68 protein-coding genes and 6 pseudogenes (1 of these 74 only partly in view) are annotated in these 55,091 nt (G+C 52.3%); 39 read left to right on the forward strand and 35 right to left on the reverse strand.

Annotated features, from left to right (window positions below):
- Window positions 1-45: 45 nt before the first annotated feature.
- The 3 genes from NWAT_RS11800 to NWAT_RS11810 all read left to right on the forward strand — a co-directional run bounded on the left by NWAT_RS11800 (window position 46) and on the right by NWAT_RS11810 (window position 1,504).
- Window positions 46-600: a recombinase family protein gene (locus NWAT_RS11800; protein WP_013221298.1), complete on the forward strand. Its 555-nt coding sequence runs from the start codon at window positions 46-48 to the stop codon at window positions 598-600.
- 372 nt (window positions 601-972) lie between these two features.
- Window positions 973-1,215, forward strand: coding sequence for a BrnT family toxin (locus NWAT_RS11805; RefSeq protein ID WP_013221299.1), 243 nt, complete (start codon window positions 973-975; stop codon window positions 1,213-1,215).
- Window positions 1,208-1,504, forward strand: a complete 297-nt coding sequence (locus NWAT_RS11810) for a BrnA antitoxin family protein (RefSeq protein WP_013221300.1) — start codon at window positions 1,208-1,210, stop codon at window positions 1,502-1,504. Before NWAT_RS11805 ends, NWAT_RS11810 begins: the two co-directional genes overlap by 8 nt.
- A 110-nt stretch (window positions 1,505-1,614) precedes the next feature.
- Here the strand turns inward: NWAT_RS11810 and NWAT_RS16730 are convergent, their stop codons facing one another.
- The 6 genes from NWAT_RS16730 to NWAT_RS11830 all read right to left on the reverse strand — a co-directional run bounded on the left by NWAT_RS16730 (window position 1,615) and on the right by NWAT_RS11830 (window position 6,035).
- Window positions 1,615-1,905 (reverse strand): hypothetical protein, encoded by a 291-nt coding sequence (locus NWAT_RS16730; RefSeq protein ID WP_157679898.1) that lies wholly within the window; start codon window positions 1,903-1,905, stop codon window positions 1,615-1,617.
- A 12-nt stretch (window positions 1,906-1,917) separates the two neighbouring features.
- Window positions 1,918-2,100, reverse strand: coding sequence for a hypothetical protein (locus NWAT_RS11820; protein ID WP_013221302.1), 183 nt, complete (start codon window positions 2,098-2,100; stop codon window positions 1,918-1,920).
- Window positions 2,101-2,120: 20 nt separating this feature from the next.
- Window positions 2,121-2,342 carry a DUF4158 domain-containing protein gene (locus tag NWAT_RS18070; protein ID WP_157680047.1) on the reverse strand — a complete coding sequence of 74 codons (222 nt, stop codon included), beginning with the start codon at window positions 2,340-2,342 and terminating at the stop codon, window positions 2,121-2,123.
- 862 nt (window positions 2,343-3,204) lie between these two features.
- On the reverse strand, window positions 3,205-3,834 hold the full coding sequence (locus tag NWAT_RS11825) for a lipase family protein (RefSeq protein WP_041350709.1): 630 nt from the start codon (window positions 3,832-3,834) through the stop codon (window positions 3,205-3,207).
- Window positions 3,831-3,986 (reverse strand): hypothetical protein, encoded by a 156-nt coding sequence (locus NWAT_RS16740; protein WP_013221303.1) that lies wholly within the window; start codon window positions 3,984-3,986, stop codon window positions 3,831-3,833. Before NWAT_RS16740 ends, NWAT_RS11825 begins: the two co-directional genes overlap by 4 nt.
- A gap of 585 nt (window positions 3,987-4,571) precedes the next feature.
- Complete coding sequence (locus NWAT_RS11830) at window positions 4,572-6,035, reverse strand: protein adenylyltransferase SelO (protein WP_013221304.1); 1,464 nt, start codon at window positions 6,033-6,035, stop codon at window positions 4,572-4,574.
- A gap of 503 nt (window positions 6,036-6,538) precedes the next feature.
- Between NWAT_RS11830 and NWAT_RS11835 the strand changes: the two genes are divergently transcribed.
- From NWAT_RS11835 to NWAT_RS11890, 12 genes and pseudogenes are all read left to right on the forward strand, one after another.
- Window positions 6,539-6,763 carry a DUF4926 domain-containing protein gene (locus tag NWAT_RS11835; RefSeq protein WP_013221305.1) on the forward strand — a complete coding sequence of 75 codons (225 nt, stop codon included), beginning with the start codon at window positions 6,539-6,541 and terminating at the stop codon, window positions 6,761-6,763.
- 61 nt (window positions 6,764-6,824) lie between these two features.
- Window positions 6,825-7,930 (forward strand): annotated as a pseudogene (locus NWAT_RS11840) (metal-dependent hydrolase).
- A gap of 180 nt (window positions 7,931-8,110) precedes the next feature.
- On the forward strand, window positions 8,111-8,458 hold the full coding sequence (locus NWAT_RS11845; protein ID WP_013221306.1) for a type II toxin-antitoxin system RelE/ParE family toxin: 348 nt from the start codon (window positions 8,111-8,113) through the stop codon (window positions 8,456-8,458).
- On the forward strand, window positions 8,455-8,796 hold the full coding sequence (locus tag NWAT_RS11850) for a helix-turn-helix domain-containing protein (RefSeq protein WP_013221307.1): 342 nt from the start codon (window positions 8,455-8,457) through the stop codon (window positions 8,794-8,796). Before NWAT_RS11845 ends, NWAT_RS11850 begins: the two co-directional genes overlap by 4 nt.
- Window positions 8,797-8,806: 10 nt before the next feature.
- Window positions 8,807-9,244, forward strand: a complete 438-nt coding sequence (locus NWAT_RS11855) for a PDDEXK nuclease domain-containing protein (protein WP_269724283.1) — start codon at window positions 8,807-8,809, stop codon at window positions 9,242-9,244.
- Window positions 9,237-10,688, forward strand: a complete 1,452-nt coding sequence (locus NWAT_RS11860; protein WP_013221308.1) for a class I SAM-dependent DNA methyltransferase — start codon at window positions 9,237-9,239, stop codon at window positions 10,686-10,688. Before NWAT_RS11855 ends, NWAT_RS11860 begins: the two co-directional genes overlap by 8 nt.
- The gene (locus NWAT_RS16230) at window positions 10,685-11,866 is read left to right on the forward strand and encodes a restriction endonuclease subunit S (RefSeq protein WP_013221309.1); all 1,182 of its coding nucleotides are present in this window, start codon (window positions 10,685-10,687) and stop codon (window positions 11,864-11,866) included. The genes NWAT_RS11860 and NWAT_RS16230 overlap by 4 nt, the downstream gene beginning before the upstream one ends.
- Entirely contained in the window at window positions 11,863-14,193 is a 2,331-nt protein-coding gene (gene hsdR / locus NWAT_RS11870) for an EcoAI/FtnUII family type I restriction enzme subunit R (RefSeq protein WP_013221310.1), read from the forward strand. The genes NWAT_RS16230 and hsdR overlap by 4 nt, the downstream gene beginning before the upstream one ends.
- Before the next feature lie 71 nt (window positions 14,194-14,264).
- Window positions 14,265-14,504, forward strand: coding sequence for a hypothetical protein (locus NWAT_RS11875; protein WP_041350714.1), 240 nt, complete (start codon window positions 14,265-14,267; stop codon window positions 14,502-14,504).
- Window positions 14,505-14,781: 277 nt separating this feature from the next.
- On the forward strand, window positions 14,782-16,944 hold the full coding sequence (locus NWAT_RS11880) for a chromosome segregation protein SMC (protein WP_157679900.1): 2,163 nt from the start codon (window positions 14,782-14,784) through the stop codon (window positions 16,942-16,944).
- A gap of 7 nt (window positions 16,945-16,951) precedes the next feature.
- Window positions 16,952-17,371, forward strand: a complete 420-nt coding sequence (locus NWAT_RS11885) for a hypothetical protein (protein ID WP_013221313.1) — start codon at window positions 16,952-16,954, stop codon at window positions 17,369-17,371.
- Window positions 17,372-17,397: 26 nt separating this feature from the next.
- Window positions 17,398-17,613, forward strand: a complete 216-nt coding sequence (locus NWAT_RS11890; RefSeq protein ID WP_157679902.1) for a hypothetical protein — start codon at window positions 17,398-17,400, stop codon at window positions 17,611-17,613.
- Between the two features lie 3 nt (window positions 17,614-17,616).
- Here NWAT_RS11890 and NWAT_RS11895 read toward each other — a convergent pair whose 3' ends face one another.
- On the reverse strand, window positions 17,617-17,952 hold the full coding sequence (locus NWAT_RS11895; protein WP_013221315.1) for a WGR domain-containing protein: 336 nt from the start codon (window positions 17,950-17,952) through the stop codon (window positions 17,617-17,619).
- Window positions 17,953-17,999: 47 nt separating this feature from the next.
- Between NWAT_RS11895 and NWAT_RS11900 the strand changes: the two genes are divergently transcribed.
- The 4 genes from NWAT_RS11900 to NWAT_RS11920 all read left to right on the forward strand — a co-directional run bounded on the left by NWAT_RS11900 (window position 18,000) and on the right by NWAT_RS11920 (window position 21,140).
- Window positions 18,000-18,263 carry a BrnT family toxin gene (locus tag NWAT_RS11900; RefSeq protein WP_013221316.1) on the forward strand — a complete coding sequence of 88 codons (264 nt, stop codon included), beginning with the start codon at window positions 18,000-18,002 and terminating at the stop codon, window positions 18,261-18,263.
- On the forward strand, window positions 18,253-18,495 hold the full coding sequence (gene brnA / locus NWAT_RS11905; RefSeq protein WP_013221317.1) for a type II toxin-antitoxin system BrnA family antitoxin: 243 nt from the start codon (window positions 18,253-18,255) through the stop codon (window positions 18,493-18,495). The genes NWAT_RS11900 and brnA overlap by 11 nt, the downstream gene beginning before the upstream one ends.
- 153 nt (window positions 18,496-18,648) lie before the next feature.
- The gene (locus tag NWAT_RS15710; RefSeq protein ID WP_013221318.1) at window positions 18,649-19,110 is read left to right on the forward strand and encodes a hypothetical protein; all 462 of its coding nucleotides are present in this window, start codon (window positions 18,649-18,651) and stop codon (window positions 19,108-19,110) included.
- A 164-nt stretch (window positions 19,111-19,274) separates the two neighbouring features.
- Entirely contained in the window at window positions 19,275-21,140 is a 1,866-nt protein-coding gene (locus NWAT_RS11920) for a P-loop NTPase family protein (protein ID WP_013221319.1), read from the forward strand.
- 175 nt (window positions 21,141-21,315) lie between these two features.
- Here NWAT_RS11920 and NWAT_RS11925 read toward each other — a convergent pair whose 3' ends face one another.
- Window positions 21,316-21,867 (reverse strand): recombinase family protein, encoded by a 552-nt coding sequence (locus NWAT_RS11925; RefSeq protein ID WP_013221320.1) that lies wholly within the window; start codon window positions 21,865-21,867, stop codon window positions 21,316-21,318.
- Window positions 21,868-21,956: 89 nt separating this feature from the next.
- Here NWAT_RS11925 and NWAT_RS11930 point away from each other — a divergent pair, with 89 nt between their 5' ends.
- Entirely contained in the window at window positions 21,957-22,220 is a 264-nt protein-coding gene (locus NWAT_RS11930) for a DUF4158 domain-containing protein (protein WP_157679904.1), read from the forward strand.
- A complete protein-coding gene (locus NWAT_RS17095; protein WP_041350719.1) occupies window positions 22,217-22,597 on the forward strand; it encodes a hypothetical protein in 381 nt (126 codons plus the stop codon). The genes NWAT_RS11930 and NWAT_RS17095 overlap by 4 nt, the downstream gene beginning before the upstream one ends.
- Before the next feature lie 205 nt (window positions 22,598-22,802).
- On the opposite strand, the gene NWAT_RS17525 is transcribed toward NWAT_RS17095, so the two are convergent.
- Window positions 22,803-23,012 (reverse strand): hypothetical protein, encoded by a 210-nt coding sequence (locus NWAT_RS17525; protein ID WP_041350721.1) that lies wholly within the window; start codon window positions 23,010-23,012, stop codon window positions 22,803-22,805.
- Between the two features lie 81 nt (window positions 23,013-23,093).
- Here NWAT_RS17525 and NWAT_RS17530 point away from each other — a divergent pair, with 81 nt between their 5' ends.
- The 3 genes from NWAT_RS17530 (at window position 23,094) to NWAT_RS11960 (ending at window position 27,042) form a co-directional block, all read left to right on the forward strand.
- Complete coding sequence (locus NWAT_RS17530; protein WP_013221321.1) at window positions 23,094-23,354, forward strand: hypothetical protein; 261 nt, start codon at window positions 23,094-23,096, stop codon at window positions 23,352-23,354.
- 149 nt (window positions 23,355-23,503) lie between these two features.
- A complete protein-coding gene (locus NWAT_RS11955) occupies window positions 23,504-25,054 on the forward strand; it encodes a DUF262 domain-containing protein (RefSeq protein ID WP_013221322.1) in 1,551 nt (516 codons plus the stop codon).
- The gene (locus NWAT_RS11960) at window positions 25,015-27,042 is read left to right on the forward strand and encodes a DUF262 domain-containing protein (protein WP_083781452.1); all 2,028 of its coding nucleotides are present in this window, start codon (window positions 25,015-25,017) and stop codon (window positions 27,040-27,042) included. Before NWAT_RS11955 ends, NWAT_RS11960 begins: the two co-directional genes overlap by 40 nt.
- 32 nt (window positions 27,043-27,074) lie before the next feature.
- On the opposite strand, the gene NWAT_RS16745 is transcribed toward NWAT_RS11960, so the two are convergent.
- Window positions 27,075-27,227, reverse strand: a complete 153-nt coding sequence (locus NWAT_RS16745; RefSeq protein WP_157679906.1) for a hypothetical protein — start codon at window positions 27,225-27,227, stop codon at window positions 27,075-27,077.
- Window positions 27,228-27,532: 305 nt separating this feature from the next.
- Between NWAT_RS16745 and NWAT_RS16750 the strand changes: the two genes are divergently transcribed.
- Complete coding sequence (locus tag NWAT_RS16750) at window positions 27,533-27,685, forward strand: recombinase family protein (protein ID WP_013221325.1); 153 nt, start codon at window positions 27,533-27,535, stop codon at window positions 27,683-27,685.
- A 15-nt stretch (window positions 27,686-27,700) separates the two neighbouring features.
- Here the strand turns inward: NWAT_RS16750 and NWAT_RS11970 are convergent, their stop codons facing one another.
- Window positions 27,701-28,120, reverse strand: a complete 420-nt coding sequence (locus NWAT_RS11970) for a type II toxin-antitoxin system VapC family toxin (protein ID WP_013221326.1) — start codon at window positions 28,118-28,120, stop codon at window positions 27,701-27,703.
- Complete coding sequence (locus NWAT_RS11975; protein ID WP_013221327.1) at window positions 28,117-28,368, reverse strand: FitA-like ribbon-helix-helix domain-containing protein; 252 nt, start codon at window positions 28,366-28,368, stop codon at window positions 28,117-28,119. The genes NWAT_RS11970 and NWAT_RS11975 overlap by 4 nt, the downstream gene beginning before the upstream one ends.
- Window positions 28,369-28,634: 266 nt before the next feature.
- Here NWAT_RS11975 and NWAT_RS11980 point away from each other — a divergent pair, with 266 nt between their 5' ends.
- Window positions 28,635-29,186 (forward strand): recombinase family protein, encoded by a 552-nt coding sequence (locus tag NWAT_RS11980; RefSeq protein WP_013221328.1) that lies wholly within the window; start codon window positions 28,635-28,637, stop codon window positions 29,184-29,186.
- A gap of 78 nt (window positions 29,187-29,264) precedes the next feature.
- On the opposite strand, the gene NWAT_RS17535 is transcribed toward NWAT_RS11980, so the two are convergent.
- Window positions 29,265-29,441 carry a hypothetical protein gene (locus NWAT_RS17535; RefSeq protein WP_232420293.1) on the reverse strand — a complete coding sequence of 59 codons (177 nt, stop codon included), beginning with the start codon at window positions 29,439-29,441 and terminating at the stop codon, window positions 29,265-29,267.
- Between NWAT_RS17535 and NWAT_RS16240 the strand changes: the two genes are divergently transcribed.
- From NWAT_RS16240 to NWAT_RS17540, 5 genes and pseudogenes are all read left to right on the forward strand, one after another.
- Complete coding sequence (locus NWAT_RS16240) at window positions 29,440-29,562, forward strand: hypothetical protein (protein WP_332309879.1); 123 nt, start codon at window positions 29,440-29,442, stop codon at window positions 29,560-29,562. The genes NWAT_RS17535 and NWAT_RS16240 overlap by 2 nt on opposite strands.
- A gap of 36 nt (window positions 29,563-29,598) precedes the next feature.
- A pseudogene (locus NWAT_RS11985) lies at window positions 29,599-29,853 on the forward strand (IS6 family transposase); the annotation flags it as partial.
- Between the two features lie 394 nt (window positions 29,854-30,247).
- Window positions 30,248-31,708: a DUF262 domain-containing protein gene (locus NWAT_RS11990; RefSeq protein WP_041350725.1), complete on the forward strand. Its 1,461-nt coding sequence runs from the start codon at window positions 30,248-30,250 to the stop codon at window positions 31,706-31,708.
- Between the two features lie 51 nt (window positions 31,709-31,759).
- Entirely contained in the window at window positions 31,760-32,464 is a 705-nt protein-coding gene (locus tag NWAT_RS11995) for a hypothetical protein (RefSeq protein WP_013221331.1), read from the forward strand.
- Window positions 32,465-32,680: 216 nt separating this feature from the next.
- On the forward strand, window positions 32,681-33,157 hold the full coding sequence (locus NWAT_RS17540; protein WP_013221332.1) for a hypothetical protein: 477 nt from the start codon (window positions 32,681-32,683) through the stop codon (window positions 33,155-33,157).
- On the opposite strand, the gene NWAT_RS12005 is transcribed toward NWAT_RS17540, so the two are convergent.
- From NWAT_RS12005 to NWAT_RS12060, 17 genes and pseudogenes are all read right to left on the reverse strand, one after another.
- Entirely contained in the window at window positions 33,138-34,319 is a 1,182-nt protein-coding gene (locus NWAT_RS12005; protein WP_157679908.1) for a hypothetical protein, read from the reverse strand. The genes NWAT_RS17540 and NWAT_RS12005 overlap by 20 nt on opposite strands.
- Before the next feature lie 124 nt (window positions 34,320-34,443).
- Window positions 34,444-35,376 (reverse strand): tyrosine-type recombinase/integrase, encoded by a 933-nt coding sequence (locus NWAT_RS12010; RefSeq protein ID WP_013221334.1) that lies wholly within the window; start codon window positions 35,374-35,376, stop codon window positions 34,444-34,446.
- Between the two features lie 383 nt (window positions 35,377-35,759).
- A complete protein-coding gene (locus NWAT_RS12015) occupies window positions 35,760-36,542 on the reverse strand; it encodes a ParB/RepB/Spo0J family partition protein (protein ID WP_269724284.1) in 783 nt (260 codons plus the stop codon).
- A gap of 122 nt (window positions 36,543-36,664) precedes the next feature.
- Window positions 36,665-36,988 carry a hypothetical protein gene (locus NWAT_RS12020; RefSeq protein WP_013221335.1) on the reverse strand — a complete coding sequence of 108 codons (324 nt, stop codon included), beginning with the start codon at window positions 36,986-36,988 and terminating at the stop codon, window positions 36,665-36,667.
- A 27-nt stretch (window positions 36,989-37,015) separates the two neighbouring features.
- Entirely contained in the window at window positions 37,016-37,210 is a 195-nt protein-coding gene (locus NWAT_RS16245; protein ID WP_198342153.1) for a type II toxin-antitoxin system RelE/ParE family toxin, read from the reverse strand.
- A gap of 342 nt (window positions 37,211-37,552) precedes the next feature.
- Complete coding sequence (locus NWAT_RS12025; RefSeq protein WP_013221336.1) at window positions 37,553-41,314, reverse strand: hypothetical protein; 3,762 nt, start codon at window positions 41,312-41,314, stop codon at window positions 37,553-37,555.
- Entirely contained in the window at window positions 41,314-41,790 is a 477-nt protein-coding gene (locus tag NWAT_RS12030) for a 3'-5' exonuclease (protein ID WP_332309894.1), read from the reverse strand. The genes NWAT_RS12025 and NWAT_RS12030 overlap by 1 nt, the downstream gene beginning before the upstream one ends.
- Window positions 41,753-41,980, reverse strand: a complete 228-nt coding sequence (locus NWAT_RS17545; protein WP_232420118.1) for a PolC-type DNA polymerase III domain-containing protein — start codon at window positions 41,978-41,980, stop codon at window positions 41,753-41,755. The genes NWAT_RS12030 and NWAT_RS17545 overlap by 38 nt, the downstream gene beginning before the upstream one ends.
- A 40-nt stretch (window positions 41,981-42,020) precedes the next feature.
- The gene (locus NWAT_RS17890; protein ID WP_332309880.1) at window positions 42,021-42,122 is read right to left on the reverse strand and encodes a hypothetical protein; all 102 of its coding nucleotides are present in this window, start codon (window positions 42,120-42,122) and stop codon (window positions 42,021-42,023) included.
- A 54-nt stretch (window positions 42,123-42,176) separates the two neighbouring features.
- The gene (locus NWAT_RS17550; protein WP_232420119.1) at window positions 42,177-42,521 is read right to left on the reverse strand and encodes a hypothetical protein; all 345 of its coding nucleotides are present in this window, start codon (window positions 42,519-42,521) and stop codon (window positions 42,177-42,179) included.
- A gap of 58 nt (window positions 42,522-42,579) precedes the next feature.
- A pseudogene (locus NWAT_RS18075) lies at window positions 42,580-42,666 on the reverse strand (RES family NAD+ phosphorylase); the annotation flags it as partial.
- 108 nt (window positions 42,667-42,774) lie between these two features.
- A pseudogene (locus tag NWAT_RS18080) lies at window positions 42,775-43,002 on the reverse strand (transposase); the annotation flags it as partial.
- A gap of 186 nt (window positions 43,003-43,188) precedes the next feature.
- The gene (locus NWAT_RS18085; RefSeq protein WP_408634622.1) at window positions 43,189-43,386 is read right to left on the reverse strand and encodes an IS630 transposase-related protein; all 198 of its coding nucleotides are present in this window, start codon (window positions 43,384-43,386) and stop codon (window positions 43,189-43,191) included.
- A 135-nt stretch (window positions 43,387-43,521) separates the two neighbouring features.
- Window positions 43,522-43,716: a hypothetical protein gene (locus NWAT_RS17555; protein ID WP_232420120.1), complete on the reverse strand. Its 195-nt coding sequence runs from the start codon at window positions 43,714-43,716 to the stop codon at window positions 43,522-43,524.
- Window positions 43,717-43,795: 79 nt separating this feature from the next.
- On the reverse strand, window positions 43,796-43,945 hold the full coding sequence (locus NWAT_RS17560) for a hypothetical protein (protein WP_013221338.1): 150 nt from the start codon (window positions 43,943-43,945) through the stop codon (window positions 43,796-43,798).
- Window positions 43,946-44,018: 73 nt separating this feature from the next.
- Complete coding sequence (locus NWAT_RS12055) at window positions 44,019-45,467, reverse strand: catalase (RefSeq protein WP_013221339.1); 1,449 nt, start codon at window positions 45,465-45,467, stop codon at window positions 44,019-44,021.
- 237 nt (window positions 45,468-45,704) lie between these two features.
- Window positions 45,705-46,004 carry a PQQ-dependent sugar dehydrogenase gene (locus NWAT_RS12060; RefSeq protein ID WP_013221340.1) on the reverse strand — a complete coding sequence of 100 codons (300 nt, stop codon included), beginning with the start codon at window positions 46,002-46,004 and terminating at the stop codon, window positions 45,705-45,707.
- A gap of 203 nt (window positions 46,005-46,207) precedes the next feature.
- Between NWAT_RS12060 and NWAT_RS12065 the strand changes: the two genes are divergently transcribed.
- Entirely contained in the window at window positions 46,208-46,471 is a 264-nt protein-coding gene (locus tag NWAT_RS12065) for a hypothetical protein (protein ID WP_013221341.1), read from the forward strand.
- Window positions 46,472-46,594: 123 nt separating this feature from the next.
- Here the strand turns inward: NWAT_RS12065 and NWAT_RS17565 are convergent.
- Window positions 46,595-46,717 (reverse strand): annotated as a pseudogene (locus NWAT_RS17565) (transposase); the annotation flags it as partial.
- Between the two features lie 247 nt (window positions 46,718-46,964).
- Complete coding sequence (locus NWAT_RS15720) at window positions 46,965-47,300, reverse strand: hypothetical protein (protein WP_049773000.1); 336 nt, start codon at window positions 47,298-47,300, stop codon at window positions 46,965-46,967.
- Between the two features lie 471 nt (window positions 47,301-47,771).
- Between NWAT_RS15720 and NWAT_RS16270 the strand changes: the two genes are divergently transcribed.
- From NWAT_RS16270 to NWAT_RS18090, 6 genes and pseudogenes are all read left to right on the forward strand, one after another.
- Entirely contained in the window at window positions 47,772-47,981 is a 210-nt protein-coding gene (locus NWAT_RS16270; protein WP_083781454.1) for an SDR family NAD(P)-dependent oxidoreductase, read from the forward strand.
- Window positions 47,978-48,193, forward strand: a complete 216-nt coding sequence (locus NWAT_RS17100; protein WP_041350729.1) for a hypothetical protein — start codon at window positions 47,978-47,980, stop codon at window positions 48,191-48,193. Before NWAT_RS16270 ends, NWAT_RS17100 begins: the two co-directional genes overlap by 4 nt.
- Window positions 48,194-48,297: 104 nt before the next feature.
- Window positions 48,298-49,014, forward strand: a pseudogene (locus NWAT_RS17110) (aldehyde dehydrogenase family protein).
- A gap of 156 nt (window positions 49,015-49,170) precedes the next feature.
- Complete coding sequence (locus tag NWAT_RS12085; RefSeq protein WP_198342155.1) at window positions 49,171-50,376, forward strand: MFS transporter; 1,206 nt, start codon at window positions 49,171-49,173, stop codon at window positions 50,374-50,376.
- 11 nt (window positions 50,377-50,387) lie between these two features.
- On the forward strand, window positions 50,388-51,647 hold the full coding sequence (codA, locus tag NWAT_RS12090; protein WP_041350733.1) for a cytosine deaminase: 1,260 nt from the start codon (window positions 50,388-50,390) through the stop codon (window positions 51,645-51,647).
- Between the two features lie 138 nt (window positions 51,648-51,785).
- A complete protein-coding gene (locus tag NWAT_RS18090; RefSeq protein ID WP_408634623.1) occupies window positions 51,786-51,932 on the forward strand; it encodes a hypothetical protein in 147 nt (48 codons plus the stop codon).
- Here the strand turns inward: NWAT_RS18090 and NWAT_RS16770 are convergent.
- A complete protein-coding gene (locus NWAT_RS16770; protein WP_013221345.1) occupies window positions 51,883-52,206 on the reverse strand; it encodes a hypothetical protein in 324 nt (107 codons plus the stop codon). The genes NWAT_RS18090 and NWAT_RS16770 overlap by 50 nt on opposite strands.
- Before the next feature lie 449 nt (window positions 52,207-52,655).
- On the opposite strand from NWAT_RS16770, the gene NWAT_RS15730 reads away from it, so the two are divergent.
- On the forward strand, window positions 52,656-53,081 hold the full coding sequence (locus NWAT_RS15730) for an IS phage Tn transposon-like protein (RefSeq protein WP_013221346.1): 426 nt from the start codon (window positions 52,656-52,658) through the stop codon (window positions 53,079-53,081).
- Window positions 53,082-53,172: 91 nt separating this feature from the next.
- On the opposite strand, the gene guaA is transcribed toward NWAT_RS15730, so the two are convergent.
- The gene (gene guaA / locus NWAT_RS12105) at window positions 53,173-54,747 is read right to left on the reverse strand and encodes a glutamine-hydrolyzing GMP synthase (protein WP_013221347.1); all 1,575 of its coding nucleotides are present in this window, start codon (window positions 54,745-54,747) and stop codon (window positions 53,173-53,175) included.
- A gap of 1 nt (window position 54,748) precedes the next feature.
- Window positions 54,749-55,091: the end of an IMP dehydrogenase gene (gene guaB / locus NWAT_RS12110; RefSeq protein WP_013221348.1), read on the reverse strand. It continues 1,118 nt past the right edge of the window; only the last 343 of its 1,461 coding nucleotides appear in the window; the start codon falls outside the window, past its right edge; it ends in the stop codon at window positions 54,749-54,751.

Here is a 55,091-nt window from a genome sequence, read left to right on the forward strand (position 1 = left end):
CGCCAGCTCATCGATGGGTTTTGAGAAGACCCCAGGAGTAAGAATATGCGGATTGGCTATGCACGGGTCTCCACTAACGAACAACTGCTCGACCTGCAGCTGGATGCACTCCGGAAGGCCGGTTGTGAGCGCATTTTTACTGACCAGGCCTCCGGCTCTAAAATCAACCGTCCTGGGCTTGCGGATGCGCTCTCGCACCTGCGGCCGGATGATGGATTAGTGGTTTGGAAACCAGACCGGTTGGGGCGGACTATGAAAGGGCTTGTCGATTTTATCAGCGAATTGGCTGAGCGTGAGGTTCAATTCTGTAGCCTGACCGACGGCATCGACACCGCCACGCCGACAGGGCGATTCTTCTTCCATATTATGGCATCCCTTGCCCAAATGGAGCGGGAATTGATCGCCGAGCGAACCCGGGCCGGTTTACTTGCCGCCAGACAACGGGGCCGTGTCGGCGGTCGAAAGCGGCAGATGACTCCAAGTAAAATAGAATCCGCTAGAAAGTTGTTAAACAATGGCGTCCCGCCTCAGGAAGTCGCTAAAAATCTCGGTATCTCCATACCCACGCTTTACCGGTGGGTACCCGCATCCTCACGATAAATGAACATTATACCGAGGACGTGCAAAATCCTTCCTCCTTAACCCGACTTTTCGTTCCGCTGCCCCTCAAACCCCATTTCCAAGCCCACCCTCTATAGCTATGTCTGGGAGGCGCAAGAAAAGACCAATAGAGTATGAGCCGTGCTACCCAAAATCCTTAGCGTGTATTTTTACAGTAATCTGGGTGCTGCCCTTATGTCGCGTTTTGTACTTATGTTGGAATAGAACCCTTTATCCCAGAAACCCCGTTCTAGACGTTCAGCTACGATATGTCGCTCAAATCTGAGGTGTCTGCGTGAGCAGATGCTACTTTTTTGCTTGACAAAGGCAGCTATAAAAACTACATTTGTAGTTACATTGAAAGGATAGGCCGTGTTTGAATGGCATGAAGAAAAACGACAACGTAACCTCGATAAACATGGTCTCGATTTCCTGGATTTCAAGGAGATTTGGCAAGGACCGGTTGTGGAAATATTTTCTTCGCAAGCCGGGCATAGTGAAGCCCGGATCATTGCTATTGGGATGCTGGATGATCGTTGCATCACCGTGATTTATACATGGCGAGAGGAAAAGCGGCGCTTGATTAGCGCCAGAAAGGCGAGAAAAAATGAGTAAGCATATTACGAGAATGAAATTAGGCGAAGGGCTGGAACAAAGTCAAACTGACTGGAAGCGGCTGGATGCCATGAAGGACGAGGAGATTGATTGCAGCGATATTCCAGAGCTGGACGCGCGTTTTTTTGAAAATGCCAAGGTGGTGATGCCCCCCGGAAAAAAGCAACTGACCTTGCGGATAGACGCAGACGTATTGGACTGGATGAAGGCACAGGGCAAAGGTTACCAAAGCCGGATTAATGCGGTTTTGCGGGCTTACTATGAAGCCCACCGGGATGAGGGACGGTAGCCTGCGCCAGGTCGAGCTGGCTGGGTTTTTTATGATTGTGCCTAGAGGTTCTGTTTATGCAGATTGAAATTTCCCCTGGCGTACTCAAAGAGCTTGAGTACATGATCATCTTACACAAGAAAGCCGGTGCGCCGAATCCGTTCGACAACGTGCCCGACCTGAACGCCTACATTCTTACCAGTGTCGCCGACGGCAGTCGGCGTCCGGTGCCTGGGAACGCAGCATACTCGAATCCATGGGGCTGGTGGCCGAATGTCCAGAGCACCGGGAATACCGCGCCAATTACGGCCCCCCGACCGATTACTAAGGACAGCAGTAGCGGCCCGCAATAAACGCAAACAGAGCACCGCCGCCCGGAAGAAATGTCTACGGCAAAAGTCGATCCAGCTATCGTGCCTCATGAACGAGGCACATTATTTCAATGCCTTAGGAAACTTGATATCAATCTCATTGAGCAACTGGTCGGCGATCATCACATTCTCCTGTGCAACATACGTCCAGACCTCGATCAAGTCGTTCTTCGCCTTCGCTGCTAAGACTTTCCGGCGCTCCTCGCTCCGCTTCCTATCCTTCCACTCGATACGATCATCCTCCACGATTTCTGATAATAAATTTATTAAAATATTTTATTAGCTTTTCCAGCTAAGTTTAGATACGTTTCGCTTTGATCCGATAAAGCTTGCTGTGAAAGCCAGCCTTGCGCTTTTTTTGCGTCCTGATTGGTCAGCAGGCGAACTCCCAGAAACGAACGAATTTCTGCACGTTGAGATTTCAACAACCGATCGGAAAAGCTGTAAACTTTAAAAACCGGAGATGGAATGCATAAAGATTTTGCAATATATTCCGCGCATCATGCGGAATCTCCCCGTGCGACCGTGGAAAATAGCCTTCAATCTAAAAAAACTTCAATAACAGAGCAAAACCTAACCGGTGCGCGTCTGTGCGGCCTTTAAGAAAGGCAGTTTCATCAGGGCTCAAACCCCAGAATTACGACGGTTCATCTGCCAACCAATGCCGTTTCATGGTGCGCTTTCCTTCCCATTTTTAAAAGAAAAAGAAAGAAATAGCACATTTTTTAACAAACCGTACTATATACCATAGTGTCTTCTACGTACCTGTTGAGCCCTATTCTGACGTGCTTTCAGCTCCCTCCCTAACATCAGATTAGTCTCTACCTCAATTCCACACCTTTCCAGGAAAAAATCATCCTGTGGGCAGTGCGATGGCACTGTAAATACGGCATCTCCAAGATGGGGTTACCGGGGAAGTGTGTCTGATCGAAAGAGCCTTTGATCTCGGCGGTAATCCCATCGCCGAAATGCATCCATTACTCAATAAGGAAATGGCTATCTATACCTGATCCAGGTGGTGACAGCTAAGCCAAATTACGTTCTACTATGATTGCAATGTTTTTTTGCAACAGTGCCACAATAAAAAGACGTCTTATCGTGCCATTACAATAATTTCGCTGGCTTGGCCTTGGCGCGCAAGGATTCTGCCAATGCTTTAAGTAGAGGCACATTGAGCAATTCATAATAGGCATCCACGTGTTGATATGTCATCTGCTCGATGAAGGTCGCCCGTTTTGGCTTGGTGTTTACTTTACCATCCAAGGGCTGATGGTCTGTCTCTATGGCAGCTATCTGCGCATAGTCTTTGGTCGCTACTAAATCGATTGCTATATCGATAAGCGGCTTGACTCAAAAAGGTGACTCAATCGACGGCTTGTACAAATTGGGTATCTGCTTTAGACCGCTAACTTCCCAGGCATACGGCACCACGTCCAAAGAGTTCCAAATCCTGTGAGCATGGCTGCCGAGCCGTTCGTGGAAGTAGTTAGCCCAACTGTTATTTCCCGCTGTCGGCCCTGCGTAGCAGTAAGCGTATAGCTTGGCATTTTTTTGCCTATCCCATTGCTCTCCTTGAATGTCAGCCAACCATAACGCGACAGTGGAAGCCATTTCACCACCGAGGCTATGGCCGGTGACAGTAAGGTTTGAAACGCTGGCGCTGTTTATAAAATCGATTAAGCGTAGATTCGCACCCGGAATACCTTGGCAGGGCTTGAGGTTCTGAAATATGGCCAAGCTGAGAGCGGCAGAGGAAGAAATTCTTGCACCCGCAGGGCAGCTCCCGTATTTCCATGGATGTGTATGAGCGACGAGGAAATCTTCAAATATCCAATCTGTAATCTCATACGGGTTTGTGCCGCTGATAGCGATAGCATACTGAGATTCATCATTTACGCTCTGAACAACATAGACAGTATTATCCCTATACTTTGCGAGCAGTGGGAACTTAAAAACAGAAGGCCCCATACTAATTTTCATTTACCTTTTACAGGCTCATAAGATTCCAAGTAGTATTTGATTTGGTTGCATACTTCATTTTCTGCATTGCAGTCACTCTCTTCAATGGACGCGCCGGTATCGGCAATGAAAGCGAGTGCAAACATCACTTGCATAGGGGTGTAGTTTGTCATTGTATTTTATTTTCCTTTTGAACTCGGGGTTGTTTTTTTGATACATGGGTCTAATCCTACAAAGGTACGAAACGCGACATAGGGTTATCATTCCTGTGGAAAGTGGCGGTAAAAGGTTGTTCTTCCGATACTGAGTGTTTTGATAATATCCGAAATAAACGGATAATTTTCAGTATCCTGGTTTTATTCCCACAAAGGCATGAAATACGACACACGATCTTTGATAAGCTTATGATAAAAATAGATTTTCAGTAACTTTACTACTCCTATGATACCTCTGGCACGGTAATGTCTACGAGGCCCGGGAAGAAATTGAAGATCTGGACTGGCAAGCCGAAGCGCTCGAACTCGATACGAACACTTGGGTAAGCTAGCTAAAATGGTTGCACAAAGGTGCGCATCTATTGCTGCGAATGCGCGCCCGAATTTTAAAACGGCGAGCTGAAGACAAGATTTGCCGAATGGTATCCTGGGCTTTGACTGTCATGATGAGACCGATGAACTCAAGCAGGCAGCATGATTACCCCGCAGTTATTGATGCTCCCTATCCTCGCCCGATGACAGAGTTTTTGCAACAGAGACTTATCAAGTGCCACAAAAGGTTTGGGACACACGTTCTTTCGGCGCAGGAGGGTTTTTGAATTCAGTGTATTTCTCTTTATCTTTATAGGGCTCAGACAGCACATCCAGCAGTTCATGTAGCTTTGAGAAGTCAGCGTTCTGTTCTACAGCGTTAAGCGCTGCTTCTACACGATGATTACGGGGTATTACCACCGGGTTAGTCGCACCCATGAGGCACAGGGAAGATGGGAACGGTTTGGTGTTACGTTCCAGCCGCTGTTGCCATCTATCGTACCAATGTTTGAATTCTTGATCCTGATAGTGTGGCTCTTCGGGAAAATGCTCATCCATCAAATCACGGAATGTATTAGTATAATCCGCATGACTGCGCTGCATCCATTGCAGAAGCCCGTTGATGAATTCCATATCTTCTTTTTCTTCACCGAACAGCCCCAGCTTGCGACGCATCATTGCCAGCCATTCCTGCTGAAATAATGCCTTGAATGACTGGATGGCTTCCTCTGCCATTGCGGTAGCCTTCTCAATATTTTCATGCAGTAGCGGAAGGATAGCTTCAGCAAACCGTGCTAAGTTCCACTGCGCGATACGGGGCTGATTGGCATAGGCATAACGCCCCATGTGGTCGATGGAGCTGAACACGGTGTTGGGATCATAGCTATCCATGAATGCACAGGGACCATAATCAATGGTCTGACAGGAAACGGCCATATTGTCCGTGTTCATCACACCGTGAATAAACCCTACTCGCAGCCATTCGGTGATAAGTTTTATCTGGCAAGCCATGACGGCCTTGAGCAGCTCAAGATAGGGGGTATCAGAGTCTATTATTTCTGGATAATGGCGCTGTATAGTATAATCAGTAAGTTGCTTCAGGCCTGCTTTATCTTCTTGTGCGGCCAGATATTCAAATGTGCCCACACGCAGGTGACTGGATGCGACGCGGGTCAGAATCGCTCCTTGCAGTACCGTTTCCCGGTAAACAGATTCGCCGGTGGTGGCTATCGCAAGACTACGGGTGGTAGGGATGCCCAGCGCATGCATGGCTTCGCTGATGATATACTCTCGCAGCATCGGACCTAATGCTGCACGCCCATCACCGCGCCGGGCATAGGGTGTTTGGCCCGAGCCTTTGAACTGAATATCCACCCGTTTGCCGTCTGGGGTGAGATGCTCGCCGATTAAATGGGCCCGCCCATCACCCAAATAGGTAAAATGGCCAAACTGATGCCCGGCGTAGACCTGCGCCAGAGGCTCTGCACCTTCTGGAAGCTGATTGCCTGAAAAAAGCTGTGCTAATTCATCCTCAGAGGAGGCTTTGAAATTTAATCCTAGTTCTTCTGCCAGGACATTATTGACAATGACAAGGCGTGGTTCATGCACAGGAACCGGATGCAGCTTCGTGTAAAAGTGGTCGGGCAGCTGCGCATAGGTATTATCAAAATGCCAACCGATATCCTGATGTTTCATAGCTATATGGGTCTCCAAATCTTCAATCGTGACTGAGGTGTCCTGGTCATCGTGGATGCTCCTGTTTCAGTAACCCCCTGTGGTTTGCGGAAGTTTTGAGCAAATACAGCCGGGGCCAGATAGCCAAGGCACGAGTGGCAGCGTTGGCGCTTTCCCCCTCTGGCTTTGCTGACCCCATGTCGTTAAGGTCACTTTCGGAATCGATAACCGCTCGGCAGCCTCCGCCAACGATAACCCTTGCTTAATACTCTAATACTCGCTTCATTGCCTCTGCCCAAAACTCCGGCGTATCGTTTTGTTTAAGTTCCATTCTCTGCCTCCTCAATCAGTTATTTTAACCTATCAGGGGCGTCCCTTTTTTTCAGGATACCTCAGCCATCATTCAGAAATAGCGCAGGTCGCGCTTCAATAGAACTTAGCCGAATAATTTTTGGAATATACCTTTTCGAGGGGATCTGCAAAAAGCCCCATTTTGTCACTGCCTATCCTATAAAGGAAAGAGAATGATTCGTGAGCTTGAACTCGTTGTACTCACTCAGGACGTGCCCGAGCATGGACTTAAAGCGGGCGATCTGGGAACAGTGGTGCTCATCCACGAAGCCGGCACCGGCTATGAGGTCGAGTTTGCCACCCTCTCGGGAGAGACCCTGGCCGTACTGACCTTACCCGCCGACTCTCTTCGGCCTGCGGCAACCAGGGAGATTGCCCACGTGCGGGAAGTGGCCTAATTGCCGGAAGAAATGACGGTACGGTCTTTGCTCCAAGTCCTACGCCCTTTCCAACAAGTCCATGATTGCCGGTACCCATATCGCCTTTGCTTCCGCCCTCTACCTGGGTGGCGCGGCTTTATTTGAATACGACACGGATCTCCTTGGCTGGGCGCTGGCGGCGGGGGCTTCTCTGCTGCCGGATGTGGATTTGCCCACTTCCAAGCTGGGGCGGGTGCTGTTTTGGCTCTCCACTCGCCTGGAGAAGCATTTTGGCCACCGCACGATCACCCATTCCTTCCTTGCCCTGATGGTCCTGGCGGTGCTCATTTCCCCCCTCCTGTGGCTCAAGCCGGTCTATTTTGGCTGTTTCTGGGCGGTTACTGGTCCCACCTGTGGATCGACATGCTCAACCTTCGGGGCGCCGATTTGCTCTGGCCTTCCCCGGTGCGGGTGGTGATGCCGGGGAATCGAGACTACCGGATGGCGGTGGGCAGCAAGGCGGAGAGGGTACTCATGACTGTCTTGCTGGCCGCCTGTTTGGCGCTGTATCCCGTGAGCGGCCTGGGCTTTCGCACCGGCTTGCAGCATTTACTGGGCAATTTTGATCTGGCCCGGGAGGCTTTTATCAAGGAGGCGGGCACCCATTGGTTTACCCTGGAGCTGGAGGCCATTGATAATCTGACCTTGGAACATATTGCCTGCCGATGCCCCGTGCTCGGGGTGTGGCAGCAGGGACTGATTGTGCTCCATCAGGGCCAGCCGAGAGCCGTGGGCAAGTCCCAAGTGCATCACAATCTCTATCCCACGAGGGCCAAGCTCCTGGCGGGGGAAGCCTTGCGGGTGGTGTCCCATAAGGTGGAGATGCAGGGCCGGTCTTTGGATTGGCTTTTGAAACGCTTGGACCCGAAACACACGTATTATTTATCCGGGGAAATGCAGGTGGGGAGCCGACTGGCGCCGGTGGCGGATATTGATTTGTACCATCCGGTGGCTTTCAATGGGAAAGTATTGCGGCTGCACTATGCCCGAGGGCAAGAGCTGGCGCCTTATCTGAATAGGGTGGCCATCCAGGGCGAGGTGTATGTGCAGTTTTGGCTCAGGCCCGGCGATCCACCGGTGGCGTTAAGGATAGCTGATGATAAGCCGGCAGAGGTCATACCGGAGGTGTTGAAAGGATACTTGTGAGGCTGGAGTCATTGCTGCCTCATAGGCGGCGAGTCGGTGTAAGAGGCGCAAATAGGCCATTAACCGCCTTGTCCATGGCCTGATGGGACGGGCATCAAGTCATTAGGGAATATAAGTAAAACAATAGCTTATATAATTTTTTTGCTTGACAATAGGTGACATATTTGTCACCTTATTGGGGTGACCCGGAATACCCGACCCATTGCTTGGATCAAGGCGGCTCGAAAAGTGTTTGAGCGGTTCCCCTCAGAAGCCCAGCTTGAAATCCAGCGGGCGTTGACCGTGGCTGCCGAAGGCCGCAAGGCCGATATCGCCAAGCCTATGAAGGGATTGGGCGCTGGGGTTTACGAGATCGCCTTGCGGTTTCGTACCGATGCCTACCGAACCGTCTATACCGTCAAGCTCGGTGAAGAAGTTTGGGTCATTCATGCTTTTCAGAAAAAATCCCGGACCGGCATCAAGACTCCCCAACAGGACATCATGCTCATCCGGGAGCGTATCATACGACTCAAGGAGATGGTGAAATGAGCAAGGACATCGAAATTGTGCGCGGTAGTGGCCATGTGTTCCGCGACTTTGGGCATCCCAACGCCGATGTGGAGCAAGCCAAGGCTATTCTAGCCGCCAAGATCATCGGGGTACTGGAGGACTCTGGGCTCTCGACCCGGCAGGCCGAAGCGGTTACGGGGGTTAATCACAGTGAATTTGTACGCATCCGCCGCGTGAAGCTAGACCGCTTTACTATCGATCGGCTCATCACCCTTCTGAACCGCCTTCATCAGCGGGTTGAATTGGAAGTGACCGTACACCCCGCGCAGGAGAAAGAAGGCGCTTTCCTGGGTCGGGAATACGTGAGCAAGAGATAGCCCAAGGAAAATTTTCTCTCCTTGTGCTGAGGATCACCTCACCCGGTTTATGCTGGAGTTGGGCAAGGGGTTGGCCTTTGTGGGCAAGCAATATCACCTGGAAGTGGACAGAGATGATTTCCACATCGAATTGCCCTGTGATGTGGCGATTGAGCTCAAGAATGGCCCCTTTCGACCCGAATACACAGGAAAGCCGAATTTTTATCTGATCGCCTTGGTCGAGGATCATCCTTCCATTGGACTGATTCTCCGCAAGGACAGGAACAATGGGGTAGCCGAGTATTCCCCGGGGGAGGCGGGCAAGCCCCTTGGGATTTCCCGCTATGAGCTGGCCGGGACATTGCCCAAAGAGTTGAAAGCCAATCTGCCGACGGTGGAGGAGGTGGAGGCGAAGTTTGGCCGCCAAGGTGCCGATAACTACAACAACACGAACGCAGAAGATGTTTGAGCAGACCTTTAAAAATATCGATGACGTGCTCCGGAAGGAAGCGGGGTGCAATTCGGAGCTGGATTACACTGAGCAGACCTCGTGGATACTGTTCCTCAAATACCTGGATGATTTGGAGCAGGAACGGGCCATGGAGGCCGAACTTAAAGGCCAGCCCTATACCTTTATCATTGACGAGGCGCACCGGTGGTCCCGCTGGGCGGCGCCGAAGCAGGCCGATGGCGCCTTCGATCATGACCAGGCCTTGACCGGCGATGATCTCATCGACTATGTGAACCAAGAGCTGTTTCCCTATTTGCAGGGGTTCAAGCAGCGGGCCACCGCACCCGATACCATCGAATACAAGATCGGGGAAATTTTCGGCGAGATCAAAAGTAAGTTCCAGAGCGGCTACAGCCTGCGGGATGTGCTGGAGCTGGTGGATCAGCTTCACTTCCGCTCCCAGAAGGAAAAGCATGAGCTGTCCCACCTCTATGAAACCAAGATCAAAAACATGGGCAATGCTGGGCGCAATGGCGGGGAGTATTACACCCCGCGGCCGTTGATTCGCGCCCTAATCCAGGTGATACAGCCCAAAATTGGCGAGCGCATCTATGACGGGGCGGTGGGCTCTGCCGGGTTCCTGTGCGAAGCCTATGAACACTTACGTCCCCAGGCAGACAGCGTCAGCCAGTTGCAAACCCTCCAGAGCCGGACGTTTTACGGCAAGGAGAAAAAGAGCCTGGCCTACGTCATTGGCATCATGAACATGATCCTCCACGGCATCGAGGCCCCTAATATTCTTCACACCAACACCCTGGCCGAGAATATCCGCGATTGGCAGGAAAAAGATCGCTTCGAGGTGATCCTGGCCAATCCCCCCTTTGGCGGCAAGGAGCGCAAGGAAGTTCAGCAGAACTTTCCCATTAAGACCGGCGAGACGGCCTTTCTGTTCTTGCAGCATTTCATCAAGACCCTGAAAGCCGGGGGCCGGGCGGCGGTCGTCATCAAAAATACGTTCCTATCCAATTCCGATAATGCCTCACGGGCATTGCGTAAAGAGCTTTTGGAGAGCTGCAATCTGCATACCGTGTTGGACTGTCCCGGTGGCACCTTCCTGGGAGCTGGAGTGAAAACCGTGGTGCTGTTCTTCGAGAAGGGGGCACCCACCCGGCGTGTTTGGTATTACCAGCTCGATCCGGGCCGAAGCCTGGGCAAAACCAATCCCCTTAATGATGAGGACTTTAAGGAGTTTCTCGCCCTGCAACCGAGCTTTGCAGATTCAGCAAAATCCTGGTCGGTCGAGGTGAAGGACATTAATCCCGATACCGTTGACCTGTCGGTGAAGAATCCCAACAAGCCCGAGGAAACGCCCCTGCGGGAGTCGGAAGCGATCATTGCCGAAATGGCGGCCTTGGATGCGGAGAGCGCCAAAATCCTGGAAGACATCCGGGGGATGTTATGAGGGAGGGCTGGAAGATAATCTCTTTGGGAGAAATTGCGACGGTTAGTGCGGGAAGTTCTGCGCCTCAGAACAAGGAACTCTTTGAAGGTGGTACGCATCTATTCGTTCGTACATCTGATGTTGGCAAAATTCGGGTTGGTTTAATTAATAATTCAGCTGACAAACTCAATGAAAAGGGGATAAAGAAGTTAAAGCTATTTCCCTCAGGGACCATACTATTTCCCAAGAGCGGCGCATCAACATTTTTGAATCATAGAGTAATTCTCACTTGTAATGCATATGTTTCAAGTCACTTAGCAGCAATTAAAGCGAAAACCCAATCTGCATTGGATAGATATCTTCTTCACTATCTCACAACAGTGAAGGCGCAGGACTTGATCCAAGATCACAAGTATCCATCTCTAAAAGTAAGTGACATACAAGGTATTGAGATTCCCCTTCCCTCTATCCCCGAACAAAAACGCATTGTTGCCATTCTCGATGAAGCCTTTGAAGGGATTGGGCGGGCCGTTGCTAATGCCGAAAAGAACCTTGCCAATGCCTGTGAGCTGTTTGAGAGCTATTTGAATTCAGTCTTCACCCAGAAGGGCGAGGGGTGGGTTGAGAGGAAGCTTGGTGATGTATGCAAGAATCTCGATAGCAAACGCATTCCTATTACTAAATCGAAAAGAAAAAGCGGCAATATTCCGTATTATGGCGCATCCGGTATCGTTGATTATGTTGCGGACTTTATCTTTGATGAAGATTTGCTCCTTGTCTCTGAAGATGGTGCAAATTTATTAGCGCGAACCTATCCAATTGCTTTCTCGATCAGCGGCAAGACATGGGTTAACAACCATGCGCATGTTTTACGGTTCGATGAAATCAGCTCGCAAAGGTTTATTGAATACTATTTAAACTCGATTTCTCTAGTCCCGTATGTGAGCGGAATGGCTCAACCTAAACTCAACCAGAAGGCGCTTAATTCAATACCGGTTTCTCTTCCGCCAGCAGATGAGCAGCGCAAAATAGTCACACAGCTAGACAAACTTTCAGCTGAAACCCACCGCTTCGAAGCCATCTACCAACAAAAACTTACCGCCCTCGCTGAACTGAAACAATCCCTTCTGCACAAGGCCTTCACTGGAGAGCTAACCGCCAAGCCTGACACCGTCCTCAAGCACGAGGCGGTGGCATGAATGAAGCCGAAACCCGTGCCGAACTCATCGATCCTGCCCTAAGAGCCGCAGGCTGGGGCGTGGTGGAGGGCAGCCGGGTACGGCGCGAGGTCATCACGCTGGGCCGGTTGCAGGGCGCGGGGCAGCGAGCCAGACAGGACATTGCCGACTATGTCTTGATCTACCGGGGCCAGAAGCTGGGCGTCATCGAGGCCAAAAAGCGCAGCCTGCCGGTCACGGAAGGGGTCGGTCAGGCCAAGCACTACGCCGAAAAGCTCCAACTCCGCTATGCCTATGCCACCAATGGCGAGGGGATTTACCAGATCGACATGGAAAGCGGTGAGGAAGGGCCTATCGGTCATTATCCCACCCCGGAAGCACTCTGGAACCTCACCTTTGCTGAGGAAAACGCCTGGCGGAACCGTTTTGCCGAAGTACCCTTCGAGGATAAGGGCGGAGCCTGGCAGGCGCGGTACTATCAGGAGATTGCCATCAATAAGACCCTGGAGGCCATGGCCGTCGGGCGTGCGCGTATTCTCCTGACCCTGGCCACCGGCACCGGTAAAACCTTTATTGCTTTCCAGCTGGCCTGGAAATTATTCCACAGCCGCTGGAATTTAAGCCGCGAGCCAAACCGTCGCCCGCGCATCCTGTTTCTGGCCGACCGCAATATACTCGCCGATCAGGCCTACAATGCCTTTTCGGCTTTCCCCGAGGATGCCCTGGTGCGGATTGACCCGGCCACGATCCGCAAAAAGGGCCGTGTGCCGAAAAATGGCAGTCTCTTTTTCACCATCTTCCAGACTTTCATGACCGGCCGCGACGCCGCAGGCAATCCCGCACCGAGCTTTGGTGAATACCCCCCGGATTTCTTTGATTTCATCGTCATTGACGAGTGTCACCGGGGCGGGGCCAATGATGAAAGCAACTGGCGGGGTATTCTGGAGTATTTCTCCCCGGCGGTGCAGCTGGGCCTGACCGCCACGCCCAAGCGCCAGAGTAATGGGGACACCTACGCCTATTTTGGCGAGCCGGTTTATGTCTACTCCCTGAAAGAGGGGATCAATGACGGCTTTCTCACGCCCTTTAAGGTGAAGCAGATCGCCACCACGCTGGATGATTATGTCTACACCTCGGACGACCAGGTGATCGAGGGAGAGATCGAGGAAGGCAGGCGCTACACGGAAGACGATTTTAACCGTGTGATCGAGATCAAGGCGCGGGAGCAATACCGCGTCAAGCTGTTCATGGATATCATCGATCCGCGCCAAAAAACCCTGGTGTTCTGCGCGACCCAGGAGCACGCCCTTGCGGTGCGTGATCTCATCAACCAGATGAAAAAAATCCCGGAGCCGAATTATTGTGTGCGGGTGACGGCCAATGACGGCGCGCTGGGCGAGCAGCACCTGCGTACCTTCCAGGACAATGAAAAGACGATCCCCACGATTCTCACCACCTCGCAAAAGCTGTCTACCGGCGTGGATGCCCGCAATGTCCGCCACATCGTCCTGATGCGGCCGATCCATTCAATGATTGAGTTCAAGCAGATCATCGGACGGGGCACCCGCCTGTTTGACGGCAAGGACTACTTCACGATTTACGATTTTGTGAAGGCTTACGAGCACTTCAATGATCCCGAATGGGACGGGGAGCCGGTGGAACCCGTGCCGCCAAGACCGAAGAAAAAACGCACAGGCGATGATGACGAATCGGAGAGCGATGGAGAAGACCCGGAAGGAGACATCAGCGAGCCGCCGCCGCGCCAGACAATAAAAATCAAACTGGCCGATGGCAAGGCGCGAACCCTCCAGCACATGACGGCCACCACCTTCTGGAGTCCCGAAGGCAGGCCCATGTCTGCGGCGGCATTCATTACCCGGCTCTTTGGGGAATTGCCTGAGCTGTTCAAGGACGAAGATGCGCTGCGGGCGCTCTGGAGCCGGCCCGAGACCCGCAAGGCGCTCTTGGAGCGCCTTCAGGAGAAAGGCTACGGCGAAGCGCAGCTAGGCGACATCCGGCGCATGATCGATGCCGTTAACAGCGATCTGTACGATGTGCTGGCCTATATCGCCTTTGCCCTGGCCCCCATCAGCCGTGTTGAGCGGGTTTCAGCCCGCAAAGAGCGGATATTGTCCCGCTACAGCGAGGATGAAAAGCTCCAGGCCTTCCTGGATTTTGTGCTGGTGCAATACGTCAGGCAGGGTGTGAGTGAGCTGGATCAGGAAAAATTGCCTGACTTGTTAGAGTTGAAATATCACTCTGTAGGGGATGCGGCGGCCCAGTTAGGCGGGGTGGCGAAAATCCGTGAGGCCTTCGTCGGTTTTCAGCATTATCTCTATGAGCCGTAGAGACGGTTCATCTGCTTTTTTTGAGAAGTGTTTATCGTTATGCTTTTGTAAAATAAGTAAAAATAAGGCACATGATGGAAGATATAGACGCAAAAGAAGAAACAATAACACCGGAAGCACTCATCACCGAGTTCCTTAAGGACATGCGAGGGACGGAAGGAACGGACGTTGAGTTGCTTGATATTCTCTCTGAGCACATTCTGACTGTGACGCCATCTGAGACGGCTGTTAACTGTGCTGCTTCAGCCATAGAAGTGCTAGCAAAAGAACGAGCGGAGGTTCTGGGTGGTAGTTCCAGCAATCACAATTGAGGCGCTTAAGGTTGAGGGATTTCGGGCATATCTTCAGCCCCAGACACTCGATCTCTACCGAGGTAAGACGCCTCTTAGCCTTGCTGTTTTCGCGCCAAACGCCAAGGGCAAATCAAGCCTTGTGGACGCTTTTGAGTTCTATTTTTCTAAATCTGCGACTCTTGGACGTTTAGGAGTGCGCACTGCCGAGCGGAATGCTGGTCGTATTGCCATAGAGCATATAGATGCCCAAGCCAATGGCGTAACTCCCTCTGTGCATCTTTGGTTTCGAGAAGGGGTGGGTAAATTTGATGAAGCACGGCTCTTAAACTCTGTGGAAGTGCCAGCAGCGGCAGAGCGAGTACTTTCCTGTACTAGACTACCTTTCATTATCCGTGGGCATGAACTTCGCGGCTTTGTAGAAAAGGATACGCCAGAAGAGAGGTACAAAGAAATTGCCGTATGGCTATCACTCGATCCTCTTCTTGCAATTCAGAAGAACTTGCGTGCTTTACGGCTGGAGGTGAAGCAGCGGGCAGAGTTAAAGAGTGAAGCTGATGAGCGCATCCGCGATCTTCTGCGTATTACCAAGAATACTATAACTGCTTGGGATGAAGAAAAAATCTGTACTTGGTTTAATACCCATGTTCTCGCCTGTTTAGACAAAACTCTAACGCTTGCCGCGCTTTCCGATAAGGATGCTGGCTATCAGGAGCTTGGTAAGCGCAAAGATGTTGAGGATGAACGGTTTGGGCTACCAATACTGAAGAGGTTTATTATGCTTATTGAAGACCTCTTCAAAGCACCCGTCGAGGAAGGCAGCAATTCTACTGGCAAAATTACAGCCTTTGAAAACGCTATTGCCGTTTATACAAAGGCTATGGCCCGAGAAGCCGGAGAACGGTCGAAGGCAAGCGGGGCTGTTTTTAATAATATTTGGAACGCGGCTAAGGCTCTCTTTGAGAATGGAGAAGAGCTTCTTGATGTATGTCCCGTCTGTGATATGGACTTAAAATTCGGCCCACATGGTTCACGTGAGGGAGTTCGAATTAGCCTTGAAACGAAACTCAGCGATCTAGCTGATTACCGAAATGCTCATAATGAATTGGAAAAAGCTGAGGTGGCGCTTCCTGAGAAGCTCCGAGTACTTAAACATGGTCTCGATACATTAATCTCGCTCCTAACGGATGCGGGATATGAGGATAAGATAAAAAAGATTATTGCCTATCGGCAAGCTGTAGAGGGCTGCAAGAGAGGCGACCAAGTGCCCGACAGCACAGATGCATTATTAGAACTGAAGACGCTTCATAACTTTATCAATGCAGAAAAGAAACGTATCGAAGGCCATCAGGGCAAATTTACTTATGCTAGTGCGCTAAAGACCATAAACGATCTTCTCCAGATTAAGGCGGACTTGGAAAGAATTGAGCGCACCAAGGTGGAGCTTGGAAAACTGCATAAGCAGCTTAACCAGCAAGCTCTCACTATTAACAAGGCAATAGTCGAGCATACCCAGAATCTTATTGGTAAGCTACGGGATGAGGTTAATATCCTCTATAAGGATATCCAGGGTGGCAATGGAGATGCGCCGCCCATTTGGCTCAAACTACCCAGCGAAGAAGAAACCAATAAACAGCGCATTCAACTTCTGATAGACTTTTCTGAAAACCGCAAAGGTGTAGTGCCAAGTGGGTACCTATGTGACTCACAAGTCCATACACTTGCTTTAAGCTTACGGCTCGCGGCTATTCGCCTCTTCAATAAGCAAGCGCGAACCATCATTCTTGATGATGTAGTTACATCCTACGATGCGGATCACCGTAAAAATATTGCAGCGATGTTGGCGAAGCACTTTGGTGACTTCCAGATTATTCTCGCTACCCACGATGAACAATTCTTCAGCCTCCTTCAGGATCACCTCCCTCCCTCCAAGTGGGCATTCCGACGGATCACTAGAATCGAGCCCGGTTTTGGTCCTAATTTTCACGATCATTTAACTCCGGACGAGGTTATCCAATCAAAGCTGGATAGCGGCGAAAGTGCTGCTGTCCAGATACGACAGGCTGAAGAAGAATGGCTGCTCAGGATATGCCGGGATTTTGGTACAAAGGTTGTGATTCGCTCTGTAGAGCGTGCCTACAAATATGACCGGAGCGAACTGGCGGATGCACTAGCCAGCTTTTTGAAGGGAATTGATATTTCTCCCCCGAAGGTTCCCGGCATTTCTAATCCTTTTCTTTTCAGCCTTCAGCGAGGTTCCGTGGAGAATTTAAATAGCCACTTCTCCGATAATCCGAGCCAATCTGCATCCATAGGCGATGAAAGGGCACGCTGGGAGGAATTCAAGTTCTTTCGAGATAAGTTTACATGTCCGAATTGTGGTAAGCGCCGTTTTAGGAGACCACATGGTTTTACGAAACCCATGTGTAGAAGTTGCCAAACACCATTTAATTTTTCTTAGGTTGAGAATGTCCAAATCGCAGAAACTAACTGAGTTCCATGTTTTAGAAGTTTTCGTTGATGAAATGGAAGCGCAAGGGCGCAGCAAAAACCTTGTCCGCCTAAATCTTGATGAGACATTTGCCAAGAGGGTTTCAGAAAGATTAGGAGATTCTATTTCGTTAGATACGATTCATGAACTAGCGGATAGATGTCTTGCTAACGAGTGGCTTGAACCCAAAGTGATGGGAGGTGGCAACTATGGGGGTCTAGAGTTGACGACTACAGGCTTTGGCGTAGTTCGTTCTCGGCAACGCAAAGAGCAGCAGCTGGCGGAAAGATCTCTTCTTAAGCGAGCCTCTGATTACATAGAGGATCACAAAGGTCTATTCGTTGCATTCGCCGCGGCAATAGGACTTATAGGGATACTTATACGACTACTGAGGTAGGTAATATGGAAGGTATTGAACGAAGAGTGACATTGGTCTGTTTGTTTTGCAATTCCCCACTTCAAGGCCCGGAAGATGCCGAATATGCCTCCGGTGATGTGATCGAATGTAACGAATGTGGTGAGTCCAATGATTACGACAGTGTCGTTGAGGTCGCTAAGGAAAAAGGAGTCGAGGAGGTATCAGAAGAAATTCAGCGGCAGCTTAAGAAGGAATTGGGCAATCTATTCAAGACAAACTAAATATCATGGTGATAACGGGACGTATCCCCGCCTTGTTTTCTGCTTCATGAGTTTTTCCCCCGCTGCCACGGCTTCCTGCTCACTGTCATACCAGACTTCCCGCACGGTGCCGGGGCTGCCGATCCTGCCCCATTCGCGGATCAAGGCCCAGGGGCCAAAGAGCGTCTGGGTGATGATAATGCGGTAGAAGCGAAACTGGCGTTTCTCCGGGTCTCGTTTTTCCAAGTAGGCCGCTCTCATCCAATCTGCTTCATTGGGGTGATTCATGCCCGCAGTGTACCGCCCTCCAGGCGCAGGACAAACTCCCGCCGTATTTCCAACTTGCAATGTGCCCCGCATAAAATTGCTACCTTGCTCGATGAGTATAAAAGGTATATTTTATACTCATGCACGTGTTCACGTATGACGAAGCGAAAAGCCAAGCCAACCTGAAGAAACACGGTATCGATTTTCTTGCGGCACAGGCGTTATGGGCCGATCCTGACGCCCTGGAAGTGCGGGCAAAATCAGATGACGAGCCCCGATTCATTGTGATTGGCCTTATAGACGGGCGGCATTGGTCTGCTGTTGTCACGTATCGCGAAGATAAAATTCGCCTGATTTCCGTCAGGCGTTCACGTAAAAAAGAGGTGCTGCTCTATGAAAGCTAAAGACTTCGACAAAAAGTTTGACCGGGGTAAAGAGGATATAGTTGATGAACTTGATTTGTCGACTATGCGTCGTCCTAATCAGGAGCAAAAGCGAATTAACGTTGATTTCCCCTCTTGGGTTGTTGATTCGCTTGATCGCGAAGCGGCACGCATAGGCGTTACTCGCCAGTCCATTATTAAAGTCTGGTTGGTCGAGCGCTTGCGCTCTGAAGCGGCTAACAAGTCTGGTTAGCGGACGGTGTTAATAAGGAACTATCATTCTCATACAATTGATCTGATTCGCCTCTTGGCGGCTTTGGCCAGATGAGCCGTTACAAGAATATGTATGGTGGAGTGCGCGAGCACCGAACCCTTAAGTGTGCTGTTTACTCTAAGGGAGCAGTCTATGGAACCCGTTATCGTCATTGTGTCGGCCTTCGCGGCCGGCGCTGCCGTTGCTGTTAAGTCTACGACTGAACAGGCTATCCAGGATGCCTACCAGGGCCTCAAAGCGCTCATTCAGAGCAAGTATGGGGATGTTGCTTTGGAGACTTTGGAAAAGAAACCCGAATCCGAGGCAAAGCAAGCCTCGGTGGCCGAGGACCTGACCGATGCCGACGCTGGCAACGATGAGGAACTACTGGACCAAGCCAAGGCGCTACTCGATGCCATCAAGGCCCATGAACCGCAGGCGGCCGCCACTATCGGCGTTGACCTGGAAAAGGTAGAAGCCGAATACATCCGCTTGAAGGACATCCTGTCGACAGGCACGGGTGTTCGCGGCCGAGACATCAAAACTCGTGGTGGCGTCGAGGTAGAAGGTGTTAGGGCAGGCTATAATCCGGAGACCGACCCAAAAAAATCCTAACGGCGGATGGTGAATCCCTGCCGCCGTTCGCCGTTTATCTTCAGGATGTTTCCGCTGACGGTCCTATCCATATTCACGATATCGCCATTCAGCACCTCATCCAGGGCGTTGCCGCCCTGTCTACCGACTATGCGACTCGTGTCGAGAATTTCCTTATTGAATACTTGGGCACACCTCAGCACCCTGTCCCTTTCGGAGGACGCGAAGAAGACCTGGCGCGCCTTGACGCCTGGCTTGAGGAGCCCAACCACCCTCCCTATCGGTTGTTAGCAGCCCCGGCGGGTCGGGGCAAGTCGGCCCTACTGGCGCGCTGGAGCCGACGGCTCTTGGAGCGGGAGGACCTAGCGGTAGCGTTCTTTCCGGTCAGTATCCGCTTCGGTACCAACTTGGCTCGGGTGGTCTTTACCACCCTGGCGGCACGTTTAGCGAAATTCCACGGTAAACCTTTACCCGCCAAGGCCGATCCCAAATCAGAGGATTGGCAGGGGCTAGTGGCAGATTATCTTGCCCAACCGTTGCCCGGTGAACGCCGGCTGCTGGTCATCCTGGACGGCCTGGACGAAGCCGCGGGCTGGGAGGCCGGTCCCCACCTGTTTCCCTTCAACCTACCCGCCACGACCCGCATGGTCGTCTCCGCCCGTTATGTGGCCGGAGATAAGGACCCCAGTGGTTGGCAGCGTCGCCTGAATTGGGACACCCCCGGCCGAGCGGAGACCATGACGCTGGAGGCGCTGACGCCCTTGGGTGTGGCCGACGTGCTCACGCAGATGGCCTTCCCCCTGGACCGGTTAGGCGCTAATGTTGATATTGTGGCTGAGCTGTATCGCCTGAGTGCAGGTGACCCGCTGCTGGTGAAGCTGTATGTGGACGATCTTTGGGCGCAGGGCGAGGAGGTTACCCGCCTCCGCCCCGAGGACCTACGCGGCATCCGGCCGGGTTTGGAGGGTTTCTTTAAAAAGTGGTGGGACGATCAACGCCAACTGTGGGAAGAGCGAGATCCATTCGAAAGACCCGTCGTTGAGGAATTGTTCAATCTCTTGTCCTGTGCTCTTGGCCCGCTGAATCATGAGGATATGTTTTGTCTAGCTTCTTCCTCTACAGTTCGCCTGACCACAAGGACTTTGGATGGTGCTCTAAAACCCCTCAAGCGTTTTATCATGGGTGATGGGCGCAGCCAAGGCTATGTCTTTAGCCATCCTCGGCTAGGTATTCACTTTTATGAGCAACTCAGCAAACCCGAATGTGAAAAGTTAGAAACGCGGTTCCTCTCTTGGGGAGAGGAGACGCTAAAAGCCTTGAACCAGAAGCGGTTCGAACCGAAAGCGGTATCGCCTTACGTGGTGCAATATTATGGAGCTCACCTGGAGCGAGCCAACCAAGGGGTCGATGCCTTTCTGCCCCTGGTCAGCGATGGTTGGCGGCAAGCCTGGCTTCATCGAGAAGGTGCCTATGGGGGATTTCTGAGTGATGTACAGAGAGTCTGGCGAAAAGCAGTTCAGGTCAATTCGCAGCGGGTTGCAGGAAACCAGCCAGCGCCTTACCTGGGTCTTGAAATCCGCTGCGCTCTCTGCCAAGCCAGCATCAATAGCCTCGCCGGCAATATTCCATCCAATTTGCTGCTTTCGTTGGTACAACATGAAATTTGGAGCCCTGCACAGGGATTAGCCTATGTCCGCCAAGTTCCTGATAAGCAGGAAAGAGTTTCGGCATTTAGACAGTTAGTTCCCCATCTACGGGCTGAAGAGCGGGAAGAGGTGCTGGGCGAGGCGCTGGCCGCCGCGCGGGCTATTGAGGAGGAGGGGGTTCGTGCCCAGGTGCTAAGGGTGTTAATAAACAAACTGGTAAGTTTGTCTTGCGCTTTTCTTTATCCGCTTTGGCAAAACACACTTCCGGTTCTGGCGTCTCAAAGACGATCTGACTTCCTGAATGACATCCGCACACTCACTCCTCTGATTGCTAAAATAGGTGGACAAAAGGCGGTAGAGGAGACCTTTCGTGCCATCAGGAATGTGATGCGGTGGTGGCCGTAAGGTGCTGGCTGCTGACACTGATCTGCGACAAGCTTACTTCAATTCTCGGATCATAGCCTACGGGCCGAAGAGCATCCGCGTAATCATGATGCGATAAAAGCGAAACTGCCAATTTCTCCAGGTAGGCTGTTCTCATCCCCTCAGCACTGTCGCAAAAAACTTCGGTTTTAGAACTTCAGGCTGGGTCGGTTTCCAGATACCGATAGACAGTGGCTTTTGAGAGATCGTATTCTCTCATCAGGTCTTTAATCAGCGCGCCGCTATTTCTTTTTTCACGCAGCTGGGTCACTTGCTGAGGCGTCAGTTTTTTCCTCCGACCGAAGGCGACGCCACGTTCTTTGGCTTTGTGGATGCCGTCCATTTGCCGTTCGGCGCGGATTTCGGTCTCGAACTGGCCGATGGCCCCTAACATATTAAACAGGAGACGGCCCGTTGCATCGCCGGTGTTGATGCGCTGGTCTAGCACCTGAAGGTCTACCTGCTTGTGCTTCAGAGATTGGGCGATCTGGCACAGGTGGAAGGTGGAGCGCGCCAGCCGGTCGAGGCGGGTCACCACCAACACGTCGCCCTCGCGGACATATTCCAGGCAGGCTTTAAGGCGGGGACGGGCATCGGAGGCGCCGCTGTGCTTTTCCTGGAAGAGCTTTTCGCAGTGCGCCAGCTTGTCGAGCTGGACATCGAGGCTTTGTCCGATTGAGCTGACGCGGGCATATCCGACAAGGGCCATGATCTGATTTCTTTTGCGTTTCGTTATGTCTAAGGCAATGTGAGAATGCCATTTTGAGACATGGAAAAAGACACGTCAAGGGGCGTGTCTTGCAAAGTATCGTTTTAAAAACAAGAAAACAGGTTTTTATTATGCCAAGAATGAATATTCTCAATCGGACCGAACAGGAAATGTTCGATACACCCCCGGTTTTTAACAGAGCCGAGCGCAAGCAGTTCTTTGACTTTCCATCTTCTTTGCTGGAAACGGCCCTGCGCCTGCAAAAACCTGAGAGCCGAATGGGATTTTTGCTGTCCTGCGGGTATTTCAAGGCGGGAAAAAGATTTTACAGACCGCAGGACTATCATCAATGATCTGTGCGCAGCTAAAACCAAAGCTGATATTTTACCGCTGTGTTGATGTGCTGATCCGCGAGCATATTCAGCTTCCCGGTTATAATCAGCTTTCAAACTTGATTTTGACCGCACTTAATCAACGCAAGAGAGATCTGGCCATTGTCATCGAAAGAGAACTTAGCCCCGATGCCCTGACCTTGCTGGATGGGATTTTCGAACAAGAAGGCGAGGATAAACACGCCCGCTACAAACTGACGCTGCTTAAAAAGCTGTCTCAATCCACCAAACCCACAAAGATAAAGGAGCGCGCCGATGATCTTGCCTACATCGCGGAGATTTATACCAGTGAGGAGACCTTTCGTGCCATCGGGAATGTGACGCAGTGGTGGCCGTAAGGTGTGGGCTGCTGACACTGATCTGCGGCAAGCTTACTTTGGTTTGAAAGCGCGCCGCGAAAGGCTCCCGAGCAAAGAGGTTACCCGGATCCAAATAGACCACGGCGCCGCCCGTATAGTCGATCACCTCTTCACGCCAGATAAAAGCATAGAATTCTTGGTAGCGCTTGGAGCGCCCGACGCTCGTTTCCGAAACCAGTGAAAACTAATCCGCCCCGGTTTGTTGCTCCAGAGTTTCAACCCAATGCTGGACGGCCGCCTCGTTCATCACCTCCTGCGGAGCAACGAAATCATAGGGTGCCACCACGGCTCGAATCCCCAGGATAGCATGCCTTAAGTGGGGCAAGGGAGCTCGCGTTTTACCAGGCCGAATAATCCCGGAGAATCCCCCCCTACGCCGCTCACGGAAGTCCATGGGCTGGCAGGATTGAAGAAAACGAGCCCGAAGCCGATAACAGAAAAGTCTTACTCAATCTAGTGGAAGCCCGATTGACCTATGAAATACTATCGATGGCTGGGAGGCATGCCGCTCCTCTTGTGGGGGATACTGGCCACTCCCCTGGTAGCCAGTGAGGGTAACCTTGATCAGGGCTGGTTTTTAAATGCCTGCCAACAAACCCTCACCCAAGAGACAGACACCCCCCAAACGGCCTTGACTGGCGGCCATTGCTATGGCTATTTCGAAGGCCTGCGGCATGCGGGCGAAGTCGCCAATGATTTGGTCACGCGGCCGGAACTCTGGGATCGTCAGCTCTGATGTATCCCCCAAGAGGAAAGCCTTGAAGCCGTGACGTGGGGTGTGGTTGAGGCCCTGAAGGCTCGCCCGGAGAGCCCTCAGGCCGGCTACCCCGGGGAGCTGTCATGAAGATTTTAAGACACCATTATCCTTGTCCCTAGGGAGTTGTGATGACTTTTTCTGCTTACCCCTCGGCCCACTCCGCGACCTGCTTTGACAGAGAGGACCGGCGGCCCAATCCCCCACCCCCTAAGACTCCGATGGCGGCAAGCGTCGAAGTCTCGGTACAGAGCTTTGCCGCGCTCTTTGAGAACGCCACCCTGCCCCTAGCGATCGACAGTTATCAGCGACCTTTTGTCTGGGAGACGAATAAGATCGCACAGTTGGTCACCGATTTGCGGGACTACAGCCGGGAGCGTCAGGAGAACCCCTCTCTGGAGTATTATATGGGCACGGTGCTGCTGCACAGAAACCCGGAGAAGGGCCGGCTTTTCGTAATTGATGGTCAGCAGCGTCTCACCGCGTTGTCGGTACTGCATCATGTTCTGAGGGGAGAGTTACCCCCCCATCATGCGCTCCGCTATGGATCCTCTCAGTCGGTCACCCATATTCAACGGGCCCAGGCCTATTTGGCCGGCGCGGATGTAAATGCCCTGGTCCGTAATGTGTTCGAGCGGATCTGTTTCACCGTGATCGTGGTGGCATCAGAAGATCTGGCCTTTACCTTCTTCGATACCCAAAACCATCGAGGAGTCCCCTTAAATGCCACCGATCTCTTGAAAGCCTATCACCTCCGGGCCATTCCAGGAGACCGCAGCTGTACCGAGCACTTGCAAGAGGACTGTGCTGAGCGCTGGGAGCGCTTGCAGCGGACTCCGCCGATCCTTGGCCATGGAGCCGATTTTGCCCCGACCCTGTTCCATGAGTTTCTGTGGCGGGCGCGGCGTTGGACCGGGCAGAAACTGATTGCCCACGACACCTATGAGGATATCCTCCAGGAGTTTCAAGAGGATACCCTCTCCCCCGAGACGCCGGAGCAGGTCCCCCTCTATCCTACACGCCACAACTGCCTGGGTGTGGCGCTCGCGGTAACGCCCCAGAGGGAGCTTCGCTTGTTGCCCCACCCTTTGGCGTTCACGGCTCATCCTGCAGAACTGCCCTTTGCGCTTCGTCAGCCGATCAGCAAAGGCCTGGGTTTTTTCCTCTATGCCGACAAATATACCCGCATGCTGACGCAGCTACTCAAGGAAGAGGATCACCCGGCGGAGGTGAAAGCCTTCAGGAAGATGTATAAAGCAGTGCTCGCTCACCTATCGCTGTACCTGCGCGAGCTGTTCCTGCTGGCCAGTGTGATGTATGTGGATCAATTTGGGTATCGCCAATTGCTGCATTTTGCCCTGTGGCTCGAGCATGTATTGGGGGCCATCCGGTTTGAAAAGCACGCGATTTTTGCCCAAGCGCCCCTGATTTACCTGCGAGACAACCCCCTGAACCTGCTGGATGTAATCGCCAGCGCCTTTCGGCCCGAGCAAGTGATCGATTATCTCAAGGCGGATCCAGCAAAGAGCTATGAGCAGCGTGAGGAGGAAGACATCAAGCCGGGAGAGGGCGTGCAGGGGCGCTACAAAGAACGGGTGCTGGAATATTACGGCAGGCAGGGCAGCCTGAAAGGCAAAGCGACATGGATCACCGAAGACTTTATCCGGGAGCAGTTGTCATGACCCTCCATTCTCGCTTGCTGACCCTGCAGGACATTGACGAGCACCTTTACTTTTTTACGGTGCCCCTCTATCAGCGCCTCTATGTGTGGGGCAAGGATCAGATAGACACCCTACTGGAGGATGTGCTGGCGGCTTACCAGCAGGGAGAAGAGATGCTCTATCTGGGCACGACCCTCGTGGTGGAGCGGGAGAGCAACGAAAACGGCACCACCTTTGACCTCATCGATGGACAGCAGCGCTTGACCACTCTATGGATGATGAGCCTGGTGTGGCGGGAGCAGGAGGCGATGCAGCGGTTTTTGTACCACCAGGACAGTTCTAAAGGCCCTGCCAAACGGCCCCGCCTCACTTTTGCCATTCGACAAGACATTAACACCTTCTTTGCCGAGCGCATCGAGGGCAAGGAGAGCAGGTGTGTCGGCAGTCCCCCCATCGAGGATGCGCTCGCCACCCTCGAGTCCTTTGTCGAGGCGCGAGAGCCAGGGCTCGATCTCCCTCGTTTCACTCGGTTTCTGTTTGAGAAGGTGAAACTGGTGCTCACTCAGGTCCCGCCCCACACGGATCTCAACAAGCTATTCGAGGTGATCAATCACCGGGGCCTTCAATTACAGCACCACCAGATTCTCAAGGCTCGCCTGTTGAGGCAACTATCTGATACCACGGAGCGGCAACGCTATGCCTTGCTCTGGGAGGCCTGTGCGGATATGAGCCGCTATGTGGAGAAAAACCTCAAGGACCTCACCCGGGGCAGTACCCAGGATAACACTCCCTTTAAGATTTCCGACCTCTATGAGGATAAGGCGGGGGCCGAGGGCCGGGAAGACTTGGCCAGCGCCGAGAAAGTCCTCGAGGCACTCGCCGGCCCACAGGCCACCGCAGAAGAGGACGAGCCGTTGAGTTTGGCTGCCATCCTTAAAGGCGCCACGGGGTCGCGCCAAGATAAGGACAGTACCCCGCCGGCCGTGGATAATGAACACTATGAATCGGATGAGGTGCGCAGCATCATCAGTTTTCCCCTGCTGCTCCAGCATACCTTGAGAATTTGGCTTCAGCGCCAAGGTAAGGCCGATTTACCGAGGATTTTGGATAAAGATCTGCTAAGGTTGTTTGACGCCTATTTCCTGCAAGAGGGCGCCTCGGGAGCCCGGGTCAAGTCGTTTATCGAGCTGCTCTGGGAGATTCGTTACTGCCTTGATAAGCATGTGATCAAATGGGTGAACATCGGCGAGGAGGAACGACATCTCATTTACAGGCTACGGAAAAGCTGCAGCTTGGTGCGAGATCAGCCCGAGAGGAATGAGGGCTTTGCCCTGCTGCAAAGCATGCTCTACCATTCCCAGCAAATTACTACCCATTATTGGCTGACGCCGCTGCTGGCGTGGCTCCATCGTTACCCGGGCAAACCGTCGCAGCATTATGCTTATTTACGCCATCTGGACAACCATCTGCTTTGCGCCGCCGATGAGCGTTCCCTGATTGAGCGCACCCGGGACTTTCTGGACAATCCCTGGCACCGCAATCCCCTGGATTGCCATCTTTTAGAAGAAAACCTGGGCACTCATTTTCCCCATTATTGGTTCTACAAAATGGAGTTTGTGCTGTGGTATCTGAAATCTCCCCAGATGAAGGAGAAAGATCCCAGGCGGGATAACTTCCGCATGACGGCGAAGAATTCGGTGGAACATATCTCGCCCCAGACCGCCCATGAGGCGGATTTCAACACAGTATCCGAGGAGGTATTGGACACCTTTGGCAATCTGGCACTGGTCTCACGAAGCATAAACTCGGAATATGGCAACAAGCCCTTCAACGAGAAGCGTCTGCAATTTCTAAATAGAAACAGGGACCGGCTCGATTCCTTGAAAATGGCGCTGATTTATGAAAATACTGAATGGAACGATGGGCTTGCAAAAGCCCATCAAAGTGAGATGATGGCGCTGATGGAGAGTTATCTCGCGTTCGATCACCGAGGTCAAGCGGGTGCCTGAAACCATAGACTCTAGGACTACCCCTCCCTTCCTTAGGGCGCCCACAGCTCGACGACCACCGGACAATGGTCCGAGATCTTGTCCCATACTGGGCGATCGGCTTGCCGGTAGGTAACATGCCGAAAAGAACTCGGATCCACAAAGGCCATGGCCCCACTCGATAAGGCGAATGGTATCGCCTTCATGGAAGTCTTGAGCCCAAACAGGGTTGATAACTCCGAGAAGCCCCATCAGAACGCCAAACCAAAACCCCATGCCCAAATCTCCCAAGGACAGGTTTTTCTCAGCTTACCTGTCCGGTGTGACCAGCCGTGGGTTATAAATGCCCGGAAAGTAAGGTAAATAAAACGAGGGTTTAGTTGACGCCTTTTCACTGAGCCGTTTTAGGCCCTGTTTGCGGAGCGAAAAACGGCACGTAAATCAGTTAAATAATCGACGTCAGAGTTATAAGAATGTTTTTCGGGTTTCTTTACGCAGGGAGAGACAAATCATGAAAATCGGCTATGGGCGGGTCTCGACCCTGAATCAAAATCCGAACCTGCAACGGGACACCCTGGAGGTGGCTGGATACGAGCAGGTGATTATCAATCAGCGCAGCGGTACGGTGGCAAAGCAGCCACCAAGCATTTTGCGAAATCTATAAAAAGGCTCTGTATCTCTACGCCTCCCACGGATTGATGATCGACACGCCCGCGGCCTCAAACGGTGCTGTGTCCCTGGTGGCCACCCTCATCCCATGGGCGGTCGCCGTTGCTGCGATATATCCATCGCTCACCCCAATCGCCAACCCGGCCGCGCGTGCCTTCGCCATCAGCGCGGCATAGGTCCGGGAGGCCGCTAGGTCGAACGACAGTACGCGGTTGGTGAACAGCGGCAACACTTGCCGCTCCAGGCTCTCATACAGTCTATCCCGCCGCTTGCCAGCCGGTAGCGACGCCACACCGAAACGCAGCTCGGCAATGGTAATGGCCGATAGGTATAGCGTTTCGAGCGGCTGGGCGTCCATCCACGCGATGACGCGGGCCTCGGGCGCCTTGCGCAGTGGCTCCGAAATCACATTCGTGTCGACCAGAATCACTCAAAGCGGACCGGCTGGGCGGGGGTCTTGTCGCGCTGCTCAAAGACCGCATACTCCTCGTCCTTGAGCCCAGCACGCCGACCAATGCCGGCCAGCAGGGAACCGAGCTTAACCCGCCCTTCCGGCTTTACCGCCTCTTCCAGGATGGCACGCACCTCAGCTTCGGTGCTGCGCCCGTGCGTGGCGGCTCGCACGCGTAGGGCGCGGTGCACTTCTTCGGGTAGGTTGCGAACTGTCAGCATGGCCATTTTCAAAACCTCTTATTGCATGAATGCATACATTTTATTTTTATGCATGCATTCATGCAAGCGTCACTGCCGCTATCCGGGGTCGCCGGCAGCGCCCTCATGAGTCGGGCCTTGTCTGGCGCCTCAACAATGCGTGATGGGGGTGTCTATTAATTTATAAATTGGTGGACATCCTCAATCGTCCCGCCTAAACTGTCTATTAATTCGTGAAACCATTATTTAGTAGACATTTGGTCTATAAATCGATTTAGGAGACAGTTTTCGCCATGCGACTCTTTGGTTATGCCCGCGTATCCACCAGTCAGCAATCCCTGGATGTGCAGGTGAAGGCCCTTAAGGCGGAAGGTGTCCGCGCCCACCGCCTCTTCACGGATAAAGCCACGGGTAGTCATATCAGCCGGGAAGGCCTTCGCCTGCTTCAGCTCAAGGTCGAGGAAGGCGATATTATCCTGGTCAAAAAGCTCGATCGGCTGGGGCGGGATACGGCGGATATGATCCAGCTCATCAAAGCGTTCGATGAGATGGGGGTGGCCATTCGCTTTTTGGATGATGGGATTAGTACGGAGGGCACGATGGGGAAAATGGTGGTCACCATACTCTCCGCCGTGGCGCAGGCGGAGCGCCAGCGGATACTGGAGCGCACCAACGAAGGGCGTCTGGAAGCAAAGGCCAAAGGCATCCAGTTTGGCCGCAAGCCGACCGTGGACAGGGAGCGGGTACGTGCCCTGTATCGCCAAGGCGTGGGCGCCACGCAGATTGCCCGGCAGATGAAGATAGGCCGCTCCACGGTGTACAAAATACTAGAAAGCAAGGATTAATGGCGAGAAGGCTAAAACGAGACGATGTGCCCGGCTTTCCACCAGCAGCTGAAATGGAATTTGCGGTTCCCGTATCGCCTAGCCATCCCCTAAATTGCCGAACAGCGCTATGCGGACTGATGGGTTGCGAGCCTTACCGGGCGCAATTTGATTCAGGAGCGCACCCGGGCGGGCCTGGCGGCGGCGCAAATCCCCCAATCCTGATAAGCGGGCGGTGGCGGTCTCTTTATATGAGGAGAAGAAGCTGCCGGTCATGAAAATCTGCGAGATGATGGGGATTTCAAAGCCCACCCTCTATAGTTATGTTCGGGAGGCGCAGGAGGCCAGTAAGGAACAGGGTTCTGTTGCATTAGCGGGAGAACTTCGGTTTGGGTAAGCTATGCTGCCCGTGAACTGCATCCCGAAATTCTGAATGATCGACTTCAAAGGCCATCGTTCCGAAAAAGACCTCATCCTGATCTGCATTCGGTGGTACCTGGCCTACCCGCTGAGCTATCGCAATCTGGCCGACATGATGGAAGAGCGTGGCGTTGAGGTTGATCATTCCACTATCTACCGCTGGGTTCGGAAGTTTACGCCGAAGCTAGAAGCGATCTTCCGGAAAGGTAGGAAACGTCCGGTGAGTTCGAGCTGGCGAATGGACGAGACGCATATCAAGAGCAAAGGCGACCTGACGGCGGCCCAACCCTGCTTGTCAAAAACTAACGCAACAGAACCGAAAAAACCCCAACGTGCGGATCAGCTCAGAGGCTTGAACAATACCTAGTTTAAGCGAACCGGCGATACGCATTGGCTTAGCGTCCGGTTTCATTCCGCTGGACTTCAAACCCCTATGACAGCTTCGCTGTAACTGAGCCTATATCAAAGACTTCACATTAGGGTGCATAAGGCCGATAAGAAACGAAGCGTAAGCTCTTCCTCGGTGAAGGGGCCTTTGCTGTAAGTGCATTGCACTTTGGCAAACAAGCTAGTGCGATTGGCTACAGGCCGGTCCCTTCTTATGTTTAAGAACTCATTATCGGAATAACCCTAATTTTATGCCCCAAGAATCATCTTTCCCCATGACAACTGTGGAACTGGTGGAGCATTTTAATCACAATAGCAAGTCGCCAAGAATTCATCTGCCGATTATTCAGCGCGATGCAGTTTGGAAAACCGTACAGGTGTGTGAATTGTGGGACTCGCTTCTCTGTGGCATGCCTATTCCTTCGAGCATCTTGTGTGAAGTCACAACAGCGGGGACGAATAGTCTTTCCACCCGGGATTTAAGTGGACGTTATGACGAAAAGACTGAATTCATAAAAGCCGAATTTAAGGTTAAAAATGGAGACTACATGCTGCTTGATGGTCAGCAGCGTTGCAATGCCATTCGGTTGGGGTATGCAGGTTCGAAGACGGAACGGCTGTGGCTTGATCTAGGCTGGGAAAAAAACGAGCAACGCCGCTTCGGTTTTTTCCTTTGTTCTCTTGCGAGGCCATGGGGCGATAAGCCTGATTTGAGCGAGCGAGCAGCGGGAAGGACAGTACGGGAGGCACGTCGATTACGCCACGAGTCAAATTATCCTCTAAATGGCCAGTTCGATTTTCAAATTCCCCTTTCCCACACCTGGCCTGTCTATGCCAAAGCACCGATCCCCATTCTAGAACTGTTAAAGGAGGTGCTACCCTTTCCTTCAGGGGATTCGCAGACACAACAAATTTACTTGGAAAGTGCCGTTCAGCGCACGGTCAAGCAAACGCTGCTGCCGCCATCGATTCGGAAGAAAGTTCATGCGGTTCTGGAAAAGTGGCGACAGGACCAATGGATGGAACTGCTTGCCGGAATCCGGCAACTTGATCAACCGGTTATTAGTGCGGTAATCACCCAAATCGACAACGGAGATTTGTTGCGTGCCTTTCGGCGTTTGAATCAAAATGGAACCGATTTGAAGCCCGCAGAGCTTTTCTTTTCAGGTCTTAAAAACTGCTTACCCGAAAGCGCTAGTCAAGTACACCAACTACATACTGGAAAGCGGCAGGTTTTTTCTGAACTAGATACTCTACGTGCGCTGACTGTACTCTCAAGCGAAAAGCTGGTAGAACAAACCGAACTCAACTTTGATCTGCTCAAGGCATTGGGCCTCGACAGTAATTCTAAAAACCAAGAAAAATTTAAGAAATTCCAAAATAGAATTTTCAGTTACTTCGGAGGACATGCTGAACGCCTAATCAATAGATTATTAGCCCTTATCCAGCGAGGAGACACGGAAGGACTTCCGATTGTGATGCTTCCCCGGCTTCGTAGCCGTACCTGGTTGCCTGTGCTGTCCTGGCTCGATGTGCTTGATCAAGCCGGGCACGATGCCGATGCGGAAAATCATCGAGAGGCCGTGCTGCGCTTTATGCTTACCGATCACTTTTTTTCTGAATGGCGCAAAGGAGAGAATGAACTACTGCGGGCAATGCTCCAGCTAGTAAAAAAAGGAGGTTCTTTTCCAAGCCTCAGAGAATTTGAAGAATTGCCTGAGGCCCAGCAGAATTAGTTAAAAAATGCAAATTTCCCCACCACCGAACAGGATAGCGAAAACCGCATTGTGGTTTTACCGCTGTCACCGGAAGAACGGGAAATCTTTATTACCCGTCAATTTGCGCGCAATCATTGGCCGTTTGATACCGATGGGAAGCTATGGGCCGGTAGGCGTCGGGACGATTTGCTGCTTTGGAACCAGCGGGGCGCAATGGATGATTGGTTTGGGGATTACCTGGATGATATTGCCTTATTGGGGGATACCGGTCGTCCTTGGGATCATGACCATATCGTCCCCAGTAACTTTTTTAATCATTACCGTCCGAGCCCAGCCGATCTTAAATTGGTCCTACAGGACCTTCATCTGGACCAAGGAGCGGAGCAGTCGCTCTGGAACAAGTTTCGTGATTTTCGTAACCACACTGGTAACTATCGCGCCTGGCCACTTGGCTTTAACCGTGCCGATGGCGATCAATGTGCACGCGAAAAGCTGTCCCAAAGGGGCACCCTAGACCCTTGGGTCGTATTAGCCCACTGGTGGGAAGAGACTATCGAGCATGCAGAGTCCGGTACTCATCCTTTAAGAGAAGCGAGTGCCATAGAGATATCTGAGCGCTGGGACGAGACACCAAAAAATAAGGGAGAATGGGAGCTAAATGAACTTTCAGCTTTTCTCGAGAGTGTCCGAAAACGCGAAGCACGGCTCTACCAAGCCCTTTTCGACTTTATCAAGCCAGGCTTTGCAGAGGATCGTTTTCATGACCGAGTATAGCAGTCTACTACTCTGGTAAGAGTCGTATCCCTGTGAATATCTATGAGGGATGAGGATTGGTCTAATTTACGCTCGCCCCATATGCCCTCTTTGCACCATTTGAATGAAGGTAAAGGCAGGGTTGTTAAGACTTTAAGTAAACGTGCATATTCACAGCAATCCATCTCACCAGTCATTTCTCACAGATTCAAAAAGGCTGAAGTGGCTTTGTTATAAATGGCGCTAACCTTTGGTGGCTTAGTCCGCCAGCACCAGCGCTATATTGAAGCGGTCACAACGGATAACACCCGGCGGGCTTACTGCTTAGCGATTCGCCATTTCGAGCGCTGGGGCGGACGCCTGCCGGCGGAGACCCCTACGGTGAGGGCTCACCTGCTGGCCCATGCCGAAACCCTCAATCTCCGCACCTTGTCGCTGCGATTAACGGCCCTGCGCCACTGGCATCAACTTTTCAAGGGTTTCCCGATCCCACGGCGGTGCCGGAAGTCCGTAAACTCCTCCAGGGCATTGCCCGTTAGCAGGGAAAGACCAAGCGCCAAGCCAAGGTCTTTCGCCTGGAGCACTCTGCTCTTGAGGTACCAAACTACCAGCGTCCCGGGGATGGTGCAGATACACGATTCAGGCATTAAGGAGGAGCTTAGCGCGCTTTGTTTGCCGTTTCTGAGACGCTCCCTTACTCGTTCTCAAAGCTAAAATTAACTTTATACACCAGAGACTTGTGAATCCTATTCAAAGAATCGAAAAATACCTTCTTTACGCACATTAGGATTAAAAACAGGCTAATGCTAGCCAACGTCAGCATAAAGGCATTCGCAACCGTCGGACTCGTACTCCATCCGAGAAAAGTCCAGTAACAAGCTAAGATAGCAACTAGGAACATGGATATATAATCCTTGATATTCAAAAGAAATATCGGTTTATAACCCGTTCCAGCAGGCTGTTCATCGGGTGGATTATGAGTCGTATGATCATCTGTTCTCAGTTTTTTAAAGTTTTTCCAATGTCCAATCACAAAAAATAAAACCGATACGATCAAAACTAACATAGTAAAGAAAACGAAATAGATCGCATTTGTGAAAAGAAGGAAATTTTCCGGCAATGTTTTCCATTCTCGTAAGGAGATCGCAGCCAGATAGATGAAAGGAGCCGATATGAGCGTTAACGAAGTTAAAAATAGGAAGCTGATCAATGATTTGTCTGCGGATTCAGAAAATGACCCGCCTAATCTTTCTCTCAACTCCTCATTTCCGATATAGAGCTTTCGATGTTTGCCGAAGGTCTTATAATAAATCCCGCCCTCGACCAGCGACCTCAAATGAACCGGATACTTGCCTTCAAATTTGTAATAAGTAATTGAATCCCTGGCCTGTCTTAGGCAATTTAGCTGCCTGATGAACAGGTTGGCTTGAGCTTTATAAGCTGCAATATATTTGATGGTGATCATGTTTGCCATTCCAATAAACATGGAAATGGAAACTACGGAGATCCAATGAAAATCGATTCCTGCCTCAACCTTCTCCAAATAGGAGACCATCGCCAGCATTCCCGCAATCAATCCTGGAAACAGAATCATGGAAGCATTAATGGCAAAAAATTTTCTTTTCCTTGTTTCATCCAAAGCTGCTGAAACCAACTCAGATTCCCATTTCAAACCTGCCTCATAAGATTCGAGATGATCTTTACTGATCTTGAAGCTGTTTCTAGAGCATCTGCGATCTGGACTGACATCTATACGTTCATTTCTATAATCTCGCCATTGCCATTCTGTAAACCTTATCTCTCCTAACTCATCCGTACAATCTCCCGAATCCATCAATTGTTTCCTCTTCACATGTTGGGTCAGGATATCTGTCAAAGCTGTGCCACAAGAGACTTTGGCATCATCTTCTAATTGAAATTGGGGCGGGGAAAGTTTTTCAATCCCATCTGAGCTTTAAGCTCTCCAACTTACAGCTATCAAGAGCACCTCTTCCCATGGGCTACAACTTTGCCACCACCCCAGCCATCCGCTCCTCACTCACATGGGTATAAATCTGGGTGGTGGATAAATCCACGTGCCCCAGCAAAGCCTGGATATCCACCAGTTCGGCCCCGGCTTCCAACAGCCGCGTGGCGTAGGTATGGCGCAGCTTGTGGGGCGTAACCGGCTTGTCGATGCCGGCCCGTTCAATGAGCCGCCGCAAATAGGCCCGCACCGCATGAGGTCCAAGTGGTTTTTCCCCTGGGGCCTTGGCGAACACGAAATCGCCCACTGCCCTATCTTGCAGCCAGGCGCCTAAAACTTGCCCAAAGGCTTCCGGCAAGGGCACCAGTCGTTCCCGGTTGCCCTTGCCGATAATCCGCACGGATTTGGCTATTCCGTTCACCACCCGCACATCCCGAACTTTCACGGCCAGGGCTTCGCTGATTCGCAGGCCACTGTTAAGAATAAGGCCAAACAGAACATCATAGCGACGCCGGACCGTTTTAATGTGCGCGCGGGTATGTCCGAAGATATTTTCGGGTAAGTCCTCAGTTCGTTGGACGGCTTCCTGGAAAGCTAGTTGCTCTTCTTTCTCCAGCCAGACGGGGATACGATAAGGGCGCTTGGGTTTATCGGCCAGATAGATGGGGTCCGATTCCACCAGGGCGTTTTTCATGGCCCATTTGTAGAATGAGCCCAAGCAACTGGAGCGGCGGGCCACGATGTGCGCCTTCGTGCCCCGCTCCCGCATCTGCCACGCCACAAACTGTTCGGTGTCCACATGGGTCGCCTGACGCCAGTCGTTGCCCGCTTCTGCCAGCCACCGACCCCAAATGCCCAGGTCCGAGTTGTAGGCATAGCAGGTCCCCTGACTGTACCCCTTGGCGTAATGCAGATGCGCCAGGAAGTCTTTTCGTGCCTGCCAGAAATCAACGGCTTTTTTTTCCATTGTCCAATATTCCTCCCCAGTTCAAAGTCGGGCCGCGTTCTCCATGCGGCTTTTAATCTCCTGCTGCCCTTACGGCACCTTAAGCGCCGGATTTACGATGTACTGAAATAGGTATTTTAGTGCTTTAGAGTTGAAACCACTTTTCGTAACTATGGGGGTGTCTGGCAAAAAAACACCTATATATCAATTAAAAAACACATCCATATTCCGGAATTTTCAAATCCAATGTGCCAAAACAAATATTTCCGTACATCAAGAGCCGAACGGACCCGCTTTGTATGCTGGAGTCGGACGTCCGACTCTGTGGGGATTGGGTTTTACCAAGAGGCCGTCTGTTGAGTTCATCCATGCTTAAAAAAGATAAGATCACTCATAAGGACAGCCTAAAATCGCCCGCCACCCTCTTCCTCTAGGGTGTTAATTAATTTGTCTATCTGCTCGCGTAATTTAAGCAACGTATAAAAATGCTCACTGTTTAATTCGTGAGGAGCAATCCCCGCCAGTTTCTTGGTAAATCCTTTTCCAGCGGAAAGCAGTTGCGTGGCGGGAGAGGACGGTTCCTTGGTGGGTATTCCCTCCTTTTTTGCTTTCCTAGCAGTCCGCACGGTGGCCCCTGCCTTTAGCCCTTCCCACAGCTTTAACTGTTCATCTTTGTTCTTTACCCTAGAAAGCTCAATAAGTGCCGACTTCGACACCATAGAGTCGGACGTCCGACTGCGATATTCCTCTTTGATCTCCTGGGGCAGCGTATTGAGGCGCAAAAGCTCATTCACGGTATTCCTGGCTTTACCGATGACCTGACTAACCTCATTTTGAGTATATGAATGGCGGCCCATAATCTGTGCTAGCGCTTCCGCTTCTTCAAGTGGATTGAGATTTTCGCGTTGAAGATTTTCAATTAAGGCGATCTCATCATGGTTCCCCTGGGTAACGATGGCCGGTATGGTCTCACGCCCAAGCCGCTTAAAAGCACGAAACCGGCGCTCACCGGCCACCACAATGTAACCCTCTTTATTCTCCGGATCTGATGCAACGGCGATAGACTGAATTAATCCGTGTTGTTCTATGGAGTCGGCAAGCTCTTGCAGGACCGCCTCGTCAAAGGCTTTACGGGGCTGATCGGGATTTTCCCTGAGATTCGTGAGAACGTTTCGATACCAGCTGATTAGCTAGATAGTATGGCTTGTTTTTTGGTGCAGGCGGTAATACCATGAAAAATACCATGCTCAGAGAATCTTTCCAAATGCCTGGAAAAATTGCCGATTGGACACTGCCATACAGCTACCCCCTAGGCCACTTTCCGGGCTTTGACTTCCAAGTGTATGCCCTCCTGCTCCTGCAGATAATGGATCACCGCAAACAGATTGCTCGCCTGAGGATTTCCTTTCGGCCCGAACATGCGCATGAAGCTCTTGCTCGACTTATCGAAGACCCGAGAGAGTTCTTCAAACCCGATCGTCGCGTTGATATAGTCGCGCAACACAGCCTTGCCGGTGATGTCGATACCGGCAAGCAGGCATTCGGCCCCTCCTTGCAGCAGGGCCTTACGAAAGGTAGAATCCCGCTGGGCACGTGCCCGTATAGTGTCCTTAAAATCTTTCGTCAAAGCCATTATGTCACCTCTTTCCGTTTCCGGCGCTTATAGTCGCGCCAATGCCCTTTTGCGGCAGCAACGTCTGCGTCCTGGTGCTTCTTTGGTACCTCCCGCGAACAATATCACCAACCGATCCCCGTCCTTGCCGAAGTAGATCCGATAACCAGGGCTAAAATCAATCCGGTACTCATGGACGCCGGCGCCAACACCTTTCACATTAGAGAAGTTATCTTGCTCCACCCGATAGGCCGCTGTGGTCGCCTTGACCGCAGCGGCTACATTCAGACGATCGAACTATTTCGTATAAGGACTGTTTTCCTCTGCATCTCCCGTGAGTTGTTACGGGGCATAGTGCGAGAATTAGGTACGAGGGACGATGGGAAATCTATTCGGTGGGTGGGGTGATTCTTAAAATTTTATGCGCATTTATCTGTCAGCAGAATAACTACCGTTCCCTATTATCAAATTTTCAACTAGGAAGAAGAAAACGATTCTTCAGGTGAGTATGTTTAGTGAATTGAACTGAATAGACTTACTTAACAAGTAGTTAGATTTAGATTGACTCAGCAGACCAAATTACAGCTATGACTCCTGTGTCCAACGTGCGTCGTCATCATGACTCCGAGCTTGGTATTCAAATGACTTTGCGATATCTTCCATCATCGCCGAAAGATTCGGCTTCTCGTCACGCCAAGTGGCGGCAAATATTTTAAACTTATTAGCAATTTCGCGTTCCTGATTTCCGCCATCATAAGGATTCCGTGAGCTAACACCTTTACTATTCTGCACCCCTATACTGAATTCTTGCCTGATGTCCTCACAGTCATCTTGATCTAACAGCTCTGCAATAACTTTATCAGGCCAAAACTCCAGGTTCTTATTACACGGCCAGTCGGAGAACCAAGTGCCTATTGTTGAGTCCGTTGCGGCTAACCTGTCTTTTTCATTTGCCAGCTCACGAACTTTCTTGATCCATTCAAAAAATATCACAGAATCAATTTTTCCATTGGAGGCTCTTCCCGGGATTCCGCGCCCATTGTAGAGCAAAGAACCAGCAGTCTGGGCTGCGCCTTGCATGCTTTCCGGTATCGGTTCAGATTCAGAATTCCGTGGTTTATATACCAAGCATATCAGTTCAATAAAGGACTCTGGCGAATTAAAAATTTCCGCGAACAAATTTGGAGTTCCATATTCTTCCCTATGCAAGATTTCATAGTAGCCGAATTCAAGGCTAGCCAATTCAGATTGGGATAACTGTCCTGCTTGGGAAAGTGCTGTAAACAGTCGGGAGATATTCCATGGCTGTGGAAGTGGTGCATCTGGCTCTTTACCCGCGCCAAGATCTTTCAGCATTTGCATCAATAACGAACTGGGCACTTCAGCCGCCCGATGACCCAAAGCCTCAAACGCAGTTCTTGGCCTATTCACCGCCAGCAACTTTTCAATGCAAAATATCAGATCATCACCTTCTGCTCGAACGTAGTATGGTCGAACAATCTTCCAGAATTGCTCGCGAATCTCTGGCGCTTGTTCCTCGATGAGGCACCATACCCACATTCTTTGGGGAGCATTGGACATCAACCCCGCAATTGCGGCTGATTGAGCATTTCTTCGCTCTAGGTCAGCGATGACTAACACCAAAAATTCGTGGCATTCCGTTTCTGTTACAGCGTGCAGCACACCGGACGTCAAAGAGTCCAACGAGTACTCGGCTAAATTCAAATAGCGACGACATAACCACTCCACTAATTCTTTCCAATCAAATGGATCGCTGACCAGTTCCCAGCCGATAAGTCTTGGATCGCCACTTCGATTAACAAGCTGATTGATACCTTGCCAACCTTGTAGATTAAAAATCTCCCGAACTGCGGTAGCGCGTAGATCTTCCCTAGCTCGATTGATCTCCTCGTAGTCATCCTCTCGCCCATCTGGCAAATCAACCCAGCCATTAGAAAAAAGCCATGCGTGGCGTATCACTAAATCGTCAGCGGCAAGAGAATCAAAAGCTGGCCTCAAAGCGTCAGCAGCGTAGCGATCATGCTTTTCCCCGGACGGATTGAAGGAATTTTCCCAACGGAGATATTTCCTGACTGCTGATCGTACCTGCTCTTTGTCCTCGTCCTCAAACTCCGTCGAGGCATTGACCAGACCTATGACCGCGTCACGGAATTCGATGCCCAGGCGGTCGATCATCGGGACGAGTTCAGCTATGCGTGCGGCGTTTCCTCTCGACTGATCAACTAATAGACTCGCAATTTCTAGGACGAAATGACGATACTCACCATGCGTGACGCCCCCTTCGGCTCCTGCATCATCCTCACGCCAACGGGGTTTTGCATTTGGTGACGCAAAATCATGATGGTTGGGCGCTAGTGCCAAGAGTAAGCGCCAGCCGATTTGCGGATATTGGTCAACGATATTCCGAACCACATGGATTCGATGATCAACTGTTGCGGCAGTCTGTGGTAACCATGGACGAAAGAGTGAAATTAACGAATTGAAAGGTGTATTACCCCAGTTACCTTTCACTTCCGTTTCAGATAGTTTGGCCAAAATTTCAGCGACCTTCATTAGACGCCGTGGATACCAAGCCAGCATCTCAAGCGACCAGAGCAGGTTAGCATACCAGCAACGACTAAAGACACCCGGTGACTGGGTTTCCGTGATTAGCCTAGTCACCGGTCTCCCAGCGATATTCAAGCTTTCCTGAATCGTGGATAAATATTCATCTGGTGCGGCTTCCGCAAATGATCTGAGGTACTGAGAGACGGATAACCAACGGTCTTCGCTAGCATTCGTCAACAATTGTCTGATCAACGCTCTAACCTCTCGCCCTACCTCGCTGGCATTCGGATTGGCATCTGCAAAATAGCCCAGCTTTGCGATGGAATCTGCCATGGCATCTAAAACGACGCCGGAATGCTCACGGACTTTTCCATAAATAGTTGCCATCCAGCGTTTATCATCTTCTAACTCCAAAACAGGGTCTGGCTCTTCGAAAACTGCCCTTGCTACTTGGAAAAATCTCGACAGAACTGCTCCCGTCAGTTTTGGACCTACTAAATTCAGTAGTTCCAGAGGCGCCTTGGCCTTCCAGAGATTTCCTATTTTCAATACAGGGGCATCATCAAGTGATACAAGCTGCAAAAGTTCGTCCTCAATTTCTTCATAGGGCCTGTTAGCAACCTGTTCTATACAAGCCTTATCACCTTGCGATTCACCGCTCCATGCTCCAACCAATGTTAGGATGCGGAGACTGGTAGCATTAGGCCCATCTATCCATTCGGGTTTTCTCACGGCAGGATTCAACGCGTTCATACGACGAAAGACTGTCCACGATCTTCCAAGAGTCCCGGTATATCGAGCTGCATCCGAAGGCGCGACATCAAGCTCCAATAATGCCTGTTCAAACTCGTCAGGCTTGGGCCGACTCATCTCGATGACCTTCTGATCGGCTACTTTTGCGGCCGAGCCCATGAGGTTGAAAGCCGCATCTCCAACCGCTAGAGGAATGATCAAGCTCATTCCCTCGCGCGGAGCACGGTTAGCTGCAAGCTGATTATCGGCAACGATGACTAGTTCCACACCGGGATTAGCATCGACATACTGCCATCCCTCCATCGATGTCACACAAACAGCCCGTTGAGAATAATCACTTTCAATCAATTGGCTACCTGCGAATCCAACAGCTTCTGACTGACTATCAGCCATCACGGCAACCAAGGGCTCACGCTGATTGGTACGCCTTAACAACTCATCGCGCGCTTTTTCGCGCCCTACCAGCAAAGCTGTTGAAGTCAAGATGGGGTTGGACTGCTTATGCCAGTGATCCCAATAGGTTTCTATTGAAACGATTCCAGATCCCGCGATACCAATTTGAGATGCCATCCATAGGGAGGTGGTTGCCGATGTTTCCAGCCAAGCTTCTAGGTCGTCAGCGTCCCACACTAAAACATCAGCCCAGACGTTCTGATTTCGTGCCTTTTTTTGCCATTTCCCCTTTTCACGCCACCGCCTAGAGGTAACAAAAACATAAGTTGTTTGTGCTGCATGCTCGGCAGATAGCTCGGTTACCCGCTTCTGAAAATCGCTTGTTGCTTTTTTGGCGGGATTGGTAGAAGTGCCAAGCTCCCAGTAACTGGCTCCATCCGGCACCCAGGCATTACCGGATTCCACGTTCAATATTCCATCACATCCGGGTTCGCCCACGGACTCACCACCAGGCATAGCGATAGATTTAATCTGGGCAGTGGCCTTGATCAATCTTCGCACCAGGATAGGGAGCATTCCCTGTGCTACCCGCTGATCTGACCAATTGACAAGGTGTGTGGCAGTGATCCGCATTAAATAAGTTTATCCTCGATTAAGTTGTCACATGTGGCTGTTTTAGGTGCCGGAGAGTGTAATGTGATGCGTAATCCGTTCCCACTACGCCTTATCACTTCAACTACCTTCGCAGTCTGCTGGCTATCAATCTCCGCCCCATGAATTCTACCCTCTTTGCCCCGGAGATCTTCAACGCCCAACACTTTCGTCAACGTACCTAACGACGGACCTCTGTGGCCGCACTGGAGATTCATGGCCTGCGCCCAGGGAATTGCAGCTTTCTGACTACAAAATACACCTTTGATAGACGGCATGTTTAGATGGTATCGCACAACATGATCAAGCAGGATGGGCCAGTCAAAACTGGCGTTGTGAATGACGATGAGTTGATCTTTCAGGTAGTCGGCAATCTGGTGCCGCCGGGAATCAAACGATTCAAACCTGGCAGCCTGTATGTTAGTAATACCGTGTATTGATTGCGCTTCTTCTGAAATGCGTCTTTAGCAGTCGCGTTTCAAACTCTACGGATTCTGAAATCTCCCGATTTTTAACCACTGTTAGCCCTAAAATGACGATATCAGGCAGGCCGTTTTCCTCAGGGAGTCCGGTGGTTTCCATATCGAGGACGATGTAATCGTCTGGGAGTTGGGTGAATATCCACAGCAGTTCGTTATACATTGCCATTACCCTCTGCCACTGCCATCCAGGGATTCAACGCGAACGATCATCCCCTGGTCATAGAGTGGTAGCGCAGATAATGCCAGTGAATGGCATCCGAAAGCGCCTTGGGACGCATCACCCCATAACACTCCCCTTTCGCTCTCACGCTGCGATAGTGAACGCCGTAACTTTTGGCATGTCGTAACGCATAACCAAGCTTCTAGGCTTCACCGTAGTCATCGGGATGGTAAATAGCATGTCCGTCCAGGTGCCGCACGTCGGAGTTCTCCATGGATGGTGAACGACCCCCCAGCGAGAGTGCGAAGTAAAACTTTGCTGCGAGCGCGAGGGCCAGGTTACTTGCATTTTGCCATGAATTGGCGCTATAGCTTTCCCGTTGCCGCAAGCGCGACCTATCCTCGGGAGGAGGAGAAGTGGCGCGCGTGGAGGGTGATACCAAACTGAGGGCCTTGCGCGCTAAGTCGTGGCCAGCCCGAGGCGCCCATTGAAGCGCGAATTCTCCAGGCTGATAAGATTTTGTAGGAACAAAATTGAAATGAGTCATGGCGAAACTCCAAATGCAAGATGACAGGTCCCAGTTGTGCGCAGATAACGCGCATTTCCTAACTGGTCTTGTCGATTCTGGATTCTCGTAGGAATCGTGCCCGATGGAAGAATGATTCGGCGATGGCCACCGCCTCATTGGTGGCGCAGTAATATAGTCATTCTAAATAACTTTGTGACATATAGGCTTTTCGATATTTTTACCGGAGAATTGCCTTCGTTTTTTGAGAAGGGCGAAGGAGTGCTCAATGGGATTAAAACCAGGGGAGTAAGAGGTGGCCTGCCTTCTCAAGGATATTGCGTATCTCTGATTGTTTGTGGAACCGCGCATTATCCATCACGATCACACTGGGCTTTTTCAGCTCTTTAAGCAAAAAACCCTTAATCCATGTATTGACCCAAGCCGTGTTGCACGAGCCGTTAAAAACAACAGGCGCGAGCCATTCATCCCGGCGCTGGGCCCTCATCAGATTAACATCTTTTCGGTTACTGCCCGATACATCGCCCTATACTTTTGCCCACGCGGCGTCCAGCTATGCGGGCAATAGGCGTATTTCTCAAACCCGCTCTCATCAAAGTAAACGATGTTTTCTTGGCCGTGGCTTTTAAAAAAGCCGCGCAAGCGGGCAAGCTACGCAGCCCTTTGCCTCTTACTTCTCTGGGAATAGCTACGCGCTTTTTTTTACCATGCTCATGGAACGAAGTGCGTACCAGATGGCGCTCGTGTGGATCCCAAAATGAACGGCTCGTTCACAAAGCTTTGCATCCGGGTGAGCTTGCACGTGGCGTTTCAAGGCAGACTTGTCCAGCTTGCGTTGAGGCGAACCCCGTGAACCTTCGGGCGAAGATCTTCGCTCCTGCGCCAACGGTAAATCGTATTGCAGGATAGGTTAAACAAGCCGTGCGCCTCTCTCTAGCTGCCGCCTTCTTCGATGAAGGTCACAACACGATGACGAAGGTCTAAGAAATACGTCATCTCAAAACTATAACATGATCGATTCTTAATTCAAATGACTATAGATGCCGAAATCCCGGTTGAAGCGACCGTCTCGACCATCCACCGGCGGGTGGGTGAAGGCCGCCATGATCCAGGACGCACCATCGCCATAGACACGCTCTTCCAGCGGCACCAGGCGAATATCGCCGACTTTATCTCGCAACCTGGAGTTGGTCAAAAACTCCACGGCATAGAGCACGTCCCAATCCTATGGATTGGAGACGCGCTCGAGCAGGCTGATCTGGGGATAGCGTGACAGAATGAGCCGATAGACCGGTTCATTCTGTCACGCTGCTGGGCAAGGTATCGATAGCGATCACCGCCTCAGGCGACCCCTTGGTGCCACTGGTATCGATGCGAATCACTTCCACGACATCCAGGACCAGGAAACCGATCTCGCTTTCCTCAACGCCCTGCCCCTCGGTCATCTGCGGCAAAATGCCCGACGATCAAGCCTTCGCTAATAGACCGCCGCTGCGCATGCTATGGTCGGTTGAGTCGCTAGCGTTCCACGCCCTTGGCAATTCGATCCCCCAAATTCTTGTCGATCTTGCGCCAGTATGCGAGGGCCCGCTCGAGCACTGGTGCGGAAACGCCGGCCTTGAGGTGGCCGACTACATTACCCACCAATCGGTCGCGCGCAGCGTCATCCAGCACGTCGCGAACCAGGGTCCCCGCTTGGCCGAAGTCATCGTCATCGCGTCGCAACGTATAGGCCTTACGCACCATATCGCCGTCGGCATGCCACAGGCCCGCCTCATCGGTTCGTGTAGGGTCAGCCTTCGGGCCGCCGTATGAGTTGGGTGCATACACGGGGTCGGCAACATTCTGGGTCCGCATGGCCCCGTCCTTGCTGTAACTGTGAACGGGCGCCTGCGGGCGGTTGACCGGGATCTGTTTGTAATTGACTCCGAGCCGGGTACGGTGCGCGTCGGAGTAGGAGAAGCCCCGTGCCAGCAGCATCTTGTCCGGACTCAAGCCAATTCCCGGTACCATGTTACTCGGCTCGAACGCAGCCTGTTCGATCTCGGTGTGAAAGTCGGTTGGATTGCGATTCAAGGTCAGCTTGCCGACATCGATCAGCGGATAATCCTTGTGTGGCCAGACCTTGGTCAGGTCGAATGGATTGAGACGATAGGTTTTGGCGTCCTCGAACGGCATGATCTGAATCTTCAGGGTCCAGCTCGGAAAATCGCCTCTCTTGATCGACTCGAACAAATCCCGCCGGTGGTAATCGGCATCGACGCCGGCCAGTCGATCGGCCTCGGCCTGAGTCAGGCACTCGATTCCCTGGTCGGTCTTGAAGTGGTATTTGACCCAGAACTTCTCGCCTTTGGCGTTGACCCACATGTAGGTATGACTGGAGAAGCCGTCCATGTGCCGCCAGGTTTTCGGGATGCCGCGATCGCCCATCAACCAGGCGACCTGATGCGCGGATTCCGGTGACAGCGACCAGAAATCCCACTGCATATCATGGTCCCGGAGACCGCTGTCGGCCCGGCGCTTCTGTGACCGGATGAAATGCTGGAACTTCATTGGATCGCGAATGAAAAAGATCGGCGTATTGTTGCCGACCATGTCGTAGTTTCCGTCAATCGTGTAGAACTTGACCGAGAATCCACGTGGATCGCGCCAGGTATCGGGACTGCCACTTTCCCCGGCAACCGTGGAAAAGCGAATCAGAGTATCGGTCTGCGTGCCGGGCTGAAATACTGCGGCCTTGGTATACGCACTGATGTCGCTGGTGACTTCGAAGTGACCAAAAGCGCCGCCGCCCTTGGCATGGGGCTGGCGCTCGGGGATGCGTTCGCGGTTGAACATTGCCATCTGCTCGAGCAAATAGTGATCGTGCAATACGATCGGGCCATCCGCACCAATCGTCAGTGAGTGTTCATTACTCGCAACCGGTATACCAGCATCAGTGGTCGTGGGCTTGGTTTGGTCAGTCATTTTTTTGACTCCTGGGAAAGTTGATGTGCAGGAACAGACCATGTCCCGCAAAGAGGTGTACGAGTGCGTGTCTCTGGTAGAGTTGTGGTGTGAGAGATTTCACCTGCTTCATTTTGTGGAGCAGCCTGCTCTAGCCAGTGTCCACGCGAGATATTTTCCGGTCTCGCCTCTGCCGAGTACAAGGCTGTCGTAGCGTTCGGTGGTGGACACAATAGTTTCGCCGCCAGGTCGAACCGGTCACTGCCTTGCCGGCGTCAGTCGCAGCAGGTCGGCATTATCACCATCGGTGAGTAGGAGCACGGCGCCGTCGGGCGCATGGATGACATCGCGGATGCGCCGCTGCATGTCGATGCGCTCTACTGCAGTCACCTTACCGTCATCCAGGCACCCGGGCTTTCCGGTGATCAACAGCCGACTATCCGGCAGAAAGACCATGCCCCAAGGATTGTCGAGTTGGGCGAGGCACTGCACATTCACGGGACCGTGATTGTGTCGACACTGTTTGTGCAAGCTGGCTTTGCTGCGCCGGTTGTGCATGCGCTGCAACGCCCCCTACAAGAACAGCCGCAACGCCAGCCGCACATGGAATACCATTATGAATATACAGACGCGATACCTCAACGACAGAGCCGATCATGCTGTCACAGTGTAAGTGCAAAGTAAAACCCTAAACCTCTTCCAATACGAGATGATACTGAAGTAGCCTGATCTCTGGCCATGATGGAAGGATGAGTGCCATCATGAATGACGACGACATCACTACACTTCTACAGGCCCCCTCCTTTCTGGACGGCCCCCGTGTCATCGAGTTTTTCCTCCAGACACAAACTGAGCACTACGACTTCATACGCCGGACGCTGATACGGTTCGCCTACCACAGCTTGCCCAAGCCCGATAAGGGACTGTTGGTTAAGTTGGTTGAGTTGCACGGCACCTTATCAGGGCTCGCCACAAAAAATCTCTGTGAACGCGCATGGCTGGTATTTGAACAAATCGTCCTATGAACGTCTGGCCACTATCTCAGTGCCACACCTCTACAATCTGAGATGCTCCGGCGCCTATTAGGAGAATACAAGCACCAGTTCGATAAAATACGCCCCAGGGCGTCCTCCATCGGCGAGCGGTGCCAGCCGCAGGCACGAGACCTCATTGGGAAATAACCGGGCTACATGCATGCGCCGACGGATCTCCTGATTCAAACGCTCGACCAGATTGGTCGTCCGCATCCGGCGTCGATGGCTTGTGGGCAAACTGAACGCCGTAAAGTCCTGCAGCAGGGCCTCCTCGGCCCAAGCGGCCAGCAGGCTGTTGATTTTTACCCGGCTTCGAACGCCGTGGTCGTTTGAAGCCGGAGTTCTCGACTAAAATTAATAGTTTACGACTAATCTCTGTCTATATAGGTGGCATTCGCGGGGATTCCCCGCCATCAGAGCAGACTAACCCTGTAACGCCCTCATCCGTGCCAGGCTCTTGCAGATCATCGTCAGCATAAATACGCTATTCACTTTCGATATACCGCACACTTTCATTCGCCTGATCAACCCAATCGCCGTCTATTTTTGACTCGTGGATCTCGTCATTACGCTTCTCCACGTGGAAATTAGCTTCGCTAATGCGACCACGACTCGTTGGGGACTCGCCGTCATCATCCTTGCGGCGGTAGCTTTTTTGCGATGCCCAAGCTTGAATCAAGGTGTCGTCTAAGCTGAAGTGTTCGTCGGACGGCAGCTTTTGCTTCCTGGCTAGGCTGACCAATTCTTCGAACAGTTCGGTAATGACATCGTTTTTCAGCAGGCGATGCTGATTGATGGTGGAATGGCTCCAGACTGCCATCAATCGTTAGGCCGACAAACCATCGACATTATCGATATTAAAGATTGTAGTTGATCTATTCAACTAACTGCCGCTCACTGCGGATGCTGTAAAGCACTTAGAGCAATTGCGCCCCGGTAAGCCGTTCTGGCGGGATGGATTCTCGACCAGTGTCACAATAAATACGGCGGAACAGCCGGTTCAGGTTTTTCATCGCCTCATCATCGCTAGTGGTACAACTGCGTCCGATGATTGCCTGTGTGCGAGCTTAGGAAAGCCCGCGACAGAATATCCACAAGCAACGATCTCTATGCAGCCCAACGCATAGACCAGAGTTGATAAATTTCCCCTAGTGTGTGATATATAAATATATTAGGCTAAACTCCACCGTTGGCGAAAGCCTGGTTTAATGCGGCTCATGACGCGAAAGCCGGAATTGATGTCAAAACGGAAGAATTACCATGATTCGATGTAGATGGACGCACAGCTCTTATCACTGGCGGCACTCGTGGGATAGGCGCTGCAATCGCGGACCTGTTTACTGAGGCAGGCGCGAACGTGGTGGTGGCCACCCGCGACGCCGGCATGAAGAAATTCATGCAGGAACCGCGCATGGAGGCTACCGGCGCCATGCCGTTCGACGGCAAGCCCATGATCTTCGGCGGCTTCGTGCCGGTGGTCGACCTGCCCACGAAGTCATGATCCACAAACTGCCCCTGACATCTTTTCCCCACCCCGAAGTGATGATCGGCAATGCCGCCGAGCGGTTTGATGCGGAAGGGAACCTGACAGACGAGAAGACTAGGGAGTCTATCCGCGAGTTACTCCAGGAGTTAGGGCTTGGACAGCCCGAATTCAAACGCCTCAAGCCGAAGCGCAACCCTAGCACAAGTAAGAGATTCAAATCACTATGAAACTATTGCCGCATCCGGGCTAAACCACCCAAAAGGAAAAATCATGGCTCGAAGCAGGCGCGCCCGCGGGCGCTTACACCAACCTTTTTATTTCCCATGATTAAGTGTCGCTTGATCGAGGACCCCCGCATCAAAGGTGTGGCGTTGACCGGCAGCTTGGGAGCTGGCAAGGCCGCGGCCGGACAAGCCGGAAAAAGTCTCAAAAATCCACTATGGAGCTGTTAGCGAACGACGCCTTTATCGTGCTTGAAGACGCCGATCTGGACAAAACCGTGGAGTGGGCGGTCTGGGCCAAAATGACGCTTGTCGGTCAGTCCTGCATCGCCGCAAAACGTTACATTGTCGTCGAAGAATTGGCTGAGTAGTTTTTGGAAAAATTCAAGGCCGCGCTCTCGGCCCTTACGCCCGGAGACCCGATGGACGAGGCTACAACACTCGGGCCAGTCGCCTCGGAAAGGGCGGTGGTTAAATTAGTAAAGCAGGTCGATCAAGCCGTCGCAAGTGGGGCCAAGGTCGTCCTGGGCGGCAAACGGATCGAGCGACCCGGCGCGTTCATGGAAGCGACGATCCTCACGAACATCAAGCCAGGCAATCTCGCTTACCGGGAGGAATTTTTCGGCCCGGTCGCGCTGATGTTCCAGGTCAAAGACGAAGACGAGGCCGTGGTACTGGCCAACGACTCGGACTTTGGCCTGAGAGCATCGATCTTTACCCGCGATGCTGCGCGCGGCCAACGCCTGGCCAGCCGCATCGACACTGGCATGGTATTCATCAATCAACCTATCTGGACGGCGCGGCGGAACTGCCTTTCGGCGGCATAATGGCTTCCGGTTATGGCCGCAATCTTTCCTGCATGGGGATTCAGGAATTTGTAAACAAAAAATGGTGCGCGTAGCATCCATTAATGACCCAGCATAAAACGTGGAAGGAATACGCCCCTGCTCCGACAAAGGAAAATAAAACCGACCGCAACAAACGTGTCCACAATTTCCCGATCCAGCGAAAAGCAGACCTTTTCATGGTTTGTTCTGGGCCTGATGGCCAGTGTCACCTTTGTGGGTATTCTGTCCGAGCTGGTGCCCTCGGGCATTTTGCCGCAGATGACCGAGGGGCTGGGCATTGAGGAAAGCGAGGTCGGCTTTTTAGTCGGTGTGTATGCGCTGGCTTCCGCCTTTGCCGCTATCCCAGTGGTCAGCGCCACCCTGGCGTTCAACCGCAAGACGCTCCTGATGGCGCTGCTGATCGGGTTTGCGGTCTCCAATATCGTCGTCGGTGTATCGTCGTCCTACCCGGTCATCGTCGCCTTCCGCATCGTCGGTGGCATTTGCGCGGGCGTGATGTGGCCGATGATCGCAGCCTACGGTACGCGGCTGGTCCCCGAGCACATGCACGGCAAGGCCATCACGGTCATCATGTCGGGCAACACCCTGGGCATCAGCATCGGGCTGCCGCTGATGACGACGGTCGGCCTCGCCTTTGGCTGGCGGAGCGTCTTCCTGGTCCTCGGCGCGATCGTCGCAATCATCGCCGTGCTATCGCATTTCTATCTGCCGGTGGTGAAAGGTGAGCAGCTCAGCAAGAGCAATTCACCGCTCGCGGTGTTGAAAATGCCGTCGATGCTGATCGTCTTGTTATTGACCTTTCTATCGGTCGCGGCTCACTACGGTATTTACACCTACATCACTTTGTTGGTGGAGCTAATCAGCTTCGCGGGCGGCATCAGCGTGGCGTTGCTAATCTTCGGCATCGGCTCGGTGATTTCGGTAATCGTTTCTGCAAAATACATCGATGCGTATCTTCGTCCCCTGATCGTACTCATGCTCGCTGTTGGTGCCATTTCCATGGCCATGTTGCTTACGTTCAAAGGGACCCTCGTCATCTCGCACGCCGCATTCTTCCTATGGGGCCTGGCCTTTGGTCCGCTGGTGACGATGTACCAGACCGCGGTGACCAAGCAGGTTGACGAGGCCAGGGATATTGCGACGTCCGTGCAATCCAGCGTCTTCAATTTGTCCATCATGATTGCGACATGGGTCGGCGGACTGCTCCTGAACTGTTTCCCGGCAAGCGGCGTCAAGCTCATCGTCTACCTGTCACTGGTCTGCTTTATCCTGGCGATCATCATCGCCTTCCAGTCGAAACGCACCCTGCGGTCTTCCAGAGGGCCGTCCACTAACTTATGAAAGAGAGAGCCATGAAAAAGTTTACCAATGCCCACATCTACCGCCAGCACGATGAAGCCCACGAGATCCTGGTCGATCAAGGCGTCATCAAACAGATCGGCAAAAATTTGCCCGAGGCAGATGAAGAAATCGATCTGCAGGGTCGCCTGGTGGTCCCGCCCTACGTGGATGCCCACCTGCACCTGGATTACGTTTACACTGGCGGTGGCAAAGACGCCAAGAACAAAACCGGCACCCTGTTCGAAGGTATCGCTCGCTGGCACGATGTCAAGAAAACCCAGACACTCGAAGACGCGAGGGAACGTGCGCTGAAGGGCATCGGGGAGGAGGTTTCCAACGGTGTCCAGTTTATCCGCACGCACATCGATGTGGACGATCCCAGGCTGACCGGGCTGAAAGCAATGCTGGAAATCCGGGAACAGCTCAAGGACAAGGTCACCATTCAGATCGTCGCGTTCCCGCAGGAGGGCATGTACGCCTACAAGGGTGGCGACGAGATGATCGAGGAGGCGCTGAAGATGGGCGCGGACTGTGTCGGTGCCATCCCGCACTTCGAGTGGGCCCGTGAGATCGGCGAGAAGTCCATCCACCGCACCGTTGAGCTGGCCGCCAAGTACGACAAACTGATCGACGTGCATTGCGACGAGACCGACGACGTGATGAGCCGCTTTGTCGAACTGCTCAACGCTCTTGTGATGGCCGAAGGTATCGGCACGCGCACGGCCGCAAGCCATACCTGCTCGTTCGGCTCGGCGGACAATGCCTACGCTTTCCGCATGATGAGTCTGTTCCAGCAGTCGGGGCTAAACTTTATTTCGCTGCCAACCGAGAATGCCTATCTGCAGGGCCGACAGGATACCTATCCCAAGCGTCGTGGCCTGACCCGGGTGAAGGAGCTCTGGGAAAGCGGCATCAATGTCTGTTTCGGCCAGGACTCCATCAACGACCCGTGGTATCCGGTCGGCAACGGCAATCTGATGAACATTCTCGACAACGGCATTCACCTTGCACAGACGATGTCGTTTGACGAGCTGGACCGGTGCCTGGACCTGATCACCTACAATGGTGCCAAGACTTTGAACGTGGAAGACCAGTACGGCATCGAGCAGGGCAAGCCCGCCAGCTTTCTGGTGCTCAACGCTGATTCGCCCTTCGAGGCCGTCCGCCAGCGCGCCGATGTGCTGGCATCGATCCGCCATGGCGAATACCTGTTCAAGCGGCCCGAGCCGAGCTACGAAGTCCCACTCGCTCTCTTCAGGAAGACGAAGTAGTGCTCATGCCTTTGCCTGATTGCAGGACAGCACCCGGTAACGGGTGCTATTGACCCGAGACGGAACGTGCAGCCAACCGGCAGGTGAGTTATCTTTGGCATCTCAATCCCGGGGCTGCGCATCGCCGGGGAATTGATCGTGGCGCGCATCGACTTCGGGATGCTGAATTCCACGTCGGAGAGCGAAATGCCCGAGGAGTCCTGGAAAGAGGCCGTGCGGATGGACGATGCAGCCTTCACTCCGCTGGCCATGCCATGCTCAGCGGACCCGTCACCATCGGTATAGCAACGGAGCGGGCGAGAACTTGGCCATTGTCGTGGCTGGTCTTGCACGCCTCCGCCTGGGTGGTCCGCGCCTTGCAACCGGCATGAACGCCATGGGCCGGATCATGGGCTTCCTGCTCGTCTGCGTGGAGATCCAGTTTATCCTGTCGAGCCCAGCGTTCTGGGACCCCATCCTGGACGCAAGCCGAAGTTGAGAAGCCTGCGACGGCAGGGCCTTCAAGATCCGTCAGCACGTTGTCGAGCTGCAGATCCATCTCCGCGAGTGCCTTCTGCATGTGCTGAATACTGCGCAACGCAAATAACTATATCATCAACCCTGACGCCACGTTCTTTGCGTCAATGCGCATTCATTTCCGCTTCGCTCAAATCACCGTGCTCAATGACCATTCGTTCGATGAACGCGGCTTCCTTCTCAGAACGGCAACCCTATGGCCGCCCATCGGCTTTGGTTCATAGCTGCCCCCCTCCCGCCAGTCTTTCACAATCCCCGTTGCCGTGCTCGCAGCTATCTCCACTTCGCTCCCGCTGATGGCGCCGACATTCCTCCGGACACCAAATTGATAAGACGTTTCTTCAGATCCTTCGATAAGGGCTTGGGCATGATGGGGTCCCCTTCCGTCATGATGCTCTCTCTTTATTGACCTTTTGGGAATACACCATCAACTCTATTTAAATGCCCCTTGCTCTAGTCTGATGTTCAAGACGAAATCGCAAGGATGCGAGCATGTTGCCGTTGCCGGCTGGCAGGGAGACCAGTGCGGGCGTGGGTGCTGCTCGCTATAGGCGCCTCCGCCCGAAACAGACTCTCCTTTACCAGATTGTCGAAGACTACTACCCGGCTTTCGTATCCCATATGGCGGCACGGGGTATGGCATTGCCGGGGTATTTCCAGCGGGAGTTCGAGGACCATCTCACATGTGACGGTCTGGAACACGGATTTCTGCGCGTACGCTGCGATACCTGTCATGCCGAACATCAACGACGTGGTTTCTGCGCCAGTCACGGGGCACGGCGGACCGCTGACTGTGAACTACCCGTGAACTTGTGGAGAAGTGGAGAAAGGGCGTTTATTTTTTCTATACGCAGGTCAGACAATACCATCAAACATACCATTAGAAAAGCCTGCTTGGTGGTACTAGGAAGCGCCTGACATTGCCAGACAAGATAGGAAATAACCCATTTATACAAAGGGTTATATTTGATTTACTGCTTGCAGGTGCTAGTCAGTGCCAGACGTGGAATCATTCCCACTCAATAGTTGCAGGAGGTTTCCCAGAAATATCATAAGTAACCCGGGAAATACCCGCTACCTCGTTAATAATGCGCCGGGAAACATGATCCAAGAAATCGTAGGGCAAATGAGCCCAACGGGCAGTCATGAAATCCACGCTCTCCACCGCCCGCAGGGCAACCACAAAATCGTAGCAGCGCCCATCACCCATAACACCCACAGACTTTACTGGCAAAAATACGGCGAAAGCCTGACTCACCTTATCGTACCAATCGTGAGTGTGTAATTCTTCAATAAAAATGGCATCCGCCAGACGAAGTAAATCCGCGTATTCCTTTTTAACCTCACCTAGAATCCGTACGCCCAGTCCCGGCCCTGGAAATGGGTGCCGGTAGACAAGCTCAAAGGGCAATCCTAGTTCAGTGCCGAGTTGGCGCACTTCATCCTTGAACAGCTCCCGCAGGGGCTCAAGGAGCTTTAGATTAAGCTCCTCGGGGAGCCCCCCTACATTATGATGGGACTTGATGACCTGGGCCTTTCCCGTTTTGCCTCCCGCGGATTCGATCACATCAGGATAAATGGTGCCCTGGGCCAACCACTGCGCATTAGACAATTTCGCGGCTTCTTCTTCAAAAACCTCGATAAATACCCGCCCAATGATTTTTCGTTTCGCCTCCGGATCGATCACCCCGGCCAAGGCTTCCAAAAACCTGGCTTCAGCCGAGATACGGATAACTTTAATGCCTAGATGACGGGCAAAAGTAGCCATAACCTGATCGGCCTCTCCTTGGCGCAGCAGGCCATTGTCCACAAACACGCAAATGAGTTGATCGCCAATGGCCTTATGCAACAAAGCCGCAGCAACCGAGGAGTCGACCCCCCCGGAGAGTCCCAGCAGGACGGTATCAGCGCCCACTTCGGTTCGTATATGTTCAATACTCTTAGCGATAATATGGCGGGGCTCCCAGAGGGCTTCGCAGCCACAAATATCATAGACAAAGCGCTCCAAAATGCGAATTCCCTGACGGGTGTGGGTCACTTCCGGGTGGAACTGGAAACCATAGAAACGCCGCTTCTCATCAGCCATTCCCGCCAGGGGCGCATGGGTCGTTGCAGCAATCCGCTTAAATCCCTCGGGCAAGCCTATCACCCGATCCCCATGACTCATCCACACATCCAATAACGCCTCACCTTCGGCGGTGGTATGGTCCTCGATATCCTGGAGCAACCGTGAATGACCATGGACGTACACTTGGGCATAACCATATTCCCGCTGGGCGGAGACTTCCACCCGTCCCCCCAATTGGGCTGCCATTACCTGCATGCCATAGCAAATGCCCAGCAACGGCACGCCCAGCTCAAAAATCAGCGGAGAGAGTCGGGGCGCGGTTTCCCCTACCGTAGAAGCTGGTCCACCGGAAAGGATAATGCCTCGTGGGGCAAAATCCCGCAGGGTCGACTCGGCCACATCATAGGGGTGAATTTCGCAGTAGACTCCCGCTTCCCGGACGCGGCGGGCAATCAGCTGGGTGTACTGGGAACCAAAATCAAGAATCAGGATACGGTGGGCGTAAAGATCGCTCATCTCAATCCATGCGATAGTTAGGCGCTTCCTTAGTAATCGCCACATCGTGGACATGGCTTTCTCTTACACCCGCTGCGGTCACCCGAATAAAGGTAGGCCGGGTGCGCATTTCTCCAATAGTGGCGCAACCCGTATAGCCCATGCTGGCCCGTAAACCGCCCACTAGTTGGCGCACAATGGCGCTGAGGTTACCTTTATAAGGAACCCGGCCCTCAATGCCCTCTGGAACGAGCTTATCCGCCTCGCCCGAGTTTTCTTGGAAATACCGATCACTGGAACCCTGCTGCATCGCCCCGATGGAACCCATGCCCCGGTAAGACTTATAGGTCCGGCCTTGGTAGAGT

This window comes from Nitrosococcus watsonii C-113 (genome assembly GCF_000143085.1).
In the GTDB taxonomy this organism is placed as follows: Bacteria; Pseudomonadota; Gammaproteobacteria; order Nitrosococcales; family Nitrosococcaceae; genus Nitrosococcus; species Nitrosococcus watsonii.

Coding starts and splice junctions, on each gene's coding strand:
- NWAT_RS16730 (WP_157679898.1), bottom strand. CDS start 1,905: ATGAGGCACGATAGCTGGATCGACTTTTGCCGTAGACATTTCTTCCGG.
- NWAT_RS11885 (WP_013221313.1), top strand. CDS start 16,952: ATGTCCAAATCGCAGAAACTAACTGAGTTCCATGTTTTAGAAGTTTTC.
- NWAT_RS11975 (WP_013221327.1), bottom strand. CDS start 28,368: ATGGCCATGCTGACAGTTCGCAACCTACCCGAAGAAGTGCACCGCGCC.
- NWAT_RS12055 (WP_013221339.1), bottom strand. CDS start 45,467: ATGACTGACCAAACCAAGCCCACGACCACTGATGCTGGTATACCGGTT.
- NWAT_RS11835 (WP_013221305.1), top strand. CDS start 6,539: ATGATTCGTGAGCTTGAACTCGTTGTACTCACTCAGGACGTGCCCGAG.
- NWAT_RS17095 (WP_041350719.1), top strand. CDS start 22,217: ATGATCTGTGCGCAGCTAAAACCAAAGCTGATATTTTACCGCTGTGTT.
- NWAT_RS17540 (WP_013221332.1), top strand. CDS start 32,681: ATGGCGCTAACCTTTGGTGGCTTAGTCCGCCAGCACCAGCGCTATATT.
- guaA (WP_013221347.1), bottom strand. CDS start 54,747: ATGAGCGATCTTTACGCCCACCGTATCCTGATTCTTGATTTTGGTTCC.
- NWAT_RS11850 (WP_013221307.1), top strand. CDS start 8,455: ATGAGCAAGGACATCGAAATTGTGCGCGGTAGTGGCCATGTGTTCCGC.
- NWAT_RS12065 (WP_013221341.1), top strand. CDS start 46,208: ATGAATGACGACGACATCACTACACTTCTACAGGCCCCCTCCTTTCTG.
- NWAT_RS16770 (WP_013221345.1), bottom strand. CDS start 52,206: ATGCAGAAGGCACTCGCGGAGATGGATCTGCAGCTCGACAACGTGCTG.
- NWAT_RS15720 (WP_049773000.1), bottom strand. CDS start 47,300: ATGGCAGTCTGGAGCCATTCCACCATCAATCAGCATCGCCTGCTGAAA.
- NWAT_RS11800 (WP_013221298.1), top strand. CDS start 46: ATGCGGATTGGCTATGCACGGGTCTCCACTAACGAACAACTGCTCGAC.
- NWAT_RS11875 (WP_041350714.1), top strand. CDS start 14,265: ATGATGGAAGATATAGACGCAAAAGAAGAAACAATAACACCGGAAGCA.
- NWAT_RS16745 (WP_157679906.1), bottom strand. CDS start 27,227: ATGAAGGCGATACCATTCGCCTTATCGAGTGGGGCCATGGCCTTTGTG.
- NWAT_RS15730 (WP_013221346.1), top strand. CDS start 52,656: ATGTTGCCGTTGCCGGCTGGCAGGGAGACCAGTGCGGGCGTGGGTGCT.
- NWAT_RS12010 (WP_013221334.1), bottom strand. CDS start 35,376: ATGGAAAAAAAAGCCGTTGATTTCTGGCAGGCACGAAAAGACTTCCTG.
- NWAT_RS12060 (WP_013221340.1), bottom strand. CDS start 46,004: ATGCACAACCGGCGCAGCAAAGCCAGCTTGCACAAACAGTGTCGACAC.
- NWAT_RS15710 (WP_013221318.1), top strand. CDS start 18,649: ATGGAACCCGTTATCGTCATTGTGTCGGCCTTCGCGGCCGGCGCTGCC.
- NWAT_RS11980 (WP_013221328.1), top strand. CDS start 28,635: ATGCGACTCTTTGGTTATGCCCGCGTATCCACCAGTCAGCAATCCCTG.
- codA (WP_041350733.1), top strand. CDS start 50,388: ATGAAAAAGTTTACCAATGCCCACATCTACCGCCAGCACGATGAAGCC.
- NWAT_RS17100 (WP_041350729.1), top strand. CDS start 47,978: ATGATCCACAAACTGCCCCTGACATCTTTTCCCCACCCCGAAGTGATG.
- NWAT_RS17545 (WP_232420118.1), bottom strand. CDS start 41,980: ATGGCAATGTATAACGAACTGCTGTGGATATTCACCCAACTCCCAGAC.
- NWAT_RS17535 (WP_232420293.1), bottom strand. CDS start 29,441: ATGACCGGCAGCTTCTTCTCCTCATATAAAGAGACCGCCACCGCCCGC.
- NWAT_RS11960 (WP_083781452.1), top strand. CDS start 25,015: ATGGATCACCGAAGACTTTATCCGGGAGCAGTTGTCATGACCCTCCAT.
- NWAT_RS11990 (WP_041350725.1), top strand. CDS start 30,248: ATGACAACTGTGGAACTGGTGGAGCATTTTAATCACAATAGCAAGTCG.
- NWAT_RS11955 (WP_013221322.1), top strand. CDS start 23,504: ATGACTTTTTCTGCTTACCCCTCGGCCCACTCCGCGACCTGCTTTGAC.
- NWAT_RS16750 (WP_013221325.1), top strand. CDS start 27,533: ATGAAAATCGGCTATGGGCGGGTCTCGACCCTGAATCAAAATCCGAAC.
- NWAT_RS11830 (WP_013221304.1), bottom strand. CDS start 6,035: ATGAAACATCAGGATATCGGTTGGCATTTTGATAATACCTATGCGCAG.
- NWAT_RS17530 (WP_013221321.1), top strand. CDS start 23,094: ATGAAATACTATCGATGGCTGGGAGGCATGCCGCTCCTCTTGTGGGGG.
- NWAT_RS16740 (WP_013221303.1), bottom strand. CDS start 3,986: ATGACAAACTACACCCCTATGCAAGTGATGTTTGCACTCGCTTTCATT.
- NWAT_RS11900 (WP_013221316.1), top strand. CDS start 18,000: ATGCACGTGTTCACGTATGACGAAGCGAAAAGCCAAGCCAACCTGAAG.
- NWAT_RS17560 (WP_013221338.1), bottom strand. CDS start 43,945: ATGACCGAGGGGCAGGGCGTTGAGGAAAGCGAGATCGGTTTCCTGGTC.
- NWAT_RS11860 (WP_013221308.1), top strand. CDS start 9,237: ATGTTTGAGCAGACCTTTAAAAATATCGATGACGTGCTCCGGAAGGAA.
- NWAT_RS11895 (WP_013221315.1), bottom strand. CDS start 17,952: ATGCGGGGCACATTGCAAGTTGGAAATACGGCGGGAGTTTGTCCTGCG.
- NWAT_RS12025 (WP_013221336.1), bottom strand. CDS start 41,314: ATGCGGATCACTGCCACACACCTTGTCAATTGGTCAGATCAGCGGGTA.
- NWAT_RS11925 (WP_013221320.1), bottom strand. CDS start 21,867: ATGGCCCTTGTCGGATATGCCCGCGTCAGCTCAATCGGACAAAGCCTC.
- NWAT_RS11825 (WP_041350709.1), bottom strand. CDS start 3,834: ATGAAAATTAGTATGGGGCCTTCTGTTTTTAAGTTCCCACTGCTCGCA.
- NWAT_RS16230 (WP_013221309.1), top strand. CDS start 10,685: ATGAGGGAGGGCTGGAAGATAATCTCTTTGGGAGAAATTGCGACGGTT.
- NWAT_RS16240 (WP_332309879.1), top strand. CDS start 29,440: ATGAAAATCTGCGAGATGATGGGGATTTCAAAGCCCACCCTCTATAGT.
- NWAT_RS17550 (WP_232420119.1), bottom strand. CDS start 42,521: ATGACTCATTTCAATTTTGTTCCTACAAAATCTTATCAGCCTGGAGAA.
- brnA (WP_013221317.1), top strand. CDS start 18,253: ATGAAAGCTAAAGACTTCGACAAAAAGTTTGACCGGGGTAAAGAGGAT.
- NWAT_RS12020 (WP_013221335.1), bottom strand. CDS start 36,988: ATGGCTTTGACGAAAGATTTTAAGGACACTATACGGGCACGTGCCCAG.
- hsdR (WP_013221310.1), top strand. CDS start 11,863: ATGAATGAAGCCGAAACCCGTGCCGAACTCATCGATCCTGCCCTAAGA.
- NWAT_RS11810 (WP_013221300.1), top strand. CDS start 1,208: ATGAGTAAGCATATTACGAGAATGAAATTAGGCGAAGGGCTGGAACAA.
- NWAT_RS17525 (WP_041350721.1), bottom strand. CDS start 23,012: ATGGACTTCCGTGAGCGGCGTAGGGGGGGATTCTCCGGGATTATTCGG.